The 55,588-nt window shown below is 68.5% G+C and carries 43 protein-coding genes; 15 read left to right on the top strand and 28 right to left on the bottom strand.

Going from position 1 to position 55,588, the window contains the following annotated elements; genetic code table 11:
- Positions 1-577: 577 nt before the first annotated feature.
- From VF584_22275 to VF584_22150, 26 genes are all read right to left on the bottom strand, one after another.
- Complete coding sequence (locus VF584_22275; protein HEX8212919.1) at positions 578-1,498, bottom strand: hypothetical protein; 921 nt, start codon at positions 1,496-1,498, stop codon at positions 578-580.
- Between the two features lie 299 nt (positions 1,499-1,797).
- A complete protein-coding gene (locus VF584_22270) occupies positions 1,798-1,932 on the bottom strand; it encodes a hypothetical protein (protein ID HEX8212918.1) in 135 nt (44 codons plus the stop codon).
- A complete protein-coding gene (locus VF584_22265) occupies positions 1,929-2,270 on the bottom strand; it encodes a hypothetical protein (GenBank protein ID HEX8212917.1) in 342 nt (113 codons plus the stop codon). Before VF584_22265 ends, VF584_22270 begins: the two co-directional genes overlap by 4 nt.
- 641 nt (positions 2,271-2,911) lie before the next feature.
- A complete protein-coding gene (locus VF584_22260; protein ID HEX8212916.1) occupies positions 2,912-3,454 on the bottom strand; it encodes a hypothetical protein in 543 nt (180 codons plus the stop codon).
- 597 nt (positions 3,455-4,051) lie between these two features.
- Positions 4,052-4,585 carry a hypothetical protein gene (locus VF584_22255; protein ID HEX8212915.1) on the bottom strand — a complete coding sequence of 178 codons (534 nt, stop codon included), beginning with the start codon at positions 4,583-4,585 and terminating at the stop codon, positions 4,052-4,054.
- A 92-nt stretch (positions 4,586-4,677) separates the two neighbouring features.
- Positions 4,678-7,314, bottom strand: coding sequence for a DNA cytosine methyltransferase (locus VF584_22250; GenBank protein HEX8212914.1), 2,637 nt, complete (start codon positions 7,312-7,314; stop codon positions 4,678-4,680).
- A 447-nt stretch (positions 7,315-7,761) separates the two neighbouring features.
- Positions 7,762-8,079: a hypothetical protein gene (locus tag VF584_22245; GenBank protein ID HEX8212913.1), complete on the bottom strand. Its 318-nt coding sequence runs from the start codon at positions 8,077-8,079 to the stop codon at positions 7,762-7,764.
- Entirely contained in the window at positions 8,076-8,390 is a 315-nt protein-coding gene (locus VF584_22240) for a hypothetical protein (GenBank protein HEX8212912.1), read from the bottom strand. Before VF584_22240 ends, VF584_22245 begins: the two co-directional genes overlap by 4 nt.
- Before the next feature lie 53 nt (positions 8,391-8,443).
- Positions 8,444-10,378, bottom strand: a complete 1,935-nt coding sequence (locus VF584_22235) for a hypothetical protein (GenBank protein HEX8212911.1) — start codon at positions 10,376-10,378, stop codon at positions 8,444-8,446.
- Between the two features lie 695 nt (positions 10,379-11,073).
- Positions 11,074-11,631 (bottom strand): hypothetical protein, encoded by a 558-nt coding sequence (locus VF584_22230; protein ID HEX8212910.1) that lies wholly within the window; start codon positions 11,629-11,631, stop codon positions 11,074-11,076.
- 23 nt (positions 11,632-11,654) lie between these two features.
- Positions 11,655-12,029: a hypothetical protein gene (locus tag VF584_22225; protein ID HEX8212909.1), complete on the bottom strand. Its 375-nt coding sequence runs from the start codon at positions 12,027-12,029 to the stop codon at positions 11,655-11,657.
- A 167-nt stretch (positions 12,030-12,196) separates the two neighbouring features.
- Positions 12,197-13,498: a hypothetical protein gene (locus VF584_22220; GenBank protein ID HEX8212908.1), complete on the bottom strand. Its 1,302-nt coding sequence runs from the start codon at positions 13,496-13,498 to the stop codon at positions 12,197-12,199.
- A gap of 65 nt (positions 13,499-13,563) precedes the next feature.
- Entirely contained in the window at positions 13,564-14,133 is a 570-nt protein-coding gene (locus VF584_22215) for a hypothetical protein (GenBank protein ID HEX8212907.1), read from the bottom strand.
- A gap of 89 nt (positions 14,134-14,222) precedes the next feature.
- Complete coding sequence (locus tag VF584_22210; protein HEX8212906.1) at positions 14,223-14,672, bottom strand: hypothetical protein; 450 nt, start codon at positions 14,670-14,672, stop codon at positions 14,223-14,225.
- A 111-nt stretch (positions 14,673-14,783) separates the two neighbouring features.
- Complete coding sequence (locus VF584_22205; GenBank protein ID HEX8212905.1) at positions 14,784-15,002, bottom strand: hypothetical protein; 219 nt, start codon at positions 15,000-15,002, stop codon at positions 14,784-14,786.
- 101 nt (positions 15,003-15,103) lie between these two features.
- The gene (locus VF584_22200; protein HEX8212904.1) at positions 15,104-16,036 is read right to left on the bottom strand and encodes a ParA family protein; all 933 of its coding nucleotides are present in this window, start codon (positions 16,034-16,036) and stop codon (positions 15,104-15,106) included.
- An 84-nt stretch (positions 16,037-16,120) separates the two neighbouring features.
- Entirely contained in the window at positions 16,121-16,426 is a 306-nt protein-coding gene (locus tag VF584_22195) for a hypothetical protein (GenBank protein HEX8212903.1), read from the bottom strand.
- Positions 16,427-16,494: 68 nt separating this feature from the next.
- Complete coding sequence (locus VF584_22190) at positions 16,495-21,651, bottom strand: hypothetical protein (GenBank protein HEX8212902.1); 5,157 nt, start codon at positions 21,649-21,651, stop codon at positions 16,495-16,497.
- 441 nt (positions 21,652-22,092) lie between these two features.
- Complete coding sequence (locus VF584_22185; protein HEX8212901.1) at positions 22,093-23,295, bottom strand: hypothetical protein; 1,203 nt, start codon at positions 23,293-23,295, stop codon at positions 22,093-22,095.
- A 51-nt stretch (positions 23,296-23,346) separates the two neighbouring features.
- Positions 23,347-23,661, bottom strand: a complete 315-nt coding sequence (locus tag VF584_22180) for a hypothetical protein (GenBank protein ID HEX8212900.1) — start codon at positions 23,659-23,661, stop codon at positions 23,347-23,349.
- 262 nt (positions 23,662-23,923) lie between these two features.
- Positions 23,924-25,210 (bottom strand): site-specific DNA-methyltransferase, encoded by a 1,287-nt coding sequence (locus VF584_22175; GenBank protein HEX8212899.1) that lies wholly within the window; start codon positions 25,208-25,210, stop codon positions 23,924-23,926.
- A gap of 69 nt (positions 25,211-25,279) precedes the next feature.
- A complete protein-coding gene (gene dnaN / locus VF584_22170; protein ID HEX8212898.1) occupies positions 25,280-27,100 on the bottom strand; it encodes a DNA polymerase III subunit beta in 1,821 nt (606 codons plus the stop codon).
- Positions 27,101-27,242: 142 nt separating this feature from the next.
- Positions 27,243-29,363, bottom strand: coding sequence for a hypothetical protein (locus VF584_22165; GenBank protein ID HEX8212897.1), 2,121 nt, complete (start codon positions 29,361-29,363; stop codon positions 27,243-27,245).
- Positions 29,350-30,582, bottom strand: a complete 1,233-nt coding sequence (locus VF584_22160) for a hypothetical protein (GenBank protein ID HEX8212896.1) — start codon at positions 30,580-30,582, stop codon at positions 29,350-29,352. Before VF584_22160 ends, VF584_22165 begins: the two co-directional genes overlap by 14 nt.
- Entirely contained in the window at positions 30,579-31,079 is a 501-nt protein-coding gene (locus VF584_22155) for a hypothetical protein (protein ID HEX8212895.1), read from the bottom strand. Before VF584_22155 ends, VF584_22160 begins: the two co-directional genes overlap by 4 nt.
- Positions 31,076-31,651, bottom strand: a complete 576-nt coding sequence (locus tag VF584_22150) for a hypothetical protein (GenBank protein HEX8212894.1) — start codon at positions 31,649-31,651, stop codon at positions 31,076-31,078. The genes VF584_22155 and VF584_22150 overlap by 4 nt, the downstream gene beginning before the upstream one ends.
- A 192-nt stretch (positions 31,652-31,843) precedes the next feature.
- Here VF584_22150 and VF584_22145 point away from each other — a divergent pair, with 192 nt between their 5' ends.
- The 11 genes from VF584_22145 (at position 31,844) to VF584_22095 (ending at position 44,483) form a co-directional block, all read left to right on the top strand.
- Complete coding sequence (locus tag VF584_22145; GenBank protein ID HEX8212893.1) at positions 31,844-33,499, top strand: hypothetical protein; 1,656 nt, start codon at positions 31,844-31,846, stop codon at positions 33,497-33,499.
- Complete coding sequence (locus VF584_22140; protein ID HEX8212892.1) at positions 33,496-34,212, top strand: hypothetical protein; 717 nt, start codon at positions 33,496-33,498, stop codon at positions 34,210-34,212. The genes VF584_22145 and VF584_22140 overlap by 4 nt, the downstream gene beginning before the upstream one ends.
- A complete protein-coding gene (locus VF584_22135; protein HEX8212891.1) occupies positions 34,209-34,616 on the top strand; it encodes a hypothetical protein in 408 nt (135 codons plus the stop codon). The genes VF584_22140 and VF584_22135 overlap by 4 nt, the downstream gene beginning before the upstream one ends.
- Before the next feature lie 53 nt (positions 34,617-34,669).
- Positions 34,670-36,283, top strand: a complete 1,614-nt coding sequence (locus VF584_22130) for a secretin N-terminal domain-containing protein (GenBank protein ID HEX8212890.1) — start codon at positions 34,670-34,672, stop codon at positions 36,281-36,283.
- A complete protein-coding gene (locus VF584_22125; protein ID HEX8212889.1) occupies positions 36,280-37,878 on the top strand; it encodes a hypothetical protein in 1,599 nt (532 codons plus the stop codon). The genes VF584_22130 and VF584_22125 overlap by 4 nt, the downstream gene beginning before the upstream one ends.
- A gap of 1 nt (position 37,879) precedes the next feature.
- A complete protein-coding gene (locus tag VF584_22120) occupies positions 37,880-38,527 on the top strand; it encodes a hypothetical protein (GenBank protein ID HEX8212888.1) in 648 nt (215 codons plus the stop codon).
- Positions 38,527-39,120 (top strand): GTPase domain-containing protein, encoded by a 594-nt coding sequence (locus VF584_22115; GenBank protein HEX8212887.1) that lies wholly within the window; start codon positions 38,527-38,529, stop codon positions 39,118-39,120. Before VF584_22120 ends, VF584_22115 begins: the two co-directional genes overlap by 1 nt.
- 238 nt (positions 39,121-39,358) lie before the next feature.
- Complete coding sequence (locus VF584_22110; GenBank protein ID HEX8212886.1) at positions 39,359-39,901, top strand: hypothetical protein; 543 nt, start codon at positions 39,359-39,361, stop codon at positions 39,899-39,901.
- Positions 39,902-40,217: 316 nt separating this feature from the next.
- Complete coding sequence (locus VF584_22105) at positions 40,218-41,303, top strand: DGQHR domain-containing protein (protein HEX8212885.1); 1,086 nt, start codon at positions 40,218-40,220, stop codon at positions 41,301-41,303.
- Positions 41,296-42,915 (top strand): hypothetical protein, encoded by a 1,620-nt coding sequence (locus VF584_22100; protein HEX8212884.1) that lies wholly within the window; start codon positions 41,296-41,298, stop codon positions 42,913-42,915. The genes VF584_22105 and VF584_22100 overlap by 8 nt, the downstream gene beginning before the upstream one ends.
- A gap of 68 nt (positions 42,916-42,983) precedes the next feature.
- Entirely contained in the window at positions 42,984-44,483 is a 1,500-nt protein-coding gene (locus VF584_22095; GenBank protein HEX8212883.1) for an ATP-binding protein, read from the top strand.
- 292 nt (positions 44,484-44,775) lie between these two features.
- Here VF584_22095 and VF584_22090 read toward each other — a convergent pair whose 3' ends face one another.
- Entirely contained in the window at positions 44,776-46,440 is a 1,665-nt protein-coding gene (locus tag VF584_22090) for an ATP-binding protein (GenBank protein ID HEX8212882.1), read from the bottom strand.
- A gap of 223 nt (positions 46,441-46,663) precedes the next feature.
- On the opposite strand from VF584_22090, the gene VF584_22085 reads away from it, so the two are divergent.
- From VF584_22085 to VF584_22070, 4 genes are all read left to right on the top strand, one after another.
- Entirely contained in the window at positions 46,664-47,533 is an 870-nt protein-coding gene (locus VF584_22085; GenBank protein HEX8212881.1) for a TIR domain-containing protein, read from the top strand.
- A gap of 2 nt (positions 47,534-47,535) precedes the next feature.
- Positions 47,536-48,225, top strand: coding sequence for a hypothetical protein (locus VF584_22080; protein HEX8212880.1), 690 nt, complete (start codon positions 47,536-47,538; stop codon positions 48,223-48,225).
- Between the two features lie 206 nt (positions 48,226-48,431).
- Positions 48,432-50,141, top strand: coding sequence for an ATP-binding protein (locus VF584_22075; GenBank protein ID HEX8212879.1), 1,710 nt, complete (start codon positions 48,432-48,434; stop codon positions 50,139-50,141).
- A 12-nt stretch (positions 50,142-50,153) separates the two neighbouring features.
- Positions 50,154-51,179, top strand: a complete 1,026-nt coding sequence (locus tag VF584_22070) for a hypothetical protein (protein HEX8212878.1) — start codon at positions 50,154-50,156, stop codon at positions 51,177-51,179.
- Between the two features lie 12 nt (positions 51,180-51,191).
- Here VF584_22070 and VF584_22065 read toward each other — a convergent pair whose 3' ends face one another.
- A complete protein-coding gene (locus VF584_22065; protein HEX8212877.1) occupies positions 51,192-55,370 on the bottom strand; it encodes a hypothetical protein in 4,179 nt (1,392 codons plus the stop codon).
- Between the last annotated feature and the right edge of the window lie 218 nt (positions 55,371-55,588).

The raw sequence follows: 55,588 nt of genomic DNA, 5'->3' as shown, positions 1-55,588 counted from the left end.
CAAGCGACAACAGGGTAACGGGTTAACCCACCTGAGGCCGCTCCAGGCGCGTTGTACATGCGCCCGGGGCGGCTTTGTTGCATCTCCATCTAACACAAGCAGTTACGCGCGCGTGTCAGCAGGCGCTGTCGAACCCCTACTCTGAGATTCATGGTTTTGTCAGGTCCAGGGGAACGCGGCCCGGAGGCCTGTTCACGGATTCGGCGGAGGGAAGAGAGGTCTCTCGCCAGGTCATCGAAGGCGTGCTGCCCTCGCACGGTCGTGGTGGATGCGCCGCACGATCACGGCATGGGGGGGTGGTCAGCCCCTCAGCTGCTCTCCGCACCCGGGGCAGCGTACGCGTCCGGGTTTCTCGCGGCCGTTCGACTGAAGCGTGCGTTCCGCCTTTTCGCCGCAGGCACACTCGTAGACCTGCACCCGGTACTTTGGAGCGCGTCCGACGACCGCGCCGGTCGACGTGATCTGCTTCCCGCCACGCTGCTCCACGCGTATGCGCAGACAAGCCGGGGGCGGTTCCGCCGGGATTCTCAACTTCGTGCGGCCGCGAAGGTTCCTGCCGGGATCGGGTGCGTGTGGGTCACGTTGCCGCCCCGGCGTCGACGCGATCGTCCGGCCGCGGATCCAGAGCTGCGGACCCTGCCCGTGCAAGCGCGCGCAGGGCCGAGGAGAATGCCTTGACGTTCAGAGGCGGCCGCCCGCGATGGAGCGTGCCCCACGCGAGCAGGTAGCTGCGAAGGAGCCCGCAGCACGCGCGGTACAGGTCTCCAGCGGCCTTCATCTGGCTCGCGTGGGAAACCGCGGCCGGGTCGGCGATCCCGTGGGTGTCCCAGCACGTGACCGAACCGACGTGGCCGCGCCCGTCACGCGTGTGCAGGTCGATGACGTAGTAGTCGCCGTGTTCCCCCTCCACCGCGGCGAGCGATGGAAGGGCGTCCCTCGGTCCGCCCGCGAGCGCTGTGACGAGGGCAGAGAAGGTCGCGTGGTCCGGACACCACGCGCAGACGAGATCGGTGCGCAGCAGGATCTGGAGGGTGTGACGGTCCCCCGGATCGGCGTCGGTGGTGAGCACGATGGAACCGCCCAGCGCGTTGACGGCGCCCAGCATGGCCTCCGCCCGCGCATCTAGGATGGCCAGGCACTCGTCGCGCGAAGGAAGCGCGCTGTCGAAGCCGTTCCTCTCCGCCCGGAACATCAGCTCGATCACCGGACCGAACCACTTCGCTCCGTTGTAGAGGACGGCGTAGCCGGTCAGGACATCGCCCAGCCCGGTGCGGACGACGTCCTCGGCGTTTCGTGCGATCTCCTCGGCGGTGAGGGGGTAGAACTGCCCCACCCACTCACCTCCCAGCAGCCCGAGGCCGGCGAGCAGCGCGGCGTCGCCGTGCGCGATCTCGCACGAGTGGTTGGTGAGGAAGACCGGCCGCTCCAGCTGGGCCGAGCGGAGGTCCGAATCGAGCGGCCCCTCCCCCTGAAAGCGGAGGAGGGGCGGAACGGACATGCCGTTGCGCATTGGTGGTTTGGTGGTCGCAAGTGGAAGTTGCGGTCGGTACAGCCGGAGCCGCCGCGCCTTTTTTCTTTCCGGGGGTTTCCTTCAGGCCGGGGGGGGGGAGGGGTTCAGCGTTCACGCGGCTTCACGCAGGAGAGCGAGCTGGTCGGGATCGTTTCGCGGGAGTCGTCGTATGGCCCTGCGGATGTGGCCCGCGTAGACGGAAACGGCGCGCCAGTACACAGCCATCGGGCCCTTTCTCGACCGCCAGCTTTGCTCGGCCCGGTGCGCTGCCTCCGTGTGAATCTCGTTCAGGAGAGGTCCGCGAGCGCGTCCAGCACCGCGGGATGGAAGGTGGCGAACTTGCGAAAGGCCGTCATGCCGAGGATCGGATTCCGTACTTCGGCCCGGGACGCTCTCGCCGGCTGAGGGGCGGCGCGGGTCACGGGAACGTCTCGTCGTGGTCGACCGCGAAGCGGTGCTGCACCGGCAGGGACACGAGGCTGAGGCCGTGCGCGGCCCAGTGGTCCCACGGAATGTGCTCGATGGCGTCGCCCCAGTTCGGACCGTAGGGCTCAGTCCACGCCGCGCTCTCACGCCAGGCCCGTACGGCGTCACGTAACGCGGACTCGACGTCCGCCGTCCCCTCGCGGACGAGGAACAGGAACGCCCCCGCGACGCCGTCGCTGAGCCGGAGGCCCGGGGTGCAGTAGCTGATGCTCGCCAGTTCCCAGCCCGCCGGGATCGCGAGATGGGCTGCCGGAGCTGCGTTGTCAGGGGTCATTGGCCGCCTTGCGGAGGTGGTCGCGGGAACGAGGTGCCTGACCCGTTCGGGCCTGCGCTCACCTCTTTTCTTCCCTGGGATTTTCTCCGCGGTGACGAGGTGCGGTTCAACTGAACAGGGAGAGCGCGAGGTCCGCCGGCTGGGCGACCGGCAGTGGCGCCGCCACCGCGCAGGGTGGCGCGCAGGGCGCTGCTGCAACGCGTCCGCGGCGCGGGAGCCCGCGCCAGGTCCAGGAGCGCCTCCTCCCAGAGGGGCACGTCTGGGATGTCTCCGCCGGGGTCGGGGATGCGGAGCAACGCCCGCACGTGGCGGAGGAGTTCGGGGCCTCGGAATGTGTGGCGCCACTCAGTCCGGGAGACCTTGCGGCCCGAGTCGAGAGGAATCGGAGGAGACAGGGGACTTGAGTTCTCGGTGGGCGCTAGGAACAAAGACGTGGGCCGGGAGGCGAATGCCCACCGGCCCACGTTTTATACAGCAGCGGCTAACAATCCTGAAACCAGCAATCGGACCAAGTAGCGCGTGTGGACCCCGGCGGGCGCCCGGTGAGGCAGCACAGCCACGTCGCCCGTCCGCAGCGCCTGCTCCGCGGCGCTGTCGCCCGCCATCGCCACCTTCAGCTCGGTCGACGCGTTGAGCGCCGGCTAGTACTCGTAAACCCCGAAGGCCTGGGGGACGATCCTCGTGCCCGAGACGTACGTGGTCCCCTTGCACACGAGCTGAGCGGAGTCGCTGCCGTCGAACTGTGTCGTCCTGGACGCCCCGAACGAGTTTGTCAAAGTGCCTATGGCGTCGTTCGCCGAGCTGTTGGCCGAGGTGTAGAACATCAGGATCTCGTGCCGGCCGTTCCCGTCGGCGTCACGCGTACCGGCGTACGTCCTGGAGTTCAGCTCGTTAGGGCGTGACCCACCGGGGGCGAGGGTGACCACTGCAGTCCCGTACGAGGACAGGTGGGAGCGGACGGACGAGTAAGAAACCGAGCCGAGGTTGTACGCGCGAATCTGTGCATAACTCCCGTTAAGGATGAGCACGTCCTTCGCGGAGGCCATCCCGAGGGGGGCGCCGCCGGCTGTGAGGAGCGTGCCAGAGTGCTTGAGGGGGAAGGAAAGCTCCCTCGAGCCGGTCCCGTCCGGGTATCCCCTGAAGAACGCCCCGTTGACCGCGCAGAATCGGCCCGACCGGCTCATCTGGTCCCACCAGCCGCGAACAGTCCATCGTGAGAAAGACGGGGAAGGGTTGCGCGTTGACACGGAGGACGTGGGGGCGGCTAAGCTGACCACCCTGGCTCCGCGCGAGAGGTCGATGACCTGGACGTAGTCAGTCACTTTCGACCCACCGCGCGTGACCGTCCGCTTGCAGAGGATTACGGCGTTCCCAATGAGGGGAGCAGTCCAGCCGCTCGGGCACTTTGCGGCGGCTGAGACTGAGGCCTGGACGGCAGGAGGGGCGGCTTTGTCCTCGGGCGCCGTAAGCGGGTCCTCTGAGCACCCGGCCGAAGCCGCGGAGATGCACAGGGCGCAAGCTGCCAAAGCAAAGTGGCGCATAATGCTCCTAGATGGAAAGAGGTGAAGGAAGTTGGGTCAAGTTTCACAGACCCGGTTCTCTTCACGCTTTCTTCTTCGGTGCATGACAAGTATACACGCAATTAGAAGTAAAAGGAACACATTGTTTTGTGACCACTCCTTAGCGTCCTTAAGTATATTACATATTTTCGGGTAGTGAGAAAGCATGCCGCAAACGCCGGGGCGCGATGAACCCTTTTTTATCTCTAGGGGCGCAGCGGGTCACAACAGCGTCAACTGCTCGTCCGGGTCCTCCGGTGACGGCGCGAGCCCGAGCGAGGCGCTGGGTGCCGGGCGCCTGCCCCGGTCCGTGCCTGCCTCGATCGAAAGCAGTCGACGCGCGGCTCGTAGGAGTGCCGACTTTCCGATCCGGCGCGTCGCTGATTCCCTCGGGCGACCGTCGGGATCCGTCTGCTCCGTGATCTCCACGCGCGGTCCTCGGCAGTCGAAGTAGAAGCCCACCGGCCCGCGCCAGAATCCCAGCGTGGTCATCTCGTCCGGATCGTCGGACGGCCCGCCCATCTCCTGAACGATGGCGGACTGCAGCTCCCGGTCGCTCATCGCCCCGCGGAGGGCCCTCCGGCACTCCCAGCGCTCGTCCGCGCCCTCGAACGGGTGAAGCGAGATCCAGAGGACACGGTCGGTCGTCAGGTCGGCTTCAGCGATCCGGTACTTTCCGAGCAGCGACATCCGGCCCGATCCCGTGCTCCGGGAGACGCGGGCGCCGGTCAGCACCTCCCATGCAGCCAGCGCCACGCTTTCGGGTGTTCCGGGAACAGGTCCGACCGGGAGTGAATCCGCCCCCCGGGTGCAGAACGGAGGGGGGACGTCAGGAGAAGACTCGTGGCTCATGCGGCGGCGAGGAGCTGGTGAACCGGCGCTTCGGGTACATCGAGCGCGCCGCGCGCGTGCTCGATCGGGATCACGCCGGGGATGTTGCGGATCTGGGAGAGCACGAGGGCCTGGGCGGTGCAAACTGGGACCGAATTGCCCACCTGCTTCGTCTGCTCCGCCTCTGTGCCGATGAACTCGTAGGTGCTCTCCGCTTCATCGAAGGAGTGCGCCCGCGCCAGCTCCCGGTTGCGCAACATCCGGAACGCCACGTCGATTTGCACCAGCACGCCGTCGACCCAGATGATCCGCCCCGCCGAGCGAGCCGGTGCGGCCACCGCGCCTCCCAGGCCCAGCTCGGGATCCGAGCGTTCCTCGGAGAGCAGCGTCAGCTGACGGCCTGCGTTGGCGCTGACGACGCCGACCTGGGAACCGCCTCCAGTGAGCGTGGGGACAGGGAGGGCGACGTGGCGCGGTACGGGCCCGCCGCCCGGGCGGCTGTGCCGCGGGCTGATGATGTACGACTCCAGCAGCCCGCATCCCGTCTTGCCCGTGACCGTCCAGATCGGGTCGGCCATCCCGCGGACGCACGACCCTCCGGCGCTCGCGTTGTCGAAGCGGAGTAGCAGGGGCACGACCAGCGCGCCCGCACCGTGGCTCGTGACCGCCGGGGCCGGGTGGTCGATCCGGTGCAGGCGAGGCGCCTGGCCGGCGCGCTCGACGAACTGCGGCACCAGGTACGACGTGATCGACGGCCGACACAGGCCGTAGCGCGCCTTCGTGGTGACTGCGCCGAGCGGATTGCACAGGGGGGCGGAGGCGTTCGGGCGGCCGAGATTGCTGCCGAAGAAGGCCGCAGTGTACGCCTCCACGGGGAGCGCGCCGCGCACGATCGGATCGAGCAGCGCGAGGCCCCGGCTTCCCGTCAGTCCCTGAACCGGCTCCCGGATGTCGCGGATACGCCGGGCGTAGTTGCCGCTCGGCCCATCTCCGTGGTTGACGGAAACCAGGTACTGGCTGAGGGCGAGGTATGCGGCGTGTGCCGTGACCGCCGGTGTCGGGTGATTGACGCTGCGGACGGTCGAACGTCCCTTCATCGATACCAGGGCAGGGATCGCGAGCGCGATCGCGCCCGCCGTAGCCACCGTCGGGACCGGCTTGCTCGTAGCCCGCGGAGCCCCGCAGGACTGCTGCGAGAGCGTGTAGGCATGGACGTGCGGGTTCGCGACCCACAGCCCGCCCCCGGTCCCGGTCAGGATGGGGGCTACGGGCTGGAGGACGCCCCGCGGCGCGTTCTCCGTCCTGTTCGCGCACGTGTACGCGAACAGCCCACCATCCCGCACCACCGCCTGCGACAGCGCGATGTGCTGTCCCCCGGCCGTCACTGCCGGGGCCGGGGCGCCCACCGGGCGGAAGGTGTTGGTCCCGTACATCATGACCAGGTACGGGTCAGGGGCGGCCGGGATGATGACGGACTCTTCCTCCCCCGGAAGCACGATCAGCTCGCCGGGATGGAAGACGACCTTGGCGGCCTCCGGCTCGACGCGCGCCGCCCCGTCCTCGGTCCACCGGAACGTGAGGAGAGGGCGCCGGGCCGGCCGGTCGAGGCCTGCCGCGTCCAGCAGCACCATCTCCATCTCGTCTTCGATCGCCGCTGCGAAGGCCGCGGCCCACGGTCCCGTGAACCGGTCTGTGCCCGCTTTCACGCGGCGCAGCGTGTTGTACGCGAGCGCCCGGAGCTGCTTCGGCGTCCCCTTCGGCGCCCGGTAGCCCTTCCTGCGCGGGCGACGGTTGAAGATGGAAGTTCCGCGGTCCTCCCAATCGATGATCTCGGCCGCGCCGCGCCACTTCAGGAGGCTGCGCCCTTCGTCGTCCACACCGCCGTGCTGCGAGTGGGACCGTGCCGGCCAGACGATGGGCTCGTCGTCCTTCCGCGCGATCATGAACCAGCGCTGGCGGCTCGTGGGATCGCCGTAGTCGGCGCAGGTCAGGACGCGCCACTCGACGCGGTACCCACGCCGCTCGATCTGCCGGATCCACTTGCGGAACAGCTTCCCCTTCTCAGCGGGAATCGGCTTGTTCGTAGCCGGATCGATCCGACACCAAAACCGGAACTCAGGTACGTTCTCGCATATCAGGACCCGCACGTCGATGGCGTCCAGCCAGCGGAGGATCGCCTTCGGGTCCATCCGCTTCTGATCGCTGTTCGGGCGGCCGCCGCGAGCGCGCGAGAAGAAGACACAGCTGGGGCTGCACAGCAGAACGTCGAGATACCGTTCCGGGACGATGTCCACCGGATTGGCTGCCTTGACATCCTCGATGTAGTGGCGGACGTGCGGGTGGTTGAGGTGATGCGTGGCGATGGCGACGGGCCAGTGGTTCACGGCCGCCATCACCGCCTCGAGCCCCAACTCGCGAAGCGCGCGCATGGCCCCGGTCGTGAAGCCGCCTGCGCCGCAGAACAGGTCGCAGAGAAGCAGCGTGCGCCGGATTCCCAACTTGTCGTAGGGCCCGACGATCCGGTCGAGCCACCCGGATACGTGCCCGAAACGGCGGCGCGGCGGCTGCGGCTTCGAGGGAGCCGCCCGCCGCCGCGCTCGCGGCCCCGGAAGGCGAATGCCGCCCGGGGCGCTGCTGTCGGCGATCGCGATCAAGAAGAGACGGCGGTAGGGGGGCGCGGCGGGCGGGGTGCTCGCCAATGCGGGACCTCGCCCTCGTTTTTCTCCCTTGGGGTTCCCGCCCGCCTGAACGCCGGGCCGCGGCGGTCGGCGCTATGCCGCGGCGCTGAACAGGTCGGGAGCGGTGGCTTCGATCCAGGCCGCGTGAAACAGGCGCGGCGCTTCTCGCGCACGACGCTCGGCGCCGTCACGAAGGACTCTTCAGGCCCTGTCGCGCAGGCGCGGCGGAGGGTGTGCCCCGCGGCGGCGGATCCCGCACTCTCGACTTCCCAATCCGTTCCCCATCAGCACCAGCGTTGCGCGGGCCGCCACCGGGTTCGGAATGCCGAGTTCGATCAGGGCGAGGAGCTTCCGGAAACGACGAAGCCCGCGCGGCCGGGTGGCCGCGCGGGCTATGTCGTTCTGTGCGTCAGGAGCGGCGTGCTATTCGTCGCTGTCGATCCGCTGGAGCGCCTGCAGGAGCCCGTCGAGCTCCATGTGGAGGTGGTCGTCGGCGGGCGGGAGGAGTTCGGCTCCCGCGCGGCTGAGGATATCGGCCTCCGGCGATCTCCGCTGAACGGGGTAGTACGCCCCGCGCAGCTCCCACACCTCGGGACACGCGCCAAGCCCCTCGGCAAAGGCACGCGCGCCTGCGACCGTCGCGGCGGTGAAGAGGAAACGCAGAGGATCGAAGGGTTCGACCGGCTCGGGGGCGAAGAGGTCGTCGTTGCCGGCCCGCGGGGGTGTGGCCATCATCATCATACGGGTGTGCACGGAGCCGTACCGGCAAGGGGTCCGACGATCAGCTCTGGCTCGTTCGCGAGCGTGTCGGCGAAGAGTGGATCCGCTCCCAAGAGCAGCGCGGGATCGTGCTCGACCAGGTGGCGCAACATTGCTTCGCCAGCTTCGCGGCCGAGCCGCACGATGACGAGGGCCGCCGTGTCGATCCCGCGCGCGGCGGCCTGGCCGTCGTTTGCCGCGCGCACCAGCGCAGAGACAACGTCACCGGGTACAGTGGCGTGCGCCGGTCCCTCGCGCACGTCCACATACACCGTCCTGTCCTGTTCCGACATCGATCCACGTCCGGGTGAGGGAAATCCGCCCGCGGCTTTTCTCTCCGTGGGTTCTACAGGCTCGCTGGGCCCTCGCCGACTTCGCGGGCCACTCTCGCGGCGCGCATCGATTTCCCGAGCACGCCCATCGGGAGCGCGGCTCCTCCCGCGCCCCGCCTTCCCTTCGCGGCGAGCTTTGATCCCGCCTGCGCCCGCTGGTCGGGGGAGAGTGCGTCGAACCTGCGCTGCGCGGTTTCCTCGGCCCGGCTCACGCCGCCGACTTCCCTGACCCTCGCGTCGGCAGCCTTGATCTCTGTGGTGCGGCCCGATACTACTCTACCTGCTGCTTCGCGGACTTTTTCGCGGCCGTGGACCGTCTCCCCCTCGGGAGTGGTCCAGCTCATCGGGTTGATCGCCTCGCGCTGCGCTTTGGTATGGGCGACGGCACGATCCAGCACGCGGGGAACCGCGTCCCGCGCCGGCTGCTCATTCGCGACTCCCACAAGGGCCGCGCCCTTTCCCCACCACCGTGGGAACGGCTCAGAGCGCACTTTCCCGAGGATCGCGGGATTCTCCGCCACCTTCGAGCGCGCCGCGTCAAGGTTCCCCTTTTCATCCTGAACGAGCTTTTCCCACGCGGTCGCCGCTTTAAGGGGATCCGTGTAGGCCCTTTCCGCCGCAGTTCTGAAATCAAGCATGGTGCGGCTCACGGCTTCATCCTGCTGATCAAGCCTTGCGAGAGCCGTTTCCGCACTGGCCCTCTCTTTCCGGAGGTCCTGCCCGCGCTGGCTCTCCACCTGTGCTTCCTCGGCCGCGATATAGGCGCGCACGGCCTCGTCCACGGCGGGATCATCGGCCAGCCGGACGCGCTCCGGCGCCCGGGGCTCGTCACCGTCAGGCAACTCGATCCCGCCCCCACCGGGGCCCCCGCGGTCGGTGCCGCGGCCCCGCGCACGCTCCGGACGACGCTGTTCAAGGTGCTCCTCGAGCGCCGCGCCGTGGAGTTGGATGGCTTCCTGGACCCCCTCCATCGCGCGCTGCGGATCCCGGGCGGAACGGGCTACGCTTTCGAGCGCTTCGCGGGCTTCGAGTTCCGCCGCACGGTCCGGGAACCGGGCGGTGTGGTACTGGTAGGCGACGCGGGCGTAAGCAATCCCCGCCCGCGCAAACGCTACCGAGTCCACACTGTCCCCCGGCCGGTCGACGCGGAGTTCCCCGAGAACGGTGGGGTCGCGCTCAGCCGTCTCGATCGCGGCGAGGCCCTGCTGGTTAATGAGGGAATGCAGTCGAGCCTCGGCGATCAACGGGTACTGGTACCCGGTCGCGAGGCGGGCCTGCATGGCGTGGGTGACAGCGACGATGCGGGCCTGCTGACGCTCCGGAAGCCTTTCGGGCGCCGCACGCTCGTCGTCCAGCGAGCGAGGGAGCGGCGCAGGCCGGTCGAAGTCGTATCGCGGACCGATCCCGAGCCGTTCGCGCAGGGTGTCGCGCGCGCAGGCGATTTCAACGAAGCGGTCCACCGCTTCCGGGGCCGCGTCACCACCGGTGAAGTCGCCGGCCCGGCGCCGCACGACCGCCGCCGCGCGCTCCGGTCCGTACGCCGCGCTGAGTTCGTCCCACGCGGCGCGAAGGCGCGGCACCGCTGCAGCTCCCGCGGTCTGCCCGAGCGCTTCCGAGAAGGCTTCGTCCAGAACGCTAGCGGCGAGGGTGGCGTTCGTTTGCGCAAGCCGCGCGTGATAGGCCCGGGCGCCGAGGCGGGCCGCCTCCTGCGCCTGTTCCGCACCTCCATCGAGCAGAGTGCCGAAGGATGCCGGAGTCTCGCGCATCTGGATCGCTGCTTCACCGAGCCCGCGAGCGTTCGCCATATCCCGAAAACCGGCGTACGCGGCGCCCGGGTCCGCGTACGCGGTTTCCAAACGGTCGCGGTACGCCCTGGACGCGGTGCGAACGTATTTGGCGAGAACGGCGTCCGGATCGACCGGTTCTGGAGTGTGGATAGTCGTGCTCATGTGCGACAGCGACTAAAGTATCCTGGGTTCGGCCACGGCCTGCAGGCGGACCAAGATAGTCCCGCGCGGCGTTCAGGCCAATAGATCTAACGTTTTAGGTCATCTCGGGGGGCGGTGTGGCCGCATCCGGGCGCCCCGGTGGCGGAGGACGCTTGTGCTTTTTCGCGCGGAACTGGCGTCCTCGGGGTTGCTCGCGCTACGGAGTATACCGAAAACTCCGCGCCACGCGGTAGAGCGCCCAGTGCAACGGTTTGGGGAGTGCGGTCTGCGCGCGGGGCCCATGTACAGTCGGTGCGCACTGGTACCCCGATGGCCGATCTCCGGCTGTCGCGGGTCGGATGTGCGGGGCAAGCGGCGGGAGCGCTCACGCCCCAAGAACCGTGGAGCGAGAGTGGCGGGACCAAAGAGTCCGGCCGCAGTGGATGCCAGCGTGGGCAACGCTCTCTCGACCTGCACGGGATGGACGTCCGGGGAGAGGTGGATCCGCGGGGACATCACCGATCGAAAGGAGGAATCAGGGCCGCGGGGAGTCAGGCAGCGGCGCGAACGCACTCCTGGGCGGATCCCACGACGGCGGTATCCGACAATGAGGGCGACGGTGTTCACGCCGACGCGGTTCGACCCAGCGAGCGGACATCTCTCCCCCCGTTCCGGGAACAGCCCCCCCTGCGCCGCGGTTGGGGTCCGCATCCGCTTCACCCGTATGAGGACCAGTGACGTGGTCGCCCGTCCCACGGGCTCGCTCGCAGGTGCTGCCGGATGGTGACGGAGTTGGTGCCGTCGGCGCGGTACAGTTTCGCCTCGCCGATAAAGCGGTCACGGACGGGGGTACAGGTGCCGCGCATCGCCAGCGGCGCGGCCTCCACCTGCAGGGACTCGATCTCCCGCAGCTCGACCGATGCGGGGAGGGTGCGAGTGACCTGAAAGAAATGGACGTTCGTCTGCTCGTAGCCCCAGGAACAGTCGAGGATGTCGCCCACGCCGAGCGTGTGGGGCCGCGCACGCTCGGCGCGCGCCTGCGCGAAGGGCCTGCGCTCGGCGAAGAGGCGGTCGATCTCACGCCGGCGCTCGTCATCGGAGCGGAAGGTGTAGCGCCAGCGCGGCTTCGCGCCGCGGCCGACGAACGCGACCGCCGCGGCGCGCCCGTCGGGGCCGGCGTAGAGGTAGGCCACCGCGTCCGAGTTCGGGTCAGCTTCTGGAGTGGAGCCCGCGGGGATGTAGGACTCGCGGGTCCTCGTGGCGTTTCGCTGCATTGTGCCGGTGGTGTTGATGGTAGTCAGAAGAGGACGCCCTGATCGGCCTCCCATGGGGGGGCCTGCGCCTGCGGAGCGGCCACGCGCGCGGGGATGCGGAAAGCCCGGCGGAACGCGTCGTAGAGCTCGATGGCGTTCCACGTGAGCGTTGGAGCCCCCACGCCTGCGGGGGTCGCGGAGAGATGCCACGCGAACGGACGCCGGCCCATCACGTCCGCGGCTCCGTAGCGCCCGGAGAACACGACGTAGCCGGCGGGCTCCATTCGGTCCGGGGCGCGGCGGTAAACGGGAGTGCCACCGCACATCAGGTTCGACGACAGGAAGCTCGCCACGTCGGCGTTCGTCATCCCGTCGCGCAGGCCCTCAGCAAGGAGCGAGGCCTGGTACGAAACCGTCATCCTGCCCGTCGAATCCGCCAAATCGCCGTGCGGGTAGAGCCGGTTTTCGACTGCGGCCCGCAGCAGGTCGAGATGGGGATCTCCGGTGTCCGGCCAGGGCACCGGACGCACTGGCGCCGGGGAGCGGGTGTCCCGCGGGTTGCTCCGGGGTCGGCGGGCGGGTGTCATCAAACGGTCTCGATCAGCGGTACGGGGTCACCGAGCCGCAGGTCCGTCCTGAGCTCGTGGTTCGGGATCGCGGTCGGGTAGTAGTCGCGGCGACGGTCGAGCCGGCGTCCGCGTGAGCGTGCTCGCTCCTCGGCGAGCAGGCGGTCCGTCAGTGGGCGGTAGCGGATCTCGGTCTGGCGCCGATACCACGGGGCTCCCAGGGCAGTGAAGTACGCGTGCTTCGGTGGAAACCGCTGCACGCGGATGCCCGAGCCCCGCGGGTGGCGGAGTTCCACGGCGGCTCCGGCCGGGACGTGCTCGCGCCGCCACCCCTGCCAGGCCGCGTCGAGTGCCGTGGCGATCGCCGGCTCGCTGGCCGTCGCATCGTCCAGAGCACCCCGGATCCACCCCGCATCGTACACGGCGGTGCTTCCGCCTGCGGTGACGTGGATCGACACGGACCCGCCTTCCCAGGCGAGGCGGAGCGCGGCCTGCGCATGCCCGCGGTGGGATGAGGCATTGGCCTTCGCCAGCGTCCGGGCGCTGAGCCGGCGGCCCGAACGCAGTCCGACTTTCTCCCGCGTCCAGCCGCCGTGGTTCGTACGGCCCGTGTAGTGGAAGGCCAGCAGCTGGTAGATCCGCCCGAGCATGTTCTCGTAGGGGTCAGCCCAGGTGGCGACCCCTTTGATGAAGCCGCGCCCGCGGCCGCGGTCCGCACCCGCGGATTCGCGCAGCAGGCGAAGGTCGCCGGGCTGGAGGACGTGCCCCCGGAGAAGTCGGTGGTGTGCGGACCACAGGGCCCGGTTGCGCGCTTCGAGCCCCGCCAGGCATCGGGAGAGGAACCAGCTCGCCGCCCCCTTTCCCAAGGGACCGCCACCGGGCTCGGTGGGTGTGAGCGCGAGGCGGCTCAGAACCGCGTATTCCGCCTCGGTGACGGAGAGGTGACGCCGCTGGACGGGGGTGCGCGTTCGGTCCGAGGCGAGCAGGGCGAAGTTCTCGGCGGCCCACCGGGGTCTGCACACTCGGCTGAACACCGCCACGCCCAGCAGCGCCGGCCCCCGGTACAGGCCGAAGGCGAGTCCCCTCATCCCTGCGCCGGCTGTATAGTGGTGCCGCGCGAGGAAGTCGCCGATCAGCTGCTTGGAGCCGTCAGTGGGGATACGGCGGACCTCGGCGCCAGGCGCGGAAAACAGCGGGCCGGTGGGGGGGCCACCGCGACGTCGCGGGTCCGTGACGACGTCCCAGAGGGCGAGCTGGTCGAGGTAGAGAGAGGCGCCTAGCGAAGGGTCGGCGCCGGGCCAGGCGAGCGGTCCGTCGGACACGGGACCGCGTGCACGGCGGTGCAGAACCGCGGGGGTTGTCCGCCGGCTCGCGCGTGATTGCGGGCTCATGCGGCCAGCCTCGGCTTCCCGGCGACGTCCGCGTCCCGCTCCGGCATGGGGATGAACTCGGGACGGGACGCACGCCGGGTCACCGTCCCGAGAAGGGTACCGCTCGCCACCAGGTGAACGTGGACGTCACCGGAGGCAGCGCGGCGGTCGCGGCGGAATTCCAGGTCGTGGGGATGGACGCGGGCAGCCGCGGCGACACGCGCCTTCAGCGCGCAGGTGAGCGGAATGGTGCGGCCCCGGACCTCCGCCCGGAGCAGGCGGTTCTCGTCGCGCAGCGCCGCGACGAGGCGGGCAGCCGCGGCCACGACGCGTTCGTCGCCCTCGCGGAGCAGGCAGGCGAGGAGATGCTGGCAGACGATCTGGCGCCAGATGAAATCCCCGCAGTCGCACCGCTCCATCGCCGGGTCGATCAGGTCCACGTAGTGAACCGATTTCGCCCCCGAGACCTGGTAGCGGCCGCGCTCGACGCGTTGTACGGACAGCCCCAGCGCGCGGGCGAGGCGGGCCGGATCGATCCCTCCGGCTGCCTCGATGTTGACCAGCGAGATCGTGCGGGTTGGTTTCATCGCCACTACCGGGACGGCAAAAGAAGAAGGGCCGGGCGACGTGAGTCGATCTCACGCGCTCGGCCCTCATTTTTCTTCCTGGGGGTTCGCTACGCCTGAACCACCGCTTCGTCCCCGGAGGTCACGATCCAGCCGGTCCCCACCTCGTAGACTCCCCCCCGGACGGGCGGGGGGGGCTGCGACAACTCGATGTCGGGGACGCTGCCGTAGCGGTCGCGAATCTCGGACATCACCCGCGCGTGCTCGGCTTCGCGCCACGCGTTGAACGCCGAGATCACTGCGTCGGGGATCGGGACCGACACATTGTACATCCGGCGCAGGAGGCCGATGGACGGAATGACCTCGCGCTGCCAGTCGGCTTCCGTGCCATTGTAGATCGAGCGCTCGTACTCGTCCGCCGAACGACGCACCTCCACGCGGTACGGAGCGCCGTCCCCGGCGACCTCGTACTCGGCGAATCCCATGAAGGAGCACGTCCAGCGGAACCGGTACGCGGGAGCGGGGGGCACGCTGTTCGAGCGGCCCGCGGTTTGTGCCACGTGATCGTCCATCTGGCGGAGGCTGGGTGGAAGCGGGGCCGGGCGGGCGTCGGCGCGCGACGCCAAGGGTCAGCCGCTTCCCTTTTCTGGTGGGGGTAGACCCCGTTCTCCTTACCTTCTGCGCCTTCGCGGAAGCGCCGCCCAGAGGGCCTGCCACAGCTCCGCGATCACGGCCGACAGGTTGAGGAGCACCCCCTGCAGCAGGTCGGATCCGGGCGAATGTTTCCGCTCCGCCGCCATGGTCTTCGTGGCCGGCGGGGTGGTCGTGGCGACCTGGACGAGGTGGCAGCGGTCGCACTCGCGCGCCGCGAGTGCCCGCGACCCGAGCATCGCGATCTCCCCGCGGGCACGAACGTGTGACCAGGGTCCCAGCCGGCCCTCGGTGCACGTGGGGCACGGCTGCGCGGTGTCTTCCACGGGTGTCGTGGGCGTCATGCGGCGACGGTGAGAACGTCGGTGGGGGAAGAACGGAGCAGGCCGAGCCGGGTGCCGCGCAGGCGTACCTCCTCCGACAGGTCGGCAGGGTCGATCCCCGAATCGATGCCGCGCAGCAGCACTTCGGCGGCGAGATCGCGATAGCATTGCGCACCGGTGGACCGCAGGAGCGGGTCTTCCTCGAAGATGGTGCGAAACGCCTCCTGGGCCCGCTCGATGGTCACGTTGCGGCGCACGACGGTCTCACAGACCGCCGGTCCATAGCTGGAACGGATCTCAGCTTCTCGGTCCGCCGTGTCGGAAAGCTGGTAGTTCAGGTCGGTGAGAACGATTCCGAGGAGCTGCGCCATGGGGTACGGGCTTGCCGCGCGTAGCGCGATCAGGCGCTCCAGGAAGCAGTAGAGGCGGCCCAGACGGTCCACCTTCGAGGGGATGAGGAACCTGTCGCCGGCGGTCATCGCGAGTGACAGGGGGAGCCCCACGCCGGCCGGGCAGTCGATCAGAACGACGTCGATCGGCGTCTGGAGCATGGACAGCGCATCCCGCAGGCGTGTGCGGAACCTCCGCATGAACCTGTTCCTCTGTTCATCGGTGATTTCAGCCGCGAGCGCGATGCGGACCAGCTCCTCCTCGTCCCCGAGGATTTCGCAGGCCGCGATGAGGTGGAGGTTCGGGGTGGTGGTGCTCCGGATGGCGTCTTCGATGTGCATGCCGTCGATGAGCACGTGCCCGAGGTGGGGCCCCTCGCCCTCGTGCCCTCCGGTCAGCGTGTACGACGTACTCGCCTGCGGGTCGAGGTCGATGATCAGCGTGCGGTAGTCCCGCCGCGCGATCCCGAGCTCGCCCGCCTGTGCGAGGGCGGCGCCGAGGTTGATCGCGGTGGTGCTCTTGGCGACGCCGCCTTTTCTGTTGATGATGGGGATCTTCATGGTCATCGCGGAGGCCGTGGAGCCAGGCCGTTTCCCGCAACTGATACCCCGGGTGCTCCCGCACCGCCTACGAACGCCTCTGCCTCATTCGCCAGGGATGGGTTCGGTCCAGCCCGCGGCCTGGCCGCCGTGGAAGCGGAGGCGTTCGTCCCGTTCCATGTTCCGCTCCCAACCCGGCACCCGCGTGACGAGCCCGTCGGGCAGCACGATCTCGTCGTCCGATTGCAGGCCATCGCGGAAGACCCGCAGGCGGTACCGCGGCCGGCGATCGGCGGCCGTTGGTGGCAGCAGCTCCTCCACGACGCCCTCGCCTGCATCGCGGCCGGGGCCTTCGGGCCAGGCCAGCCGGTCGGCGACGCCGTACTCGTGCTTGTGTTCCGTTTCGCTCATCGGTGCCCCGCGGGCCGGGCGGGGCCGTTGCCCCCCGCGCGGCGCTGGTGGTTAAGTGAAGGTCAGGCTCACGCAGCGATCGCGACCTCCGGGTCTTCGTCTGGTTCCTCCTCGGCGGTCGCAATGTCGAGGGATCCCATCGTCTGACGCTGCCCTCTGTCATCGATCCGCAGGGAGCGTTCGATCTCGCGCAGGCGTTCCACCAGCCCGAGCAGCTTCGCCTCCTGCGGGAAGGGCTCCTCCTTCAGCGCTTCCAGATGTGCAACCTGCGTGCGCAGGTAGGCGACCTGCTGCTCGAGGCTGGGGATGATGGCGTCGAGGCGGCGCGGCATCGCCTCCAGGCTCAGCACCAGGTGGACCGGGGACTGGAAGAGCTGCACGTCCTGCTCGTAGTCCCGCGCGCCGCGGAGGAGCAGCGCGGTTTCTGCCTGCGGATGCACGACCGCGAACAGGTCGAACCCGGCAAACTTGCCGACCTGGATCGTCTCGCGCCGGCGCGCGCGGTGGCACCCCTCCTCCATCGCACGTCGGAGTGCGTTCCCCGCCTCGGGCCTGGTACGGTACTCCCGATCTCCGATCACGAGCCGGAACGCGTCCCCGTGGGTGTCCTGCCTCCGCTCCACGTCCGCCTGCGCGGACGCGAGGCCCTCCTCGGCGGCAGCCAGGCGGCGCGGGTAGTCGGCCCTCTCGCCCCGCGCGCGGATCTGGCGGTCGAGGAATGCGCTCCGCGCCCTCCGCATCCGGGCGATCTCCGCCTCGATGTTGGCCCGTTCCAGGATCAGCGGGTTCCCGGCCGCGAGCGCCTTGACCTCGGCATAGCTCAGTATGATGGAGTCGTTGTCCGCGATCTCGCGGATGCTCGGGTCGCCCATCATCACCCGGTTGATCATCTCCAGCTTGTAGTGGAGAAGATTCCAGATGTATGCGTCGAAGCTGCGTTCGGTGACGTAGCGGCGGATCCAGATCACCGGGTTCAGGTTGCCGCGGCGGGCGCCGCGGCCGTCGCGCTGCTCGACGTCGCTCGGCCGATAGGGCGCGTCCAGGTGGTGTATGGCGATGATCAGGTCCTGGACGTTCGTGCCCGTCCCCATGTTGAAGGTCGAGCCGAGGACGATGCGAACGCGACCCGCCCGGATCGCTGCCTGTAGCGCCGCCTTCTTCCGCGGATTGGTCGCCTCCTGCATGAAGGCGATCTCGGCCTGCGGAACGCCACGCGCGAGGAGCTTGGCGCGGATGTCGTTGTAGATGCTGAATCCGCCGTCGTACCTGGGGACGGAGAGGTCGCAGAAGATCAGCTGCGTCGCACGCGCGGACCGGGTTTCGTCCCAGCGGCGGAACACGTCCTCCACGAGCAGGTTCACCTTGGAGCCCGGGTAGTCCGGGGTGGACGGGTCGATCAGGCGCATGTCGAGCGCTGCCTTCCGACCGTCCGTGGTGACCTTCAGCATGTTGTCGACGCGCGGGTCGATCTTGGCGCTCGGATCGCGGATCGCGGCGGCTCTCTCCACCAGAGTCGCCGTATACGCGAGGAGTTCGTCGCTCGGCTCGGCGGTGGCGACTTCGGGGCGGCCTCCGAAGAGGGCGGGGCGGGGAAGCTTCAGGACCTGCCTCGGGCCGCGCTCCCGCACCCGGATGCGCGGCCAGGGGGAAGTCCCCGCCATGCTGGGAGGGGAAAGGGCCGAGGCCGGCGCGGGAACGGACGAAGCCTCCGACGAGGCCTCCGCCGCGTCGTCGCCGTCCTCCGCCGGGGGGGCGTAGAGGGATTCGGCGATCTGGATGTCCACGCGCTGGCTGATGATCGCCAGCAGCTCCGGGACGTTCGTGAAGTGGAACCGCTCACGCATCGCGAACCCGGCGCCCGACGGGCTCGGCTCCAGCGCCCACGTGCGCCGGATGAAGTTCGCCGCGAAGGCGTCGAAGTGTTCGATGCCGTACTCGCGGAGCAGGTCGGGGGCGAGGTAGCGCAGGTGGACGTGAAGCTCGGCGATCGTGTTGGCAATCAGGGTCCCGGTCATCCCCACGACCGCGCGGCCCGGCCGCTTCCCGTGCATGTACGCGGACTTCATCCACAGGTCCGAGGACCGCTTGGACGGCTTCGCCGCCCGCGGCATGCCCACGATCTTCGTTCGCGTCGCGGCGTTCTTGTACAGGTGGATCTCGTCCACGAACAGCCAGTCGATCCCCAGCTCCTCGAAGGTGAGGTTCTCGTCCCGGTCCGAGCGGTGTCCCAGGCTCCCCAGCCTCGCCTCGTACTGCCGGAGCACGACCTGGAGCTGCTTCACCGTAAGGCTGCGCTTGCCTTCCTCCCTCTCCGCCTCCGCGTGCAGCTCCCGGAACGCGTCGACCTCCGATTCCAGGAACGTGCGCTCGAAGTCGGCCGACATCCCCAGCTTCTCGAACGCGGAGTGGGTGACGATGATGGCGTCGTACTCACCGCTGGCGGCGCGAGCGAAGAAGAGCCGGCGGCGGTCCTTGCTGCTCACGTCCTCCACGTGGGCGGTGAGCAGGCGGGCCTGCGGGTATGCCTGGAGGAATTCGCGGGAATACTGCTCCAGCATGTGGCCCATCGTCGCGTGCAGCGGCTTGGAGCAGAGGCCGAGCTGGCGCAGGCGCATGCTGGCGAGGATCGCGGCGAGGGTCTTCCCGGCGCCCACCGCGTGGGCCATGCCCGTGCTGCCGTGGGACACGATCTCCCAGGCGACGTTGCGCTGGTGTGGTTCCGGCACGAGCGCGGCGGAGAGCCCGGGGAAGCTCATGTGCGACCCGTCGTACTCGCGGAGCCGGACGTCGTTGAAGCACTCGTTGTAGCGCCGGACCATGTACTCGGCGCGGTCCGCGTCGGCCCACGCCCACCGCACGAACTCCTCGGCGATCTGCTGGCCCTTCTCCTGGGCGTCGTCGGTCGCGGCGACGTTGCGGACCGTCGTCTCCTTGCCCTTCTCCTTGATGGTGTCGTAGATGACGGTGGCGCGCTGGTTCAGCAGGTCCTCGATCAGCCGGAACGCGCTCGCGCGCGGAGTTCCCCAGAGCGATCGGGCGCGCACGGCGTCGCGGACACGCTTCGACGTGCGGAGCGCCCAGAGCGCTTCCTTGCCGACGTTGGCGAGCTGGACGTCGCTTCCGGCGGGAAGGTCGAGGAGATCGCGGATGAACTGCACGTAGACGGCGCGGCCGATCCACGTCGCTCCCAGGCCCAGGGCGATGTTGGACGGCCCGACATCTTCGGGCTGGACCATCTCCAGGGCGTGCACGTTGATCCGGAAGCGCGGGTCCTTCTCCGCGGCCTCGCGCGCCTCGCGGAGCTTCCGGCGGACGCGGCCCGACAGGTACTCGTCGTCCGTCTCCCATCGGCCGGAGCCCGGGTTGAGGAAGATCCGGCCCTCCAGCTCCTTGGCCACTTCTTCCTCCGTGCGCCCCCACAGGCCCGCCATCAGGCCAAGGTCGACGCGGCCCGCGCGGTCGAGGGTGAGGAGCAGCGCCTCCTCCGCGGTCGATGCGCGGTCGGGGATCACGAGGGGCCGCACGACGCGCTGCGTGAAGATCGCGGCCTTGCGGACCGTGTGCGTCTCGGCGTCGTAGTGCTCCAGTGCCGCGACGTTCATCGCGTACGGGTCGCCCCGGAACGCCTCCAGGTTGGGGCGGCGGATGCTGATGATCCCGTTCGCGTCCTCTACGCGCTTCTCGCGATTGATCGGCCCCCACATCCGCACGAACGCGTCGTAGAGCCGGTTCAGCTCGGCGCGCGCCGACGCCTGCTCCTCCTCCGGGCAGTCCTGCGCCTGGGTGCGCAGCACCTCGCGCTGCGCATCGCGAATCGCGCAGAGCGAAACCACCCGGTAGACGTCGCGCTGGCTCTTGTCGGCCTTCAGCCCGTGGAAGACCCATCGGCCGCCTAGCCAGCGGCGCAGGCGGCCGCGGATGACCTTGTACGCCCCGTCGGCGAGGCCGGCGGCCAGCTCCGCATCGCGGAAATCGAAGGTTTGCGCCGCGTCCCGCGGGGTGTAGACGTCCTCCGGCAGCAGGGCAGTGATGCGCTCCAGCTCGGCATCGAGCGAGGAGCTCGGCGGGAGCACGACCGCGGGATCGGCGGTGCGGTACTGGTTCTTCCCCGTGAGCCGGAGCGATCCCGCCATCATCTCCGGCCGCGCGGCGAAGTATTCGTTCACGAGGGCCGGCCCGTCCGGCGTCTCCACCTCGACGGTTTCCAGCCACGCGGGCCCGGACGGCGCCCGGCCCGCTTCCCGGCGGCGAAGGATCAGCAGGTCCGTGGTAACCCGCTGGACCGCGCGGCCGCGGAACGCGCTGTCCGGGAGACGGACGGCGGCGAGCAGGTCGGCACGCTCGGCGAGATCGGCCCGTACCGTGGTGTCGTTCTGGTCGAGCGTGTAGCGGCTGGTGATCAGGGCCACGATCCCGCCGGGCCGGGTGAGCCCCACGCTCTTCCAGATGAAGTAGTTGTGGATGGAGTAGAGGCGGGGATTCCAGACGGGGTCGTGGACGGGGTAGTTCCCGAACGGGACGTTGCCGACCACCAGGTCGAACGCGTTCGCGGGCAGGACTGCCTGCTCGAAGCCGGTGACGCGGACGTCCGACGAGGGGAAGAGCAGCCGGGCCATCTCTCCCGCTACAGGCTCCATCTCCACGCCCGTCCAGCGCACGCCGGACTCGGGAGCGGGCCCGTGGCCCATGAAGGCGCCCGTCCCCATACCCGGCTCGAGCGCGTTCAGGCCCCCCCACACGGGGCCGCCGACGCCGAGCCGGGCCAGCATCCGGTACACGGCGCGGATGACGGCGCCCGGAGTGTGGTTCGCGTTCGGCGTGCTGGCCTCGCACGCCCGCCACTCGTCCGGGGTGAGCAGGCCCCGCAGCTCCGCGCCCAGCCCACCCCACTCGGGGTGCTGGTCCACGAAGAGACCGGGGAAAGGGCCCCAGCCGATGTAGCGGGAGAGGACGTCCTGCTCCTCGCGCGACGCGGCGCGACCCTCGGCTTGGATCTGCCGCAGCGTCCGGACGGCCTCCAGGTTGGCGCGGACCTGCTTCCGGGGGCCGAGGTGAACGGACGCGGCGGGGAAGCGGAAGTCCGGGTATCCCACCGGGACGACGACGCTCGTCCCCGGTTCCGTAGCCTCCGGGATGTTCAGGAGGAGGGATCCGTCCGGAGTGAGGCCGAAGAAGCCCAGCTGGTCTTCGGACGGGTGAGTGAACTGCTCGGTTGCGGGCGTCATGCTCCTGCACCTTGGAGGCGGGTGGACCGTCGGCGGCGGGTGCCGATGGATTGCACACCCCACTTTTCTTCTCTGGGGGTTGACGAGAGGGGGAGCCGAAAGCGAGGAAGGGGCGGCGATCGGGGAGGAAAAGAGGGGAGGCTCCCCGGGCGGGGAGCCTCGCGCTGATGCGGGTCAGTTCAGATAGCGGCCAGGGTCGTAGAAGGCGCGAGCACGGTCCTCCTCCAGGGCGGCGTCGAGCCAGAACCGGGCTTCGTCGGCCGCCGTGGCGGGGGTGCCGGAGCCGCCGCTGCGAGGAGGCTCGCGTCGTGGCAGATGAGCATGTGCGTGAGCGAGACGTCGTCGGGGTAGAGCCTGAAGATGTCCAGGACCGGCGTTCGGCTGGCGGGTTTCATTCTCGGATTGCGATGGTCGCGGGGGAAGCGGGGGCTGCCCGGCGGGTCAGGCCACGTGCACGTCGGCCAGCTCCGCGCGCCGCCAGGGGCGCGCGCGCAGGATCTGGGCGAGGCGGCCCTGCTGGTGCAGCGCGTTCGGATCGGCATCGGTGATCATGCGGCGCCAGCGCTGGGCCACCCAGGCATCCCCGAACGCTGCGACGAGTCGCGTCCGCAGCGCCTCGGCGCCGAGATCTCCGGCGCGCTTCTCGTCCCGGCAGTCGTGCCAATCCACGATCTCGGCGGCACCGGCGAGCTCTTCCGTCCAATGGTCGAGCCAGACGCCGGCGCTGTACATCCCAGCGGCAGTCTCGCCGAGCTGCCGCAACGTTTCGCCGTCGATCTCGCCTTCCGTGATGTGCACGGTGAGCGCGCGCAGGGCGTCGGCGTTGAACGGCCATAGCGGCTTGGCCGCCACCAGGTTCCGGTACCGGTTGTGCTTGTACTGCGGGTTGTCGGGAAGGATGTTTCGGAACCGGATCCCGATCAGCTTCCGCCGGCGGTAGAACGGGATCAGCAGCGCTGGAAGGCGGCCGCTGAAGGGGAGGGTCACGCGCTCCTCGCCAGGGTCGGCATCGAGCGGGAACCCCGCCGCGGCGAGCTCCTCGCGGGAGTAGGTGCGCAGGAGATACCGCCCGACGGCGGTCCATTCCCCGGACCCGTCGATGGACCGGAACCCGTAGCTTCGCGCCGCACCCGCATCGAGTCCCCGGCCCGTCAGGTACCGCGCTCCCCGGAGCGTCAGGCGAAGGCGAGCCACAAGGTCGGCGTACAGCACGGGGGGCAGTCTGGCGCCGGGTGTCTGCCGCACCGCGGCCAGGTTGGCCTCCTGCTTCGACGGGAGCACCAGCCGCGGACGCGCGACCGGGATGACCAGCGCAGGCCGCTCACCCGGCGCGAGCGCGTCGTCGTACGCGATTCCGAGTTCCGCCGCGAGCCGGCGGCACGTATCCGCGGGGCGCGTGCCCCAGTGCTGCGCCGCGACGTCGATGATCGAGTATCCCCGGCATAGCCGTGGCTGGTCGGCGCCGCAGGCCGCCCAGCACCCGAATCCGGCCCCCTCTCCCGGGTAGGCGTGGAGCGCGTCCGAGGACCCGCAGAACGGGCACCCCCACTTCCGCCGCTCGGACTTCTCGCGCTTCGGCAGGCCGATCAGCAGCGCGACGGCCTGCGCATCCTTATCGTTGACTGCTCTCCACGGCAGTGGCACCCGAAATCCTCCGTTCGGGATGGGGTTCAGGACTGACTCGCACGCGCATTTTCAGGGTGGCGCCGCGTGCGGGTCGCTCGTCGGGTGGTACCCCGGACCGCGGGGCGGCGCCGTCCATCCAGCCGTCCGGTGCGAGGCCGCGGATGATGCCCTGAAGCTCGGCGACCCGTCCTCGGCGTCCGAGATGCCGTACGACTCGGGCTCCGAGCCGCAGTGCGGCCGCGCGGCGGCCACGAGCCACTCCATGTTGGCCTCCACGCGATGCAGGAGGTCCAGGTCGACGGGGACCGCGGCCGCCGGCGCGGAGGCGGCGCTGGTCTCTCGTAGGCGCTCGCCGTCCGTCATCGGCTGGGGTGTGTTGGGCACCCGCGGCCGCCCATTGCCGGGTTCAGCGCCGTGCTCAATCCCGTCGGCGTGCCGAAGGAGGTGCTCACGGTCAAGCAAACTGATCGGATCGCCAAGCGCGGCAGCTCGAATAACCGCGGCGAATACAGGTTGTGGCTCAGGCATGTGCGAGAGTGTTGATCGGTGTGAAGGGGCTAACGCTCGCCTCCCGTACGCCCGGTGGGCGCATCGGGGAACGCGCACCCGGATTGGCCCGCGGCCGCACGGGCGCTGGTGTCGGTGCTCATGCATGCATTCGCTGTGATGCTGCGAAGAGGTCCGGCTGCCGGGGCGCGGGCGCCCGCAGGAAGTCGGGGAGGTGGGAGCGGAAGTGCGGGGACCGCTCGAAGTGGAAGACCGACCCGCGCACATATGTCAGCGAGAGGTCGCACGCGAGCCAGCGGCGCCCGAGCCGTTCCGCGGCCGCCGCCGTTTCGCCGGATCCGGACAGCAGGTCGGCAACAAGGCCGCCCGGCGGGGTGAGGAGGCCGATCGCGCGCTCCGGCAGCTCACTGGGGAAGCGGGCGGGATGCGCGGGGACTCCGGCCTCCCGGCATCTCCGGAAGTAGTACGAGTTGCTGTCGGTGTTCGCCGCCGAGAGCAAGGCTCCCGGGATTGCCCCCCCGTTGTCTGCCCCGAACGCGCCCGGCGCGAGCGCGTGCCCACTCGGCCGGCGCGCCCCCGCCTCGCCGCCGCCCGCGACGCGCAGCTCCATCGACCTGCTGTAGGGGCGCAGGACCGCGGAGTTGTCTGCGTACGGGTGGGGGTGCTTGGCGAACCAGAGCACCGGCTCGACATCCGGAACGAGCCGCTCCCGGCGGATGCACACCCACTCCGCGGGCGACGGGAGCTTGGCCGGGTTGTGCCAGTAGAGCGTCTGGCACAGCACGAAGTCGAGCTCGTCCACCATCCGCAGGATCAGCCGGTGGATCCACGTGGATTCCGCCGGCCGGCCACGCTCGAACGGCGACCCGAGGTTGAGCACCATCGATCCGTTGTCGTGCAACTTCGGGCGGATGCGGTCGGCCAGCCCCAGGACCCAATCGACGTGCGCGCGCTCAGGGTGCTGGTTCTCGTACGGCTTCACCTGGTCCGGGTACGGCAGGCTGCTCATGAAGAGGTCGAGGCTGCCGTCCTCGATCACACCTGCGGCGTCGTGGGCGTCGCCCCACAGCATGACGCCCTGCGCGGTGACGAACACCTGGACGACGACGCCGCGTACCGCGTTCCGCAGCGCCCTGTCGCCCCGATCGGTGAGGGACCACACTCCGCTGCTGGGCGCGTGGACGAGGTCGGCGAGGGTGGCCCGCTGGCGCACCCAGCGGACGTGCCGCCCCCATTCGTTGACCATCCGCCCTTGCCGGCCCGCCCGGGTGCGCCTGCTGCGCCGCCCCGCGGGAAGCGCGACCGCCTCCGCCAGGGCTTCGCGGACGTGCTCGCTCGACGCGGTGCCTCCCGCGTCGCTCAGAACCTGGAGCATCGGCAGGAGCAGGTCGCCCTGCCGCGGCAGCGTGCCTTTCTCGCCCGGCACGATCCTCCCTTCGTTCAGAACGGAAAAACGGCGGCCGGCGCATCCGCGCCGGCCGCCTTCCCGCGTCGCCTACAGGAGGCGCAGCGGCATCACCAGCATCTCCGTCCGGGCGCCGCTGCTGTCGTCCACCGGAACGATGGTCGCCGCGCGCTCGGGCGCCCTGAAGGTCATGCGGACCTCGCCCGCCGGGCAGTAGCGCAGCAGCTCCAACAGGTACAGCGCGTTGAAGCCGATCTCCAGCGGGTCGCCCTCGTACTCGACCGCGACGTACTCCTCGGCCGTGCCCAAGTCGGCCGACTCGACCGAGATGCGCATCAGGGTGGGCTCCTCCCCGAGCGTGAACTTCACCCGGTGCGTCTGCTCGCTGGCCACGATCACCATGCGCCGCAGCGCGGCCGTCAGCGCGGCCTTGTCGGCCACCAGCCACTTGTCGTTGTCCTTCGGCAGCACCTGGCGGTAGTCCGGGTACGGGCCCACCATCAGACGGGTGATGATCTCCCACCCGTCGCCGCGGAAGCCCACGTGGTTCTCGGTGCACGCGACCTGGACCACCTCGCCCTCGGCCGGGAGCCGCGCGACCATCCCCAGCGCCCGCGGGTGGATGATCATCTCGGGGTGGCCGGACCCCGTGTCGAGCGCCAGGTGGGTGCCGGACAGGCGATGGCCGTTCGTGGCGACCATGCCCATGTCCGCCTCGGAGAACTCCCACAGGACGCCGTTCAGGATCGGGCGGGTCTCCTCGGTCGATGTCGCGAAGCCCGTCCGCTCGATCATCAGCGCCAGCGTGGCGCCGTCAATGCCGAACGCGTTGCCGTCCCACTGGATGCCCGGGGGAGTGGGGTACTCGCCGCGGGGGATGGTGGGGAGCTTGTAGCGGGTCCGCGTGGCCTGGCACCACAGGTGGAGCGTGTCCTCCTTCAGCCGCAGGGTCAGCACGCAGCCGTCGGGGATCTCCCGCACGATCTCGTGGAACTTCTTGCCGGCGACGAGCACCGCGCCCGGCTCGCTCACCGTGCCGGCGATCCGGCGCGTGACGGTGGTGTCGAGGTCGGTCGCCGTCAGCCGGACGTGCTCGGGCCCGTCGGTCTCGATCAGGATGCTGTGCAGGACCGGGAGCGAGGCTTTCCCCGGCAGCCCCGCCACCACGGCCGCCAGCCCCGCCTTCACGTCCTGCGGCTTCAGCCCGACCTCCATCACGTTCTGCGGCTCCGGCTGCAGCAGCACGGTCGGGTCGCTCGCCGCCGCGGGCGCGGGGACGTCCTGTGCGAGCACCGCGGTCTGCTCCGGCGCCTCGGCGTCCGTGGCGGGCGCGGTGCCGCTGACGCCGTCCGCGGCCCCGAATACCTCGTCCAGGGCGGCGTCGATCGCCGCCTCGGTTGCCGCGTCGATCACCACGCCGGTGCCCGCGGCCCCGCCGTCGTCGCTGGCGCCGACTTCCTCGGCGGACGCGGCGACGCCCACGTCGGCCTCGTTCGGGGCCACGGCCGCCGTGCTGCCGACGTGCGACTCCAACGCGGTCGCGACGGCCTCGGTCGGGGCCTCGGCCTCCGTCTCGGCGACCTGGGCCACGGCGGCCGTGTCGGTGCTCAGGGGGACCGTTGCGACGGCGCCCTCCTCCTCCTGCGCCCGCTGCGTCGACCCGGCGTCGCCTGCCGCCTCCACGCGCGTCCGGCCCGCCGCGCGAGCCCGGCGCTGGCGCGCGGGCGCGGGAGCGCTCTCGGTGCTCACGGTGGGGCTCACCGCCTCCGCCTCCGCCGCGGCCTCGCGCTTCTCCTCCCCGCGCTTCGTTCCGCCCGGTACCTCGGGCTTCTCCCGCCCGCGGCGCGAGCGGTCGGCACCCGCCACGCGCGAGCGCGCCTCCTTCGTCGTAGTCTCTTTTCCCTTCGCCATCGGTTGCTCCAGATCCGAGTGCAAGAAAACCGGGGCGAGGACTGGAATCGTCCTCTCCCCGGCACCAGGCCCAGCGCAGCCGAGCCCGCGTTCGCACCCCTCTCTTTTTCTTCCGGGGTTTCCGAAGTCGCGGTCGAACCTCCTATGGCAGGGGAAGCGGCGCGGCGGGGTACGCTCCCGGCGCGCGGATCGGAACGCCCGGCGGAATCGGAGGAAATCCCCGCATCGTGTCACGCACCCGGCGCACGGCGACCGTCCCGCCGGTGGCGCGCAGCTGGCGCGCGTAGGTGCGGCCGGGCACGGCGGACGCGCCGCTGTACGCGACGTTGCCATATCCCCATCCACCCGGGGGCTGGAAATAGGGGTGGAGCAGGCGGTCGTCGTAGAGGATCGACCGGGACGCCGGCTGCGTCGTGGGGGTCCCGGAGGGCGTGGTGCCGAGCGGCGTGGCGAACGTCGAACAGTCCGCCGAGGTATCCGGGCCTTCGGCTGCCTCCACTGCGCCGATGATGCGAAGCCCTGCGGAGCGCCAGTCCCCGAGCACCGCCGGTATTCCTTCCCAAACCCCTCCGAAGTACTGGCCGTCGCGGGTCTGGCAGTAGCCGGATCGGAGAACCGCCGTGATCGTGACGTTCGTCTCCGCCCGGAGCGGGGCAGCGGCGGGGGTGGTGCTGCCGGCGCGCGGAACGCTGTCCCACACCGCCGACGTCTGGAGCTGCGAGGCCGCTTCGTTCGGCAGCACGACGATCCGCGGTGCATGGATTTTCGCCGGGGGCGGTCCGTTGTAGCCCGCGCGAAATGCCGTGTTGAAGCTGCCCGCCACGTATACCGGGATCTCCGAGTGGATGGTGAGGGGACCGGCCAGGGAGGTCCCGTTCATCAGCAGGACGATCTCCTGGGCTCCCGAGGGATTCGCCCCGGCGGCCTGCCCCGCTGCCCGACGAATCGACAGCACGCCCCCGGCCACGGCGGGCATGGCGCCGAGGTCGATCCGGAACCCGTACAGGTTGGTGGGGCACCTCGCCGTGCGGAACGTGGTGCCGCCGATCGTCGCGTTGCAGCGTGGCTCCCGTCGCGCATCCGGGAGCAAGCCTCTCCACGGCAGTGCAGGGGAGGCCGGATCGGGAGCGGCGACCCCGGCCAGCTGGGGTCCGGGGAACGGCCACGGGAGGTAGGTGACCGCGGCGAGCACGTCGGCGCAGCCCTCGCCCTCGTACGCCGCGCCGCATGTGGCGGTGAACTCGCCCCCCGCGCCGGAGGTGGCGCGCTGGAGCTGTACCGACGGGAAGTATCGCGCTGCACCGCCGCACGTGAGCGAGCCGGCCGCAGGCACGTCGTCGCACTCGCCCGAGCCCGCGATGGCCGCGCTGCTGAGCCGACCGGGTCCGACCGGCCCGCCGAGCGCCGCGGGAACCCGGACCCGGCCGCCCGACGGGCGCAGGCTGGCGAGCGGGTCCGACTCCGCCTGTGCGCGGGAAACGGTCGCGAGCGGAAGCTGACCATCGCTCCCCACCACGAAGTGCGATGCCGGCGACGCGACCTCGATCCCGTCCCGCGCGTCGATTCCGCCCGTGTAGCGGATGATGTGGGCGCACGAGAGCGCGAGCAGCGTTCCGTCGACGCGCACCGGGCCGCTGATCGCGCTGTTCGCGGTCGCGGAGGCGCAGAGTTCGGCATCACCCGCGGCGTACAGCGCGTGCTGGTGGGCTGGAATCTGGGAGATTGCCAGGTCGCGCCTCACACGGTAGGCCGCCCCGTCGCGGTCCCGCACGGTCGCGTACACCGCGATCACGAGCGTGCGGGCCGCGACCAGGCCGCCGATCGGGGGGACGCCGGCGTACGAGAGGCGCGGCTGGTCGGTCCAGGTTGCGAGTGGCACCTCGTCGTGCGGAATCCGCTCGTTCTCGCGGATCTCGATCACCCGCCACCCGGAGCGTGGCTGGTCGAACTCGAGCTGTGGATCCGCCAGCTCGATGTCGAGCACCGCACTCGCGTTCATGACGGCGAGGTCGGAATCCCATAGCGCGCCCGAAACCTGCTGCGCGCGCGCGAGGATCCGCTCCTGCATTTCGGCCACGACGCCCTCGGCGGCCGCTGCGAGGCGCGCGCGGCGCGCCGCAGCCCCGGCGGATCGCTCCTCCGCCACGTTCAGGAACACCGTCGTGCTGAGTACGACGGTGGCGACGAGGATCAGGATCAACACCCCGTTGATCGTGAAGCCGCGGCGGCACAGGAGCCGCGCCTCGGAATCAGTCCGCGTCACCGGTGCCTCCTTGCAGGAGTGATCGAGTGGGCACGATGATCCACGCCTGCCGTTCCAGCGGCTGCGCCTGGCTCGCGGACGCCACGCGGTAGGTGTACCGGACCCGCACGGCCGCGATCGTGTGATGGCCCTTCCGGAACCGCCACGCGGGCTCGCGGCCGGATGCCGCCGGGGCCGCGCTCCACACGTAGTTGGCGTTCCCGGCGCCCGGGCGCAGATCGGCGGCGCCCGTGGCCGGCGTCCACACCCCTTCCTGAAGCGTCTCGACGCCGAGCCCGCGAACGGGACCCGCGATCGCCACTGGGGCGCGCCACTCCCCGGCGGGAGTCATGGAGTTCTGACGAACGAGGACCGTGTCGCGCCCCGGCTCCCCCCGGACCCAGAACCGGGACGCGCGGACGCGGACCGCCCGCACCTTGGGCAGTGCGCCGGCCCCGCTGCGCCAGAGGGCGAGCGGCGGGGACGGAAATCCGAGGTCCGTCGTCCGGTCCGCGACGCTGAGCTCCGTGAAAGCCGCCGTCGGCCCCTGGGCGCGGCAGGACGGTTCCTGCCGGGGTCCGGCGGTGACCAGCTGCTCGATCTCCTCGCAGCGAGAGCCATCGGGAAAGAACGCCTGGGGACAGGGTCCGGGGGCGGTCGTTCCGCCTGGCTGGCGGACGGAGCCCACGATGCGGAAGAAGGTCGATGAGGGACCGGGCGTGACCGGGCAGACGAGCCGTTCGGGGCAGTCGCCCGCGCAGGGGGCGTAGAAGACGGCCGGCGGACCCTGTACCTGGAGTGCTGAGAGTCCGGTCGAGCGCGTGCCGACGATGATCAGGTCGCCGTCGCGCACGCGGGCGCGGTGATCGCCCACCAGGGCCACGCAGTCGGCCGCCCCCGTTCGGCACGGGCGGGAAGCCACGGTCATGGCGGCCCCGTCGCCCTGGAGAACGATCAGGGTGTCCGCCGGTGCCCCGCCGGTTCCGGTGGCGGGCTTCACACCAACGCCGGCCAGGTTCGGGGCGGCCGGGAGTCCGGTCCCGGCGCTCTCCAGCGCGCGGCGAAGGACGCGCTCGACGGTGGTTTCGAGGGTGCCCGCATCGGTGCCGGAGCGCGTGGCGCCATCCACGGCACCGATCACCTCGCCGATCCGCGCAAGCACGTGAAAGAGGATGATGCTGATCAGCAGGACGTAGAGAAGCTCCAGCAGCGTAAAGCCGCCGCGGCCGCGGAGGTTCATGGCAGGTCTCCCAAGGGGGTTCCGTCGGGGCCGCTCGCCCCGACCGCGAAGGATCTGGTGATCGACCCCGTATCCGTGGGGCCCGCCGAGCGAGGAAAGGTCACTGTGATCGAATAGTCGTGGACGACACCGCCCGCCGAGCAGCCGGAGGGCGGAGGGTCCGAGGCGTTGTCGCGCGGCGCGCCTCCCACGGAGCAGCGGACGGTGCGGCGTGTGACGATCGAATAGCGCCCGTCGGCAGCCGTGCGTCCGGTGCGCTCCACGCGGTACGCCCGGACCGCTGCAACGCCGTCGGGATCGGCCGCGGTGAGGAGCGCGACCTCGTTGCGCAGCACGCGTTCGGCGGCGAGGCGTTCCTGCCGGTCGGTGGCGATTCGAGTATTCGTGGCGAGAGTGCCGACGATGGGATGGAGCGCGAAGCCGAGCAGCAGCATTGCGATGACGACGCCGTACAGAGTGAAGCCCGCCGTACGGCCCTTCTGCGTGGGTGAGGTCATTTTTCGCTCGCCTCCCACGCGGCGGAGGCCGGGTTCCAGCCGAACAGGAGCACGTCGCGCTCGCGCGTGAGGACCAGCGCCCACGACACGCGGGTGGAGCGCGAGTGCCCGATGAAGTAGACCACGTAGTCGGAGAGCCCCGTTTCGCACGCGTCGACCGTGCAGCGGACGGTGCCCGGGATGCGGCCGTCCGTGGCTGCGCCCATCGGATCCACACTGGCCGTGCCCCTCCTCCAGCGAACGCCGCCGTCGAGCACCACCCAGTCCGCGGACGGATCGTCCGCCGGCATGACGCCCGGCGGACCGGCGAGGGCGAGGAAGCGACCTCCTCCCTGTGCGGAGTCGGCCACGGCGCGCACCACGAGGTCGCCGCCATCAAGCTCCGCGTCGGCGAGCCCGGCCCCGAGCATCGCGCGCATCCGCATGGCCGCCCCCGCTGCTTCCCGGCGGGGGGATGGCCGGGTCGCGGTGGCGAATCCCCATGCGCCGATCGCGATCACAATCACGAGCACACCGACCATTTCAATCAGGGTGAAGCCGTTGGCCAGGCTTCGTCGGCGGGGTCTGTTCACGGGGTGAGTCTCGTCATCCGAGGGGAGGTACCCGGGGTACCAGCGTTCCGGGCGCGGCGGGTATCGCTGCTCCTGCCGGGTACCCCGGACCATGGCCCGCGGACGTTGAGCCCCGCGTTATTCCGCACCTGTGCGGAGACGCGCGGGACGTCCCGGATGGTCGTCCAGCCACCCCGTTCTCTCCCGCGCGAAATGCGGTTTCGACGCTTCCAACAAGACGTGTTCGTGGGGCTCGACCTGAGCCCCGGCAGGATCAAGCTGGTCGGCGTCACGAGCGGCGACTCGGGCCCGCGCGTCGTGTGCGCGGCGGACGAGGTGCTCGGCGGCGGGACGGAGGCGCCGCGCTTCGACGCGGCGTCGGTGGGGTCGCAGATCGCCGCCATTCTCTCACGGCTGCGGGTGCGCCCGTCCAGCATCGCGCTGGCGCTCGGCCCCGGCGAGGCCGTCGCGCGCCGGCTGGTGGTCGTGGATCAGGAAGGCGCGCAGATGCTCGCCAGCCTCGCCGTTCAGCTCGGCCAGGTGCTGGGCAGCGAAGTCACGACCCCCCGCATCGGGTTCGTGCGGCTGTCGTCGGCAGCTCCTCCCGGACGGGTGGCGGTGTTCGCCGGTGCCGCCCGCTCCGAGGCAGTCTCCGCCCAGCAGCGGGCCGTCGCGGCGACCGGCGTCCCGCAGGGTCCCGTCACGACCGCGGCGGGAGCACTCGTGAACGCGTGGCGCGCCTGCCGCCCCGCGGCGAGCGTGGGCCGGCGCGCCGTCCTGCTCCACGTCGGCGAGACGGCTGCCCTGTGGGTGATCCTCGACGGTGATGAGCCCGGGGCGCTCGACGCGCCGCTCGTCGGTCTCGCCTCCGTTCGGGAGCGTGCTGGAGCGCGCGGAGGTGGCGCGCATCAGACGGTGACGCTTCCGCCCGCGCTGCTCACCGAATGGACCGGCCGGCTGCGGCAGGAGATCGCGCGCGGGCTGCAGGCCGGCCGCCGCGAGGCGGGGCGAGCGGACGACGGGGATCCGTACGACATCTGGGTCTCCGGTGGCGGGTCTCGGGTGCCCGGCTTCCTGGAGTTCCTCGTAACCGCGGCGGACGCCCGGGTCTACCCGTTCGATCCATTGTCCGAGCTGGAGTGGACTGGTGAGGCCGGCGAGGTGTTCGGGCCCGCGCTCGTCCCCGCGCTCGGTGCTGCTCTGCAGGCCCAGGCGCAGGCGGAGGGCGGCAATGCGGCCACGGGGTTCGACCTGCGCGCCCCGCAGGAAAGTCGGGTGCACGCTGCGGGGCGGATGCCGCTGTCGTCGGTGGTGCGCACCATCGCCAGCGACGGCGCATTCCGGCTGCTCGCCGCCGCCGTGGTGGTAACCGTGACCGGAGCGGCCTATCTGGACGCCGGGCTCGGGGAGCGGCAACGGGTGGTCGCAGTCCGCGAGGCCCGCGCAGGCGCCGATTCGGGTGGCGTGGCGGCGGCGATGGCGCGCAGCCAGCTGCTGGAGGAGCGCCGCAGGTCGCTTGGCGGGCAGGTCGACGCCGTTCGGGCGCTGGAGAGCGGCCGCCTGGTGTGGCCGCGAGTCCTCCAGGGGATCGCGGCAGCCACGCCCCCGACTGCCTGGGTGTCCGACGTGGTGTCCGTGGAGGAGGATCCCGCGACAGGCGCGGTCGCATACCGGGTGCTCGGGTTCGCCGCCTCCGACGCCGTGGCCGGGACCTTCGCCGAGACGCTGGTGCGGACGGGTACGAGCAGCGAGGCAAGGATCGAACGGACCTCCATGGTGAAGATCGGCCGCATGCCCGTGGTGAGGTTCGAGCTGGCCGGGAGGTCCGGTCCGGGTGCGGCGAGCGCGCAGGAAGGGGGCGAGCAGTGATCAGCATTCCGTTCGCCCGCGACAAGGCGCTCCGCTGGGCAGTCGCCGGCGCCTCGCTCCTCGCGCTCGTCTGGTACGCGCAGCGCTACCGCCCGGCCTCCGCCGCGGTCCTGAGCCGCGAGACCGCCGTAGCCGCGCGAGAGGCGCGTGTTCAGAGCGCGCGCGCCGCGATCGTGGTCCTCGGCCAGGCTGGGCTGGATTCGCTCGTGGAGCAGTTCCGGGCCGATTCGGCGGTGCTCGCGATGCGTATCCCTGCCGCGGGCGCGGCGGGCGCCGCCGCCGCGGAAGTGAAGGAGGCCCTGTCACGCGCGGAGCGGCAGTTCGGGGTCCGAATCGCCGCCAGCGAGCCGCTTGCCCCCGCGACGGAGGGGGCCTTCCACGGCGGTGGCTACACGGTCACGGTGGTTGGCCGGTACGCGGACATCGGGGCGCTGCTCGCGTCGGTCGCGTCCATGCCCCGGGTGACCCGGATCCGCGGCCTTCGGCTCCACGCCATCCCCGATTCCCTCATCCGCTCCGCCACGCCCTACGGCGCTGCCGGCCCGGCCCAGACCGACAGCGCCGGCGCGGCAACCGCGCTGGCGGACGCGGGAGAGACGCCGTTCAGAGCCGTGGCCACCTTCAGCCTGGTCTGGTACACGCTTCCGTCCGGGCCCACGTCCGGCGATACCGTCGTCGCGCCCTCCTCCTTCGTTCCCGGAGTGACACCATGAAGAAGCTCATCCGCGCCGGTGTCGCCGGGGCGGTTCTCCTCTGTTCGGCGGCGGCGGGGGCCAGCGTAGCAAACGCGGGAAGTCCGCAGGCTGCCGAGTGGGACTACCCGCGCGCCGTCCGCGATCCGCTGGTGCCCCCGCAGGCGCTCTACGCCGGGCAAAACCTTCCGCAGATGGAAGTGACGCTGATCGGAGTCGACTCGCACAACCCGGGGCGTCCCCTCGCGGTCGTGCGCCTGGCCTCCACGCCACCCGTCCGGCGCGTGGTGCGGCCGGGCGACCGCGTCGGCGACTACCGAATCCTGCGGATCGACGCAGGCCGCGTGCGGGTCTCGGTCCCGGGACTCGGCGCATCCACGGTCATCGACCTTTCCGTCCGCGATTCAACCCCTCTCCAGCCGTGACTCCCGTGCCCCAGTTATCCCGCCGCGCGCTGGTACTTCCCCGGGTGGCCTCGATGGCGCTGCCTCTGCTGCTGGCCGCGTGCGCCGCGGGGCTTGGTGGCGCCTCCCCCCGATTCCGCACGCTCGCCGAGATGCGCGCGCAGGTCGAGGCGGACTCTGTGCGCCGCGCGGACGCCGCCGCCGCGCGCGGCCCGCGTGCCCAGCCGATCATCCCGCAGCCCGCGCGCGATACGGGCGCGAGGGTGGCCGCGCAGCCGGCGCCCACGAGCTCGCCGGCGCCCGCCGGGACGACTCGCCGGGCGCAGGAGCCGGTACGCCAGGGCAAGTGGATTCACGTCGGACCGAATCCGCCGCGGATCGATCTGCCCCTCTTCGACGCGCCCGTCGCGGACGTGGCGAGCTACATCGCGGAGCGGGTCGGCGTCGACATCGTCGTCAGCTCCGACCCGGAAGTCCGCGGGATGCGGCTAACGGGCGAGATCCGCGACCGGTACTGGCACGAGGCCTTCGAGTCCATCCTGGAAGCCCACGGCCTGCGCGCGGTGCAGGCGCCTTCCGGGATCATCACCGTCGTGAGCGCGCGGGAGGCCAACCGCGGGCGACGCCCCGAGCTGATCAACCTCCAGTTCAGGGACGCGCGGGACGTGGTGAGCGCGTTGCAGCCGATGTTCGAGGGCGCGGCCGCCGACTCGACGGCGCCGGGGAGCGTCGAAGTGCTGGGCGACCCGTCGATCAGCCGTACGCTCGTCGTCTACGGCTCGGCGGACCAGGTCACCGCGATCCGTCAGGTGGTCGCCGAATACGACCAGCGTCCGGCGAATGTCTCCGTCGAAGCCTGGATGCTCCTGGTGAACCGCTCGGCGATGGATCGCCGCGGGGTGACCTACTCCTTCGTCCCACTGCTGAACGACTCCACCGGCGGGCAGACCACCGGGGTGAACATCGGAGGGTCCGGGGCCGGCGCGATTCCCGGGTTGTCGGGGCAGGCGTTCTCCCTGCGGGGCGGTCTTGGAGCGATGCCTGTCGGCCTCAACGTGTTCATCGACGCGCTGACATCGGCGGGGTTCGCCGAGACCGAAACGCGGCCTCTCGTCATGACGACGTCCGAGCGGGAGGGCCGGATCAGCGTCGGCGACTCGTACATCCTGCCGAATCCCCAGCCCATCCTGGCGGGCGGCGGCGTCATCGTGCCCGGCGGCCAGCCGGGGCTCGGTTCGGACACGACGGCGACGTCCGGCGGGTACCCGTCCGGCTCGCAGCCAGGCACCGCGAACGGGCTCGGCGCGGTGCCGTCCGGTGGATTCGCCCAGTTCCTCACCGGCACCACTCTTCGCGTCACGCCGATCGTACTGGATGGCGGACGGCAGGTGCGGATGAAGGTGGACCTGCTCCGCGACGGCGGGACGCTGAGCCCGGACGGGCGGAGCATCACCGGCGGTCGGCACAGCACCAACACGGAGGTGATCGTGGACGACGGGGTCCCGATCGTCATCGGCAGCTTCACCGTCCAGGGGCAGTCCCGGGCGTCAAGCCAGGTGCCGTTGCTCGGCAGCCTGCCGCTCCTCGGCAGGCTGTTCAGGAAGGACGAAGTCGCGAGCAACTACATGGACCTCGTGATCGTGCTCGTTCCCCACGTGCATGCTCCCAGCCGGAGGGTAGACCCGTGATCCGACTGCCGATTCGCGCTTCTGGCGCGCTGGCCGCCGTGCTTGTTCTCGCGACGGGGTGTGTGGACCGTCCCCGCCTCTTTGAGCCGGTTGATCCGCCCGCGATCAACATGGCGCTCCCCCAGGGGGAGATTCAGGTCCACGAAAGGGACTCCGTGCGCGTCGCGGTCACGGGCCAGGGCACGTCGCTGCGGGCGCAGCTCCTCCTGCTGGATTCCGCGGGGAGCGTGCTCTGGCGCTCGGCGCTGGTGCCTGTGACCGGCGGCACGGCCGACGTCCCCGTCGAGGAGGTGCCGGCGGCGGTGGAGCGGGGGCGGACGGTCTTCATGACCGGCATCGTGGCAGACGGTGACGGAGCCCGCTACTACGCATCCGACGACACGGTGGCTGCGCCACGCCTGTCGGACGCGGCGCGGCGGGCGGCGCGGATCTGGGCCGGCCAACGCGTGAGGACCGCCGACGGCAGCATGCCGTCCGATCTGACGCTCGACGCGGACCGCGGGCGTGCATACTTCCCGATCCCCGGCTCCAGCGCCGTCGGGATCCTCGATCTCACGGGCGCGGGCCGCATCCTGGGGAGCCTCGACACTGGATTTCGGCCTGGGCGCGTCGCGTATCGCGCGGGCGTGCTCGCCGTTCTCGGCGAGAGCGGTGGCGAGCTCGCTCTCCTGCGTACCGGACAGGAGCCGCGCGGCGAGTCGACGCTGCTCCCCGCACTGGAACTGGAGCTCGACACCACCTTCTTGGGAGCGGTCCGTCCGACCGCGCGCGGGCTAGCCGTGGGCTGCCGCGACGGGGCCTGCACGGATCCGCTCGCATTGATTCCGAGCGCGCTCCAGGTAATCGAGGGCAGCGTGGTGGAGCCCGCCGCGGCGAGCGTTCTTCGGCTAGTGACGGCTGGCGATGGCGCCCAGCCGGGGATCCCGGCGCTGGTGCTTCCCAGGTTCGCGAGCGTGATCCGGGGCGACACGACCGCCGCCGCTCGCGTCTACGCCCCGCGGACGCCCGACGGGAACCGCGCGGAGGTGCTGAGACGGGACGACGTGTCCGTCTGCCTTGCCACGTCGCTTGGGGGCGCTGTGCTCGCCGCTGGCGCGCCAGGCGTGGTGTACGTCGTGAGCCCATCCGCAGGTGCCCCCGTCTGTGGGCCGGGGACCGGCATCATCCGCCTCGACGGGGTGGGAACCAGCGGTGTTTCGGTCTCCGCACTGGCGGTCCGCAACACGATGGCGGATAACAGGATCGCGGCGGTGGCGGAGCTGCACGTCGACGACGCCGGCGGCGCTGTGATCGCGCGCGCCGCGGACGCGGTGCTCGTGCTCGACTCCTACCTCCGCGTGCGAGGAGGCGTGCCGGGTCCCAACGCGCGCGCGGTGGCGTGGCTGCGCGGCGCGCCGGGGACCGCCGCGCGCTTCGCGGTGGCCGACGCCGAAGGTGTCACGATCTACGACGCGCAGCGGCTCACCGTAGTCCACCGGCTCCCGCTGGGCGCCACGCAGGGCCCTCTGGTCTTCCTGGCCCGGGAGAACGGCGAGCGTGTGATTGCCGCTCCGACCGCGGGCGGATTCGTCGTGGCCAGCGTACCCAACGAGTAAGATGCCAAGCGATACCCTTCTCGAACTGATCGAGCTGGCGGGCGCGCTCCGGCCCGCGCACGAGGACCTGCTGGAGCGCGCGCGCGCGTTCGGACGCGGCCTCGGGATCGAGGTGCTGGATCTGCGCCCCGCGGCTCTGGGCGGGGCGTGGGAAATCTGCGTACGCGCGCTTCCCGCGCCCGAATCCGCCCCCGGCGACCCGGCGCCCTCCTCCCCCGGCGGCCTGGGGCCGGCACTGGCCGGTCGTTCGGTCCGGCCGCCGCCCTTTCTCAGCCCGGTCCGCGCGAGTGCGCCCTTCGACGGGGATGGAACCGACGACATCATGCGGTTCATCGCGGAGGCGGACCCCGGCACGCGGGTTCCGCCACGAGGGGGTCCCGCTCCGGGTGCGGTGGTCCCCGTGCTGTCCGCCGGAGAGCGGGTGGGGTTGCTCGCGGCCACGATCGCCGGTGACGCGCTCCTCTCTCTCCAGCACCGGGGACTCGCCGGCGATCCGGCCGAGGTGGACGGCGCGCTGGTTCACGCACGCGAGCAGTATCTGACCGAAGTCGGCCGGTGCGGGGTGGACGTCCCGCCGGCCGACCTGGCCGCCGATTTCGACCGCGCCGCGGCCGACCTCTGCCACACCCTCCTGAACGCCTCCGGCTGATGGCCACCACGAACTTTGCGCTCCGGCGCTACATCGCCGAGATCGTCTACTACGGTCCGGGCCTCTGCGGGAAAACCACGACGCTGGAGCAGATCGAGGCGCAGCTGCCCGGCGCCAGGCTGGTGCGGGAAGACACGGAAGGCGAACGCACGGTGTTTTTCGACCTCCTTCCGATCACCGTGCCGCTGCCCGGAGGATGGTCGCTCCAGTACAACGTCAAGACCGTACCCGGCCAGGTGCAGTACGTCCGGGCGAGGCAGCAGAACCTGCGGGACCCCGATGCCGTGGTGTTCGTCGCGGACAGCCACTATCAGCGCGCGGAGGCGAACCTGGTGGCGATGGACGATCTGCGGCGCACGCTGGAGGCGAACGGCCGGAGCATCCTGGAAGTGCCGGTGATCCTGCAGTACAACAAGCAGGATCTCCCCGACATTCTCAGCTGGGACGAGCTCCAGCAGCGATTGAACCCGCTGGACTGGCCGGCGTTCGCGTCAATCGCACGCGAGCGGCGCGGGATCCTGCAGCCGCTGGGCGCCGCGATGGCCGCCGCCAAGTCCCGCGCGCTGGGGCTGATCCAGGCGGCTCCCACGTAACCGTCCCGCGCCGCCGGGCGGATGCGCCCGTCCAGGCGACGGGGGAACCTGCGCCTGAAGGCCGGAGCGATTCCTCCGGCCTTCGGCGTTTCAAGAACCGTCTTTCGAGGGTCACGGTATCTGGATGGAGAGGATCGACGCTCGGCTGCCGATGCCGCTTGATCCCCGTCCATCGCACCAACGCGTGCCGTCGGCACGCCTCGGTCGCATCACCGCAACGTCTCACGCGAAGACCAACATGCAGCTCCTCACGCGCCCGCGGGCGGCCGCGCCCGTCCGAATCCCCCCGCCGCCGTCCACGCGGCTCCGCCGCCCGCCACGGCCGGTCCCGCGCTTCGCCAGCGTCCCCGCCTACCGCCGCGGTTTCGCGCCGGGGTACACGCTGATCGAGATGATCGGGGTGGTGATCATCGCGGCGATCCTGCTGAAGATGGTGGTGCCGAACCTCCTCGGCGGCAGCGAGGCGGTACGGAAGAACGCGCTCATCAACGACCTGAAGGGCTACCACAGCCAGGCGGCGCTGCACTACCAGGACCACGCGCAGTTCCCCACGGGGATCCAGGCCACCGGCACCCCGACGGCCGGGACCATGACGTACGCGACCTCGCCGGGGGTGGGGCTCAGGGTCACCGGCGTGACGCAGGCGGGCTACACGGTGCGCGCGCGCAGCACCGAGCTGCGGAAGTGGGAGTGCACGATGACCATCTCGAAGACGAGCGGCTACAACCCGGTGTGCACGGAGCTCGCGGCGGAATGGGCGGGCACCGATCCGGCGGCCTGAGCCGCGGGTCATGCGTCGTTCGCGGCGCCCTCGAACCGAGAGAAGCCCCCCGGCGATCTGCCGGGGGGCTTCCGTATTCTGGACTCAAGCCTTTTGGATGTCCGGTGTAAAAGGGGCCGACGAAATGGAGATGCGTACCGCCACCCTGTTGGAGGTAAGCTCCGACCGCGCTGCGCGCCCCGCACGCGAGGTTTCATTTCGGGCTCAACAGTAGCACGTAGCGGGGAGTGTCGGCTTCATCGGCCTTGTCCGTGCAGGACAATGCTTCCATATTTGCAGCGTATCACTGCAACTTGTCACCTCATCCTCCCGCTGAATGCCTCCGATCGTCCTGCCCGTACTGCGCGGCTATTCGGCTGATCGTCCAGTATTGCTCGGGTTTGGTCCCGCCAACCTGCTCCACAAATTGAGCTTTGCTGATGTCCTGGATGAAGCCGCTGGGACCGGGTACCAGCGCCGGATCTACATGCCCCACAGCCTTGATTTCAGGCGTTACATCCAGAAGGAAGGCAGTACCACGATTCCTCTCACGTTCAACCTGCGCTCAAATACCAAGGGAGCATGGCGGATCAAGGCTGGAGGAGGTGGTACTGCGCAGTTGATCGTGCGTGAAGGTGCGGCCGGGATACTCGCTCAAGTTGACTGCCAGCACCGCCTCGGACGGATTCAGGACCTCGATATCCAGCTGCCCTTCATGTGTTTTGTCGAGCTCTCGGTCCGCGAAGAGTTAGAGGTATTCAACATCATCAACGGCAAGGCAAAGGGCTTGAGCGGAAGCCTGCTTGATTATCATGAGGTCCGTCTGGCAGCGGATCTGAGTGTGGATCGGCCCGAACTGTTCATCGCGTTCTACTTACGCGACACCGAGGAATCTCCATGGTACCAGCAGCTGGATCTTGGTGGTGACAAGACTGTCGGCAAGTACCGGCGCGCGTCCCTTCGGATGGTACAGGAAGCGGTGAAACGGTTCCTGAACGCATCAGAGGCGCTGTCCAGCGGAGTAGCGCCCATCGAGATCGCGCGGGTTGTCCGCGACTACTGGACCGCGGTTGCTACTGTGCTCCGGCATGAATGGGTTCATCCGCGGCGCAATCTTCTTAACAAGGGTGTGGGGATCTACGCACTGATGGATCTGTTGGCCGACCTGTGGATCGAGCGCCGAGGGGACGCGGCTCAGCTCACGTATTCATACTTGGAAGCGACACTTAGCGATTTCGCCGGCGATTTCGACTGGTCTAACACAGGTCCTCTGAAGGGCCTTGGTGGTAGAGGCGGCGCAAAAACGGCATTGAATCTGATCCGCGCTGCACGGGCAAACTCGCGTGGCAGTGCCTCATCTCCAAGCTCTAGCGGCGTACGCAAGCGCAGAGCGCCCTTGGCCGAGAATCACGCCCATGGCTAACCGCAAAATCCTCTTGATCGAGCCGGGTTACAAGAACAAGTACCCGCCTCTCGGACTGATGAAGATCGCCCAGTATCATGGGCCTTACGGAAAAAAGGACCGCGTCCGGTTCATCAAGGGCGAGGACCGGTCAGTGCTTAGTGAAACGTGGGATCGCATCTACATCACGACACTGTTCTCCTTCGAGTGGAAGCGGATTGCTGCTGCAATCGACTTCGCACTCGAAGTAGCGAATGGAGCATCCGAGCGGATCTTCGTCGGCGGCATTGCTGTCTCGCTGATGCACCAGCGCTTCCTCGACCAGCCGCATTGGCGGGGAATTCGGTTCATTCAAGGATTGCTCGACCAAGCTCCCGCGATCTCGTTGCAGCTGGACGACTTTGCCGGAGAATTCTACAGTGACGACATCGATGGACGTTCAATGGACGATCATGTCCCGGACTACAGCATCCTCGACCAGATCGAATACAAGTATCCCGTGCGGGACGCGTACTTTGCGTATGCCTCGCGCGGCTGCATCCGCAAATGCTCTTTCTGCGGCGTTCCGAAGCTTGAGGGGGACCTGCGGGAAACGGAGTCCATCTCCTACATCGTGCGTAGCGTAGAGGAACGGTATGGGGCGAAGAAGGATCTCGTGCTGATGGACAACAACGTCGTCGCCGCTGCTAAGTTCCGGGAAATCATCGCTGAGATCCGCGACCTCGGTTTCGAGGCGGGGGCCAAGCTCCATCGAGGGCGTGTGCCTGTCCAGCGCCGTGTGGATTTCAACCAGGGTGTCGACGCTCGCATTCTATGCAAAGACCCCATGTACCTCCGGGAACTCGCTACAATCTGTCTCAGTCCGCTCCGGATCGCGTTCGATCACCTCGGCTTGAAAAAGCCCTACACGCAAGCTGTCCGTTATGCGCATGACGTCGGTCTGACGAATCTCTCGAATTACATGCTGTACAATTTTCATGACTCGCCGTCGGATCTTTTTGAGCGCATGCGGCTGAACGTGGCACTCAACGAGGATCTCGGAATTCGGATTTTCTCGTTCCCTATGCGCTTTCAGCCGACGGATAGGCCGGACCGTGGACATGTGGGTGAGAAATGGAATCGGCACTTCCTCCGCTCGATGCAGGTGGTGCTGCAGGCCACGGGCGGCATCGTGAGCGGGTCGCCGCAGTTCTTCAAGCGCGCGTTCGGAGATACCTACGAGGAGTTCGAGAGCATCTTGATCCGGCCGCAGCGCATGATCTTCAATCGCGAGTGGTACGAAACCATGGACGGGAAGCCCGAGTTCGAGCAGTACCAGTCAGACATGGGCCGGCTCTCGGCCAGCGAGCGGGCAGAGTTGCTCGGCCTGCTGGCGGTGGGCGAGCCGGCGGAGTTCCCGGAGTATGCGCGTGCGTTCGCCGGAACTCCCCTCGCCCGGGTGCTTGAGCACTACTTCCCCCTCACGCGCTCCGAAGAGCAGGAGATCTGGACCCGCGCTCGGCAGGCGCGGCTGGAGTCACTCCAGGAGGTCGCTACCATTCCTGATGACGAACTCGTCGAAGACGCCGGGCTGTATGATGAAGATATTCCGCTCCCGGCGAATGCTGCTGTAGCGGAAGAGGTGTTTGCGTGAGCCCCGGGACTCTTTCGTCGCGGCCGCCGAAATCACAGGAATCACTGACGATTCCGACCGAGCCCGTGGTGATCGGAAAGGACATCATCGAGCTCTTCAGCACGGCGATGTACATCGATCCGCTCACGCTCTATCGCGAGTACGTGCAGAATGCCGTGGACGCCGTCGACGCGGCCTGCAGCGCGGGGCTCCTCGAGAACCGATCCGAAGGGCGGATCGAGATTCACGTTGACCCCGTCCGGCGAGAAGCCCGTTTCCGCGACAACGGCATCGGGGTGTCGGCCGAATCTGCCGTTCGGGTGCTAACCGCCTTCGGCGCAAGCGAGAAGCGGGGCCAGAGCGCACGCGGCTTTCGCGGCATCGGCCGTCTGGCAGCCCTGGGATTCTGCCAGGTCCTGACCTTCCGTACCAAGGCGGCCGGTGACACCAGGTCGACCGAACTCCGGTGGGACTGCCGGCGCCTGCGCGACCTTCTTCGCGACCCGGAATTCTCGGGAACGCTGGATGAGATCATCCACCGCGTCGTGACGGTTGCTGCCGGACCGGAGCAAGGCGCCGCTGTACACTACTTCGAGGTGCACATGGAGCGCGTCATGCGGCTCCGCGGCGACATGCTCCTCAACGAGGATACCCTCGCCCGCTACCTCTCTCAGGTTGCGCCGGTTCCGTTCAGCCCCGATTTCCAGTTCGGCGCAGAGATCGAGGAGTTCCTGGCGGAGCACCTGCCAACGGGCCATTTCGACATCCGGATCGGTGGGATGGAGCGGGGCCTTACACGGCCGTTCCGGAACCACGTGCAGATCACGGCGACGAAGCTGGACAGCTACCTGGAGTTGCAGCGAGTTACGATAGACGATCCAGATCTCGGGACGGTAGCCGCAGGCTGGGTTCTGCATCACAACTACCTCGGAGCAATCGCCGCCGAGCGCGAAGTCCGCGGGCTTCGTGCTCGCATCGGCGATATCCAGATTGGCGGTGCGGATGTGTTTGCCGAGATCTTTCCCGAGACACGCTTTGTGAACTGGGTCGTGGGGGAGATTCACATACTGGATCCCAGGGTCGTGCCGAACGCCAGACGTGACGCCTTCGAACAGAGCCCTGCGGCAACCGCACTCACGCTCAACCTCGTTCCCCTTGCACGTGGCCTCACGCAACGGACGCGCGATAGCTCGATGCGGCGCGTTCGCGAGAAGGCTTTCGATGCTTCCGAGGCACGGGTTGGGGATATCCTCGCCCTTCTGGAACCGGGGTTGGTGACCGGTACCGCTGCAGGTGCGCTTATGCGCGACCTGGATCAGGCTCTGGAGGTGATGGCGAAAGTCGCGGAGTCCGATCTGTTCGCCGCGGAGGATCAGGCCAAGCTGCGGTCGCGCCTCGCCGAACTGCGGGAGCGGCGCCATCGCCTTCCTGCTCATCCCCCCGGGGCACATCAACTCGCGCGGTTTCCAGGATCCGAGCGTGAGGCGTACGAGCGTGTTTTTGCTCTCGTTTTCGAATGCATGAGAGATAGTGCGGCGGCACGCACTCTCGTCGAGCGTCTCGCCGAGCGCCTCAACGAGCAGCAGTGAATTCCGGGCAGGCGTGAAACACCGGAGCCACGAAGTTGAAGCGGCTGCCTGCAGGTGGATCTAGGCAGCCGCATATCAGGGGTGGACTACGGTGCGGGTCGCGCTATCGGCGCAACCGGGCACGACATCACGACGAACGAGTACGTGGACGCGTGGGCTGATTCGGGGGCAACTCCGAACGGGATCGGCGGTGCGGACCCTTTTCGGTTAGCCGACGCATGAACTGCAACCGCGTGGTCGCCGCACGATGGCGAATCCACTGGCAATTGGCTCGGTCTGCGAACAACCGTCCCTAATGCAGCAAGTCGCGCAGCTTGTTGCGGATCTGCTGAGCGCCTTTCGCGTCGGTAGACTCATCGACCGCTCGATCAACGAGCTGGAACTTCTCCCATGCGCCACTAGGCCATTTTTTCGGGTGCTTTTGATCCCACAGCTGCTTAGAAATTGACGGAGCAGCTGCAGGCTGCGAGGAGCTCTGACCCTGATCGCCTCCGGAATCCTTAGCAGTGTCAGCAGCATCAGCAGAGTCAGCGGTGACGCCCGTGTTCTCAGTGCCGGAAGCTTGCGGCGTATTTGGCTGAGAACCGTCATTGCTGTTCGCCTCACCAGGATTCGGTGTTTGCGCGGAATCGCTGGGCGTCTGGGACCCATTGGAGTTTGCGACCGCGCGTTCGTCTACTTTCTTTTTCGTTTTGGGATCAACGATCAAGTCGTACGTGAGGGGGGGCTTGGCCCCATAGGTCTTGCAAAGCTTTTTGAGTGTTACTTCCGCGGCGGTGTGAACAGCGGGCCCCTTGGCATCCTCCTTGTCTTCTAAATCGTTCAGCGCAGTCTGGCGCTTCTGGATCCAATCTTCAACCTTGTCCAGCGCCTGCGTCAGTTCCGCTTCGAACTCGCGGCGTGCTGGCGAATCTTCGAACTGGGATCTCTCCGCGCTCGGCCGCAGGCGCGGGTCCACCGCGTGAATCTCGCCGATGAGGTGCCGATACAGGATGCCAGCGCCCGCTTTACCCCAAAACCGCCGCGGCAGGGACGGATCTCCGATCCCAAATCCGTTCAATCGCGTCTGAAAACCGGCAGGCACCCCTTTGGGGAGCACGGTGGGTTTCCGGTGCACACAATACCAGAGCACCGCCAGTCGCTTTCCATTCCGGCGAAGCTCCCGAAATGTCGGCGGCAGCAGATCCTCGTACCCGTCAGCGAAGAAGTTGACCGCAGCTTTTGCGTCACGCGGATTTGCGGTGGCGGGCGTCAGCGCGACTTGGATTCGTCTTAGCTCTATCCCTTTCGCCACGAGTTGCTTTTGGATCTGTTTCGCGTGGCGGTGTCCCTTGGGAAACGAAAGCGGAATAGCTGCCTGAAGGTACGATGTAAGCCCGCTCTCGTCGGCGAGCGCCTCCCTGAGATGATCCGCCGGGTTCGTTAGGCGAACCAGGGAGAACGCCTTCTTGTCATCCAACGGGGCGCTTCCGACGAAATCCTCGATCACGGTGAATTGCTCGAGGGCATCGACGAGGGAGAGGACACCGAGGCTGGGATCGGCCTCGCGGCGTTCACGTTCCGCACGCATCCCCGCGAAATCGATCCGCAGCACATATACGCTGCTCCCACCCTGCGGCCGCGTGATGAGCTCGAGCGAGTCCGCCACATTGTAGGACGAGTATACCCCGATCCCTCTGAAACCCACGTCGCCCGGCTTCTTCGCGGAGACTGCGACCATCCGCGCCTGGTCGAGCCGTGTTGGGTTCAGGCCGATGCCGTCATCGCGAATCCAGATCTCATCGTCTCGGAGAACGATGTGCACCCGGCGGGATTTTGCATCGAAGGCATTCTGAATGTACTCGCGCACGACATCCAGCACTTGGCCGTACAGAGCGCCGGAGACGATATCCAGGAGACTGGCTCCGACGTACTCGTTCCCGATGGTAAATTTATATTGTTTCGGGGAGGCGGACATCGGCCCGTGGGGGAGATAATAAGGGAGATAAATAGGATGATCTCGCGGCCCGCAACTTAGTTGCCGTTTCCATTGTGCGCCAGTTACGTTCAGAGCGGACGTTCCGTGTTCTCAGCCGGGAGTTTTTGGCCCCTAACTCGACCCACTCGTGACTTCAATGACGCGCCCTTCTATCGCGGTGACCATGTTGAGCCGATTTCAAGGTCCAGGTGGAGTCCCCAAGTTGATCGAAGGTCTCAGGCTGCAGCCGATACTCGCCGGCATCAGTGAAGCCGCAGAGGAACTCGCGCGGACCGCTTCTCTAAGATCGTTCAACGAGGGTGATGTTCTCATCAGCCAAGGTGCCGGGGATAGTCGTATCTACCTCCTCCTCGCTGGTGTCGTCTCCGTACAGGTAAACGGCGTTGAGGTGCGGCGTCGCGAGGCGGGAACGTGCGTGGGTGAGATGGCCGTCATCGATCCTGCCGCACCGCGCGCGGCGACGGTTGTCGCTCTTCAGCCGACGGTGGCCGTGGTGGTGGACGGATCGGAATTTTGGGCTTTTGCAGATCGGTTTCCCCGCGTATGGAAGGCCTCAGCACAGATCGTCTCCGCACGGCTTCGCGAGCGCGGCGGGCTCGTCCCGCCGCGGCGAACGACGCCTGAGCTCTTCGTGGGCTGCTCCGTGGAGGGACTATCCACTGCCCGTGAGATCCAGAAGGGTTTTGCCTATGACCCGCTGACGGTGCGGATGTGGACTGACGGCGTATTTGCTCCCTCCAGGAGTGGTTTGGATAGCTTGGAAGTGCAAGTAACAAACAGCGATTTTGCTCTCCTCGTGTTGACTGCTGACGACACCGTCACGAGCCGAAGAAAACGTGCCTTGGCGCCTCGGGACAACGTCCTATTTGAGCTCGGGATGTTCTGCGGTGTTCTTGGCCGTAATCGTACATGGGTCCTCAAGCAGCGCGGGCTCGATTTGAAGCTGCCCTCGGATCTGCTTGGATTCACTCCGCTCGAGTTTGCTCCGGGGGAACCGGCTACCTTGAATGCTCGGCTGGGCCCCGTCGTTACCGAACTACGGGAACGGATCTCGGACCTGGGGTCGAGGTAAGCATGGGGCTTCACACAGATCTGGCCGCCTGGGTGCGGAAGACACTGAAAGAGCCGTGGACTATCCGGAATGGATCGGTCGTCCCCACGGCCGATTCTGTCGGCCTGGGCAACCAGGCCGTTCGATTGGAGGGTTGCGTTCTGTATGCCGATCTTGCCGGTTCTACGGACTTGGTGGATACGAAGGAACCGCAGTTCGCAGCTCTGGTCTACAAGACCTATCTCCACTGTGCGGCAAAGCTCATTCGGGAATCAGGCGGACAGATCACCGCCTACGATGGTGATCGGATCATGGCAGTGTTCCTGGGCTCGAACCAGTGTCCTAGTGCAGTGACCGCAGCCCTCCGAATCAACTATGCATGTCTCAACACGGTCAATCCAATAATGAAGCAGGAGTTCCCGTCGGCCAATTACGTCGTCAGACACACCGTCGGGATCGATAAGAGCATGCTCTTCGTTGCGACCGAGGGAGTGAGAGGAGCGAAGGACTTGGTGTGGGTCGGCCGGGCGGCAAACTACGCGGCGAAGCTTTCGGATCGGCCGTCCAAGGCAATCTGGATCACGTCGGATGTCTTCGCAGAACTTCCACGGAACCTCCGCGTCACGACCGCGGGACAATCGTGCTGGGCAGAGGAACCGTGGCGGGGCATTCGCATCTACGGGTCCGATGCTACAATGCAGATCCCAGACTAAGCGCTTTGGGGCCGGCATTCGGGAGGTGCAATTCGCGCCGTGGCGCCATTCCTACCGCGACGCGTAGTTGAGATGTTGGCTCGGGCGCGTCACACAGGTCGACTTGGAGAACGCGAACTTAGCGACAAATCTGTGGCTGCGAGAGCGGCTGCATGGCCACGACGGTGAGTAGCCGGCATTCCACATACTAGCAAGGATCTCCACGCATGGCGACTCCCGCCAGAGGGGCGAAGAACGGCGTTGCGGCCGATGCACCCGAGCAACTCACGCTTTCTGAGTTACTCGATGCTGAACCCGACAAGCTTCACCAGGTACCGATCGATCCGGAGGGTATCGGCGGCGAGCTCCTCGCGATCCTGTCCAAGGGTCTATACAACAACCCGCTCGACTGCATCCGCGAGTACGTCCAAAACTCTGTAGATGCCGGCGCGCAGCACGTCACCATCAAGTTGACGGGGAACTCAGCTGCGATTCTGGATAGCGGTCGTGGTATGAACCTCGACGAGTTGCTCCAGGCTCGGCAGTTCGGACTCTCCGCAAAATCCATCGCTGAGCACGTTGGTTTCCGCGGAATCGGGATCTACTCGGGGTTCGACATCTGCAACCGACTTCGCATCACGACCAAGCGCGCGGGCGACGAACATATTCACGTGCTGGTTTTCCAATTCGCGTCAATGCGCGAGGTGCTCGACGCGGACAGGAACAAGTCGGGCAAAGAGAAGACATCGCTGATCCGTCTTCTTTCCAATCACACGTACGTCAAGCGTGAACGATCGTCGTTTCCGAAGGAGAAGCACTTCACGCATGTAGAGTTGCAGGAGATCAATGATGTTCACGTGAAGCAGCTTTCCAACCGCGCTGAGATGCGGCGCTATCTGCTGCAGAACCTGCCCGTCGACTTCCATCCCGATTTCCCATACCGCAAGCAGATCAACGACGCGCTTTACGCGCGGGTGCCGTCCTACAACGCTGTCAGCATCACGCTCCAGTCCGATGGCATTCCGGACGAAACCGTGACCAAGGACAATATCCCGGATCTGCAGCCGCCCGCCTATGACTATATTGTCGATAGCACTGGTCGGCAGGTTGCCTACTACTGGGCCTGCCTCAACGCGAAACGCGGTGCAATTGACAGCAACTACAAGAGAGCGGAGGGACAGCCGAGCTTCGAAGGCTTCGTCTACAAGGTGAAGGGGTTCACGATCGGTGACCGCGATGTGCTCCGCGCAGCATTCAAGCAGGCACAGCTGTATCGGTGGTATACCGGCGAGATCTACGTTCTGGATGATGATGTCGTGCCGAATGCCGGGCGCGACGCATTTGAAACTAGTCCAGCGCGTCGGTCGCTTGATCTCGCGGTGCGGGGGCGGCTCGGACTTCTCGAGAAGGCTGCCCTGGAGTTCCAAGTCAACGAAGCTGCCAGGGAAAAGGTAGTTGAAGCTGAGAAGGACCTCAATGTGATCGCCTCGGAAATTGAAGCGAACGCGATAGAGGATCCACTCGGAACATGGGGCGAACTGAATGAGATCCTGCGCGTTCTGGCAAACCACAAAAAGGCGAAGGCTCGTGATGTGAAGCCGCGTCTGGAGGAGGCAACAAAGAAGGCGAAGCGCCTCCAGGATGTGGTCAGAAAGATGGTCGATGATCCGCGCTCAGAGGCAGAGCGGGCGAAAAAGGCGGCTAAGGCAGGCAAGCGGACAACATCGGACGCGCAACGAAGACAAGCGGAACCGGCACCGCGGCTGCCCTCCGCTTTGAGCGAAATCGGTTTCGAGACGGACGGCGATCTCGGCGCATTCATCACCATCGTACAAAATGTGTTGGAAGATGTGCTTTCGCTCGATAGCCCAGCGTACCGGAGCATCGTCTCAGGAATTGTTGCGCGCGCGGCCGAGTTGACCGGCGCGGACGTTTAGGCGGCGCCGGAAATGGCGTATCAAGACAGCGAGAACAAACGAGTCATTCGACGCGTTTGGGATGGTGCGCTCATTGAGGCGCGCTTCCGTGAGTTGGGACGCCCGCTTAGTTATCTTGGGCTTTGCGGCCCCGAGATCCATGATCTCCTCGACTGGAAGCCGTGGCTAGGCCAGCGCACTGGTGTTGAGTGGACCGGCCGGACGCCCGAGGAGAGAGAGATTGCTCAGGAGACGATTGGTCGCTTGTTAATGAACGTAGCCGTTCACGAGGTCTCGTCCGAGTTCCAACTGCTGCGTGGTGAGATAGAAGACGTGATCCTTGATGGAACTGACCAGGATGGGCATGCGCCAATCCTGGCGGATGCGGCACCTGCTCATCGCCAGCGGCTATCCTACGATCTGGTGAACCTGGATTTCGTCGGCGGATTCGGCTATCGCCGGGGGCGCGTGCCCGCAAAACGTGTCGCGGCGCTCCGCCGATTGTTCGAACGGCAGCGCGGACAGGACTTTCTCTTCCTCCTCACAGTCAACCTTCGTCATACGTTAGGCAGGGACTTTCAGGATTTTCTCAAGGGGCTTACGGGGCGACTCAGAAGCAATGACTGCCGGCAGAACCTCGAATGGTATCTGCGACGCGGGGCTGGGCAGAGCGTACAGAAACTCAAGGCGACGATTCCGTGCTGGGTACGCGCGAACGCCGAGCCCCAGCAGTTTCGGTGCGCCGCTTATCCGCCGATTTACTATGAGGGCCATGAGGGCGCTTGGATGCTCCATTTTGTGTTCGACCTGCGGAGCTCCCAGGGTGATCTCGGTGCCTTTAGCGCACAGAACGACAGCGAGCTGATCGATCTTCCGCTACTAGAGGTGTTGGATGGTCAGCTACGTTTTTCAGCGGAGCAGCACCCCTCTTTCGATGCCGGTCGTGCTGCGGCACTCCTCGGTTTCCTCCAACCCGAAGTACGGGCCGCCATCATCGCCACCGCACCACAAGCTGCGAGGCCAGCCACAACGCGTGGACGGCGAGGGGAACGTGGGTGAAACCGAATCAGGTTACCCGGCGAGCCATGCGTCGGCATGCTCCCGCGTGAAGAAGATCGACAGCTGGAACGGCTCCCGATCGAGTCGCAGCACCACCACCAATCCCTCGATCCGAGCGCGGGCGCCGTCACCGTCTTCGAAGTCGAGCGCGTGCGGAGTCGCCGTGGCGATCGCCGCGACGATTCCGTCCCGCGACAGCAGGTCGCCTAGCTGGCGGTGGTGATACTCGCACAGCACCAGGAGGTTGCTCACCCAGCGCACGCCTTCGCCGTGCACCGGGTCGACGTGGTGCCCCACCATCATGGATCGCCGGTTCATCGGGCGGAACGCGTACGTGCCGGCCGGCGCGAGCCGCGACGGATCCGCGGTTGCGAGACACACCTGGCAGTGCCAGGCATAGTGCTTCTCCTTCAGCTCATCCGTTGCGGCCCGTTCTTCCGGCGACTCCGCCCGCGGCTGCGACAGGCGCCGGCGGCGGGGGGCGAAGCGCACCCCCGTCCCTCCGCGCGTGGGCAGGGCCGCTGGCGCCGGCGCGTTTGGCATGCTGTCGGCGTCGCCGAGGCTGTGCGTCCGGCGAACGTCCGTCCCTCTCCCTCCCTCTGCGGGCCCGTCGCCCTCCAGCGTCAGCTCGTCCGCACCGCCGGTGTTCCCGGGCTCCGCCCGCGCCGGGCTGTCGAATCGTGCCTCATAGCCCGCGGCCACAGCGTCCTGCAGGGCGTAGGCGAGGTACGTTGGGGAGCCCGGAACGAAGACACGCTCCGCCAGGGCGCCAAAGAATGCTCTCGTCCGGCTCCCGGCATCCGCCGAGATCCACAGGATGCTCCGGCCTACGTCGGAGGCGCTGTCGACGGGAAGCCAGTATTCCTCCTTCCCCAAGCGGAAGCAGGCCTCCAGCCCCGTCGCCACCCGGACCTCCCGTAGTCCGCGGACCTGGTGTTGCCACTGGTGACGGATGCAACTCCCGGAGAGGTGCATCTCCTGGATGCGCTTCCTGAACACCGCCCCAAAGTGCTCTCCCCTCACGACACGCAGCCGTTCGGTCAACGCGTCGTCTTCGTGGCCGTCGCTTGCGGCGCGCACGTCGACGGGAGGCGCCGCGACGTTGCGGAGGGAGTCGAACCCCCAGTCGTTCAGCAGGGTATCGAACGCGGAGGACATCGTTGCCGTGGTCTCGACAATGGCGATCCGCCGCCGGCGATCGCGCGCCAGCACCGCGGTCTCCAGGGCGGCGAAGTCCGGGAGGAGGACCTTGTTGCTCGGTGTGTTGGCGCTCCCGTAGGAGAGGAGGCGCACCTTGCGGCGGTGCAGGTATACCGGGAGGCAGGGGAGCGAAGGGTGGGCGGTCCACCATGAAAGGGGGCCGTTCTTGTGCAGCAGGTGCCGGATCACCTGGTCAAGATGCGCCTTCAGCACGTCCTCCGCCTGCGCCGACAGCCACAGGAAGAACGCCCTGGAGGTCTCAGCCGAAGGCGTACGCGCCGCGACGCCCACGGCGACAAGGTCGGTTTGGCGCTCGGTCGCGGCGCCATCGAGAACGAGCGGCACCCGCCAAGCGCCCCAGTAGTCCGGAGAGCCCCGTAGCGCCACCTGCCGAGGGGCGAGCCGCTCCCCGTGGACGACGAGGATGGGCAGCGCCGACACGTCGGTCGGCGGCGGGTCGTTGGCGCGCCGCGCGGCCTCCAGCGCCGCGAGGCGCGGGTGCAGCGCCTCGGTGTTCTCCGGGTCCTCACTGAGCGCCCGCACCAGCGCCGCGGCGGAGGGGCGAACCAGGGCCCCGACCGCCCGATGAAGCTCCGATACACCGCCGCTTGCGAGCCGGTCCCGGGGCAGGAGCGCACATGCGTCGACCGGCGGGCCGCCGAGGTGCAGTTCCCCGACGCGGCGGAGCCAGCGGTCACCGGCCACTGCCGGGGTCTCGTATCCGATCCACGGCATCTCCGTCTTCAGCTGCGCGTCCGCGCGGACGTGGACGAGGTCACGCTCCAGGCGCCTCCACGCCGCAACCTCCTCGCGGGTCAGCGGCCGGTCGCGGGGGAAGGCGCCGGAGGCAGCGTCCCACCACGCCCTCAACTCGGCTCCGGTTGGCTGTCGCCGGAGGCGCAGGAACCCGCGCCCGTCCGAGCGAACGCCGGACATCGTGCGCACGGAGGAGGCAGGCACGTGCACGAACCCGGCGAGGATCCGCCGCAACGCCGGGGTGGTACCGCACAGCTCCGGGAAGGTGACGTACGCGCCGTCTCCCGTGCGCCACACCGGCTGGGCCGAGAGCGCCTCGATCGCGGCGCCCCTGACGCGACGGCGGTGCTTCAGGAGCCAGGCGAAGAACTCCGCGCGAGTTTCCGGGGTGGCCGGTGTGAAGTCGAGGCGCGCGAGGTATTCGGAGAGCTGGAAGCCGGGGATCTTCACGTGCTGGGTGAGGACGGCATGATCCACCAGCGTCGGATGGACCGACGGCTGCAACTCCACGCCGGGGATCTCCGGAATCTCCTCGCGCTCGCGGCAGAGCGCGTTCCAGGGTTGAAGCTCGCCGCGGCGGTCCGGAAGCAGCCCCTCCTTCCTGATCTCGTCCGCATGCGGGGCGGCGAGCGCGCCGCTCCGGAAGCCCTTGGCGATGACGTCGAGGTAGACCGCCGCGCGGGCCGGGTCCGCCATGTCACGCCGCCGCTCGTCCGGAGTGCGCCACGCGTGCGGTCCGGAGGTCCGCCCGCAGAAGCGCGCCACCACGTCGCGCTCGTCAAACAGGATGAACGGAAGTCCCTTCCCCGGCGCTGGAGCGCTGCGCGCGACGAGCAGCTCGCGGACGTACGCCGGCACCGCTCCGTGAAGCTGGGTCATTCGCGTGGGGGCGAGGACCGCCAGCTGCGAGGCCGATGCCGCCGGATCACCGTGCCACACCGGGACGAGGAAGGCCGGTCTCCCGGGCTTGGTAACAGGGACGCAAGCCGGGCTACCCCCGCCTGCTCCGCGTCTGCCCCGCGCGCCTTTGCCGCATTGCGCCGCCGGGAGGGCGCCCGCCTCGGCCGCGGCGAGTACCAGACGTGTCGCGCGCTCTGACGCGGCACGGGAGGGATCGTGTAGCACCGCCAGTGCCCCGACTCCGAACGTCGGTACGAGATACTCGCGCAGCACCCTTACGAGCGCCTTCTCGCACGCCTCAACCAGCGGCTCGTTCTGCGTCCGGAGACCGGCCGCCAAGCCGTGGCGAGTCGTGTTCGACACGAAGGGCGCCGAGAACGAGACGCCTACCTCCGTGCGCGCGTCCAGCCCGTCCGTGGCGTACGCGATGGGGTAGCGGAAGCGACCGGACTCGCTCCGCGGCTTCCCCTTCGCGCTGACCGGCCAGCTGATCTCGCAGACCGGGCCGGCCGGACCCCGGAAGAACCGCGGCGTGCGGCCGAGCTTCGTCACCTTCCGGGGCACGAATAGGACTGCTTCCTCTTCACGCAGCGCCGCGGTGGTGCCGTTGGGTGTTGTCACGGTGCACCGGCGCCGGTACACGCGGTTGCGCCCCTTTCGCCGCATGGGGCCGGACGTGTAGGTGAACGTCCAAGTCCCAAGCTCCCAGTGCTCTAGGACCAGCGCGTAGCGCGTCGTCAGGTCCGGGCGCACGCACCCGAGATAGCGCTGGGGCGCTTCCGCAACCGCGGTGCGAAAGAGGCGCTCCAGCTCTTCCACACTGGGCACGGCCAGGCCCGTGTCCGTGTTCCCATCCCTCGGAAGCGCCCGGGTCCGTAGCGGGACCTCAATGCGGGCTCCGGCGGCGGGCGCCTCGGAGTCGGGGACGGGGTGGTCCCAGGCGCCGGGGTTGAATCGGCGGCGGCGGCCGCGCTCATCCGGATGCGCGAGCGCAAGCAGCGTACGCGCGCCCGCGGACCTCACCCAGATCTCGTCGCCCAGCGCGAAGCAGGACCGCAAGCCGTGGTTCTTGACGCCGATCCCATCCCGCTTCTCCTCCACCGCACCGCCGGCGCCGAGGAGATACGAAAGCCGCCTCCACCCGGCCTCGTCAACGGGCCTGCCGTCCCCTTGCGCGACGAGCGTGTCCCGGTTGAACACGATGCGCGTGGACCTGGCACCTTGGTCAAGGTCGTTCTGCACCAGCTCGGTGACGATGTCGTCCGGGCTGAGGGCGCCGATGAACTCCAGGACTTTCGGCCCGACGTCGATCCGCGCCTGGAACAGCGGAGGCAAGGGAGCAGGGAGCATGCGGTGGGAGCAAGGCGGTGGTCAATAAACGGCCAAATTGATCCTAACCCGACGCCGCGCGATGTACTGCTTCAGCGGTTCCCGAACAAATCGCCTGCTCGTGAGAGTTACACCTTCGCCGGTGATCACGCCGCTGCTTTGATCGGCTCCTTCCGGCGCCGCTCTCGTTCGCGGCGGCCCTGCTCAAGCTTCTCCCTCCGCTC

The sequence above is a fragment of the Longimicrobium sp. genome, from assembly GCA_036389135.1.
Lineage (GTDB): Bacteria > Gemmatimonadota > Gemmatimonadetes > Longimicrobiales > Longimicrobiaceae > Longimicrobium.
This window is presented reverse-complemented; position numbering and strand designations above follow the sequence as displayed.

Excerpts from the sequence above, each read along its gene's own strand:
- VF584_22275 (HEX8212919.1), bottom strand. The coding sequence starts at position 1,498 with ATGTCCGTTCCGCCCCTCCTCCGCTTTCAGGGGGAGGGGCCGCTCGAT.
- VF584_22265 (HEX8212917.1), bottom strand. The coding sequence starts at position 2,270 with ATGACCCCTGACAACGCAGCTCCGGCAGCCCATCTCGCGATCCCGGCG.
- VF584_22260 (HEX8212916.1), bottom strand. The coding sequence starts at position 3,454 with ATGAGCCGGTCGGGCCGATTCTGCGCGGTCAACGGGGCGTTCTTCAGG.
- VF584_22245 (HEX8212913.1), bottom strand. The coding sequence starts at position 8,079 with ATGATGATGATGGCCACACCCCCGCGGGCCGGCAACGACGACCTCTTC.
- VF584_22240 (HEX8212912.1), bottom strand. The coding sequence starts at position 8,390 with ATGTCGGAACAGGACAGGACGGTGTATGTGGACGTGCGCGAGGGACCG.
- VF584_22235 (HEX8212911.1), bottom strand. The coding sequence starts at position 10,378 with ATGAGCACGACTATCCACACTCCAGAACCGGTCGATCCGGACGCCGTT.
- VF584_22230 (HEX8212910.1), bottom strand. The coding sequence starts at position 11,631 with ATGCAGCGAAACGCCACGAGGACCCGCGAGTCCTACATCCCCGCGGGC.
- VF584_22225 (HEX8212909.1), bottom strand. The coding sequence starts at position 12,029 with ATGACGGTTTCGTACCAGGCCTCGCTCCTTGCTGAGGGCCTGCGCGAC.
- VF584_22215 (HEX8212907.1), bottom strand. The coding sequence starts at position 14,133 with ATGAAACCAACCCGCACGATCTCGCTGGTCAACATCGAGGCAGCCGGA.
- VF584_22205 (HEX8212905.1), bottom strand. The coding sequence starts at position 15,002 with ATGCTCGGGTCGCGGGCACTCGCGGCGCGCGAGTGCGACCGCTGCCAC.
- VF584_22200 (HEX8212904.1), bottom strand. The coding sequence starts at position 16,036 with ATGAAGATCCCCATCATCAACAGAAAAGGCGGCGTCGCCAAGAGCACC.
- VF584_22195 (HEX8212903.1), bottom strand. The coding sequence starts at position 16,426 with ATGAGCGAAACGGAACACAAGCACGAGTACGGCGTCGCCGACCGGCTG.
- VF584_22190 (HEX8212902.1), bottom strand. The coding sequence starts at position 21,651 with ATGACGCCCGCAACCGAGCAGTTCACTCACCCGTCCGAAGACCAGCTG.
- dnaN (HEX8212898.1), bottom strand. The coding sequence starts at position 27,100 with ATGGCGAAGGGAAAAGAGACTACGACGAAGGAGGCGCGCTCGCGCGTG.
- VF584_22160 (HEX8212896.1), bottom strand. The coding sequence starts at position 30,582 with ATGAACCTCCGCGGCCGCGGCGGCTTTACGCTGCTGGAGCTTCTCTAC.
- VF584_22155 (HEX8212895.1), bottom strand. The coding sequence starts at position 31,079 with ATGACCTCACCCACGCAGAAGGGCCGTACGGCGGGCTTCACTCTGTAC.
- VF584_22145 (HEX8212893.1), top strand. The coding sequence starts at position 31,844 with ATGCGGTTTCGACGCTTCCAACAAGACGTGTTCGTGGGGCTCGACCTG.
- VF584_22135 (HEX8212891.1), top strand. The coding sequence starts at position 34,209 with ATGAAGAAGCTCATCCGCGCCGGTGTCGCCGGGGCGGTTCTCCTCTGT.
- VF584_22130 (HEX8212890.1), top strand. The coding sequence starts at position 34,670 with ATGGCGCTGCCTCTGCTGCTGGCCGCGTGCGCCGCGGGGCTTGGTGGC.
- VF584_22120 (HEX8212888.1), top strand. The coding sequence starts at position 37,880 with ATGCCAAGCGATACCCTTCTCGAACTGATCGAGCTGGCGGGCGCGCTC.
- VF584_22115 (HEX8212887.1), top strand. The coding sequence starts at position 38,527 with ATGGCCACCACGAACTTTGCGCTCCGGCGCTACATCGCCGAGATCGTC.
- VF584_22110 (HEX8212886.1), top strand. The coding sequence starts at position 39,359 with ATGCAGCTCCTCACGCGCCCGCGGGCGGCCGCGCCCGTCCGAATCCCC.
- VF584_22105 (HEX8212885.1), top strand. The coding sequence starts at position 40,218 with ATGCCTCCGATCGTCCTGCCCGTACTGCGCGGCTATTCGGCTGATCGT.
- VF584_22100 (HEX8212884.1), top strand. The coding sequence starts at position 41,296 with ATGGCTAACCGCAAAATCCTCTTGATCGAGCCGGGTTACAAGAACAAG.
- VF584_22090 (HEX8212882.1), bottom strand. The coding sequence starts at position 46,440 with ATGTCCGCCTCCCCGAAACAATATAAATTTACCATCGGGAACGAGTAC.
- VF584_22080 (HEX8212880.1), top strand. The coding sequence starts at position 47,536 with ATGGGGCTTCACACAGATCTGGCCGCCTGGGTGCGGAAGACACTGAAA.
- VF584_22075 (HEX8212879.1), top strand. The coding sequence starts at position 48,432 with ATGGCGACTCCCGCCAGAGGGGCGAAGAACGGCGTTGCGGCCGATGCA.
- VF584_22070 (HEX8212878.1), top strand. The coding sequence starts at position 50,154 with ATGGCGTATCAAGACAGCGAGAACAAACGAGTCATTCGACGCGTTTGG.